Source organism: Variovorax sp. GW821-FHT09B05, assembly GCF_059418265.1.
In genome coordinates this window covers 1-55,885 of record NZ_JBWKPN010000009.1, presented here as the reverse complement: position 1 = coordinate 55,885, position 55,885 = coordinate 1, and the positions used below count along the sequence as shown (strand labels likewise).

General features: G+C 68.0%; 51 protein-coding genes (1 of these 51 cut by a window edge). 21 read left to right on the top strand and 30 right to left on the bottom strand.

The features are described 5' to 3' along the window. From AC07RM_RS23090 to AC07RM_RS23060, 7 genes are all read right to left on the bottom strand, one after another. A protein-coding gene (locus AC07RM_RS23090; RefSeq protein ID WP_495336010.1) for a prolyl oligopeptidase family serine peptidase crosses the window boundary here: on the bottom strand, window positions 1-461 show its 5' end (the start). 1,588 nt of this gene lie to the left of the window's left edge; the window shows 461 of its 2,049 coding nt (coding positions 1-461); it begins with the start codon at window positions 459-461; the stop codon falls past the left edge of the window. A gap of 20 nt (window positions 462-481) precedes the next feature. Then, entirely contained in the window at window positions 482-1,462 is a 981-nt protein-coding gene (locus AC07RM_RS23085) for an LLM class oxidoreductase (protein WP_495336009.1), read from the bottom strand. A gap of 12 nt (window positions 1,463-1,474) precedes the next feature. Further along, a complete protein-coding gene (gene gcvPB, locus AC07RM_RS23080) occupies window positions 1,475-3,061 on the bottom strand; it encodes an aminomethyl-transferring glycine dehydrogenase subunit GcvPB (RefSeq protein WP_495336008.1) in 1,587 nt (528 codons plus the stop codon). Beyond that, window positions 3,058-4,434, bottom strand: a complete 1,377-nt coding sequence (gcvPA, locus tag AC07RM_RS23075) for an aminomethyl-transferring glycine dehydrogenase subunit GcvPA (protein ID WP_495336219.1) — start codon at window positions 4,432-4,434, stop codon at window positions 3,058-3,060. Before gcvPA ends, gcvPB begins: the two co-directional genes overlap by 4 nt. A 63-nt stretch (window positions 4,435-4,497) precedes the next feature. Continuing rightward, the gene (locus AC07RM_RS23070; RefSeq protein ID WP_495336007.1) at window positions 4,498-5,679 is read right to left on the bottom strand and encodes an ATP-NAD kinase family protein; all 1,182 of its coding nucleotides are present in this window, start codon (window positions 5,677-5,679) and stop codon (window positions 4,498-4,500) included. A 38-nt stretch (window positions 5,680-5,717) separates the two neighbouring features. Next, window positions 5,718-6,155 carry a nuclear transport factor 2 family protein gene (locus AC07RM_RS23065; protein WP_296783961.1) on the bottom strand — a complete coding sequence of 146 codons (438 nt, stop codon included), beginning with the start codon at window positions 6,153-6,155 and terminating at the stop codon, window positions 5,718-5,720. Between the two features lie 144 nt (window positions 6,156-6,299). Further along, window positions 6,300-7,946, bottom strand: a complete 1,647-nt coding sequence (locus AC07RM_RS23060) for an acyl-CoA synthetase (protein ID WP_495336006.1) — start codon at window positions 7,944-7,946, stop codon at window positions 6,300-6,302. Window positions 7,947-8,132: 186 nt separating this feature from the next. Here AC07RM_RS23060 and AC07RM_RS23055 point away from each other — a divergent pair, with 186 nt between their 5' ends. Continuing rightward, window positions 8,133-8,705: a TetR/AcrR family transcriptional regulator gene (locus AC07RM_RS23055; protein WP_495336005.1), complete on the top strand. Its 573-nt coding sequence runs from the start codon at window positions 8,133-8,135 to the stop codon at window positions 8,703-8,705. 32 nt (window positions 8,706-8,737) lie between these two features. Here the strand turns inward: AC07RM_RS23055 and AC07RM_RS23050 are convergent, their stop codons facing one another. The 3 genes from AC07RM_RS23050 to AC07RM_RS23040 form a co-directional block, all read right to left on the bottom strand. Then, a complete protein-coding gene (locus tag AC07RM_RS23050; RefSeq protein ID WP_495336004.1) occupies window positions 8,738-10,651 on the bottom strand; it encodes a TRAP transporter large permease in 1,914 nt (637 codons plus the stop codon). 62 nt (window positions 10,652-10,713) lie between these two features. Continuing rightward, window positions 10,714-11,544 (bottom strand): cupin domain-containing protein, encoded by an 831-nt coding sequence (locus tag AC07RM_RS23045; RefSeq protein ID WP_093345189.1) that lies wholly within the window; start codon window positions 11,542-11,544, stop codon window positions 10,714-10,716. A gap of 42 nt (window positions 11,545-11,586) precedes the next feature. Beyond that, window positions 11,587-12,390: an SDR family NAD(P)-dependent oxidoreductase gene (locus AC07RM_RS23040; protein WP_398492493.1), complete on the bottom strand. Its 804-nt coding sequence runs from the start codon at window positions 12,388-12,390 to the stop codon at window positions 11,587-11,589. Between the two features lie 175 nt (window positions 12,391-12,565). On the opposite strand from AC07RM_RS23040, the gene AC07RM_RS23035 reads away from it, so the two are divergent. The 3 genes from AC07RM_RS23035 to AC07RM_RS23025 are packed head-to-tail and all read left to right on the top strand — an operon-like array spanning window position 12,566 to window position 15,376. Continuing rightward, the gene (locus tag AC07RM_RS23035; RefSeq protein WP_495336003.1) at window positions 12,566-13,579 is read left to right on the top strand and encodes a TRAP transporter substrate-binding protein; all 1,014 of its coding nucleotides are present in this window, start codon (window positions 12,566-12,568) and stop codon (window positions 13,577-13,579) included. A 44-nt stretch (window positions 13,580-13,623) separates the two neighbouring features. Beyond that, entirely contained in the window at window positions 13,624-14,442 is an 819-nt protein-coding gene (locus AC07RM_RS23030; RefSeq protein ID WP_208507444.1) for an IclR family transcriptional regulator, read from the top strand. Window positions 14,443-14,452: 10 nt separating this feature from the next. Further along, window positions 14,453-15,376, top strand: coding sequence for a LysR family transcriptional regulator (locus AC07RM_RS23025; RefSeq protein WP_398492496.1), 924 nt, complete (start codon window positions 14,453-14,455; stop codon window positions 15,374-15,376). A gap of 27 nt (window positions 15,377-15,403) precedes the next feature. Here the strand turns inward: AC07RM_RS23025 and AC07RM_RS23020 are convergent, their stop codons facing one another. The 6 genes from AC07RM_RS23020 to AC07RM_RS22995 form a co-directional block, all read right to left on the bottom strand. Then, complete coding sequence (locus AC07RM_RS23020; protein ID WP_495336002.1) at window positions 15,404-16,096, bottom strand: Crp/Fnr family transcriptional regulator; 693 nt, start codon at window positions 16,094-16,096, stop codon at window positions 15,404-15,406. A gap of 46 nt (window positions 16,097-16,142) precedes the next feature. After that, on the bottom strand, window positions 16,143-16,958 hold the full coding sequence (locus AC07RM_RS23015; protein WP_495336001.1) for an alpha/beta hydrolase fold domain-containing protein: 816 nt from the start codon (window positions 16,956-16,958) through the stop codon (window positions 16,143-16,145). A gap of 77 nt (window positions 16,959-17,035) precedes the next feature. Further along, window positions 17,036-18,370 (bottom strand): MFS transporter, encoded by a 1,335-nt coding sequence (locus tag AC07RM_RS23010; RefSeq protein WP_495336000.1) that lies wholly within the window; start codon window positions 18,368-18,370, stop codon window positions 17,036-17,038. Window positions 18,371-18,391: 21 nt separating this feature from the next. Next, entirely contained in the window at window positions 18,392-20,650 is a 2,259-nt protein-coding gene (locus tag AC07RM_RS23005; RefSeq protein WP_495335999.1) for a DUF6351 family protein, read from the bottom strand. 274 nt (window positions 20,651-20,924) lie between these two features. Next, complete coding sequence (locus tag AC07RM_RS23000; protein WP_495335998.1) at window positions 20,925-21,401, bottom strand: MarR family winged helix-turn-helix transcriptional regulator; 477 nt, start codon at window positions 21,399-21,401, stop codon at window positions 20,925-20,927. Between the two features lie 139 nt (window positions 21,402-21,540). Beyond that, on the bottom strand, window positions 21,541-22,422 hold the full coding sequence (locus AC07RM_RS22995; RefSeq protein ID WP_495335997.1) for an NAD(P)-dependent oxidoreductase: 882 nt from the start codon (window positions 22,420-22,422) through the stop codon (window positions 21,541-21,543). A 110-nt stretch (window positions 22,423-22,532) separates the two neighbouring features. On the opposite strand from AC07RM_RS22995, the gene AC07RM_RS22990 reads away from it, so the two are divergent. Together AC07RM_RS22990 and AC07RM_RS22985 are read left to right on the top strand one after the other, a co-directional pair. After that, entirely contained in the window at window positions 22,533-23,408 is an 876-nt protein-coding gene (locus AC07RM_RS22990) for a LysR family transcriptional regulator (RefSeq protein ID WP_495336218.1), read from the top strand. Window positions 23,409-23,499: 91 nt separating this feature from the next. Next, complete coding sequence (locus AC07RM_RS22985; protein WP_398492510.1) at window positions 23,500-23,703, top strand: hypothetical protein; 204 nt, start codon at window positions 23,500-23,502, stop codon at window positions 23,701-23,703. Window positions 23,704-23,728: 25 nt separating this feature from the next. Here AC07RM_RS22985 and AC07RM_RS22980 read toward each other — a convergent pair whose 3' ends face one another. Together AC07RM_RS22980 and AC07RM_RS22975 are read right to left on the bottom strand one after the other, a co-directional pair. Further along, window positions 23,729-23,938: a hypothetical protein gene (locus AC07RM_RS22980; RefSeq protein ID WP_495335996.1), complete on the bottom strand. Its 210-nt coding sequence runs from the start codon at window positions 23,936-23,938 to the stop codon at window positions 23,729-23,731. 166 nt (window positions 23,939-24,104) lie between these two features. After that, window positions 24,105-25,082, bottom strand: coding sequence for a cupin domain-containing protein (locus AC07RM_RS22975; protein ID WP_495335995.1), 978 nt, complete (start codon window positions 25,080-25,082; stop codon window positions 24,105-24,107). A gap of 176 nt (window positions 25,083-25,258) precedes the next feature. Between AC07RM_RS22975 and AC07RM_RS22970 the strand changes: the two genes are divergently transcribed. Beyond that, window positions 25,259-26,152 carry a LysR family transcriptional regulator gene (locus AC07RM_RS22970; RefSeq protein ID WP_495335994.1) on the top strand — a complete coding sequence of 298 codons (894 nt, stop codon included), beginning with the start codon at window positions 25,259-25,261 and terminating at the stop codon, window positions 26,150-26,152. 4 nt (window positions 26,153-26,156) lie between these two features. On the opposite strand, the gene AC07RM_RS22965 is transcribed toward AC07RM_RS22970, so the two are convergent. Continuing rightward, window positions 26,157-28,070: a hypothetical protein gene (locus tag AC07RM_RS22965; protein WP_495335993.1), complete on the bottom strand. Its 1,914-nt coding sequence runs from the start codon at window positions 28,068-28,070 to the stop codon at window positions 26,157-26,159. A gap of 551 nt (window positions 28,071-28,621) precedes the next feature. On the opposite strand from AC07RM_RS22965, the gene AC07RM_RS22960 reads away from it, so the two are divergent. After that, window positions 28,622-30,502, top strand: coding sequence for a lactonase family protein (locus tag AC07RM_RS22960; RefSeq protein ID WP_495335992.1), 1,881 nt, complete (start codon window positions 28,622-28,624; stop codon window positions 30,500-30,502). On the opposite strand, the gene AC07RM_RS22955 is transcribed toward AC07RM_RS22960, so the two are convergent. The 5 genes from AC07RM_RS22955 to AC07RM_RS22935 are packed head-to-tail and all read right to left on the bottom strand — an operon-like array spanning window position 30,492 to window position 36,093. Continuing rightward, complete coding sequence (locus AC07RM_RS22955) at window positions 30,492-31,412, bottom strand: LysR family transcriptional regulator (RefSeq protein WP_495335991.1); 921 nt, start codon at window positions 31,410-31,412, stop codon at window positions 30,492-30,494. The genes AC07RM_RS22960 and AC07RM_RS22955 overlap by 11 nt on opposite strands. Window positions 31,413-31,415: 3 nt before the next feature. Next, window positions 31,416-32,879, bottom strand: a complete 1,464-nt coding sequence (locus AC07RM_RS22950; RefSeq protein WP_495335990.1) for an efflux transporter outer membrane subunit — start codon at window positions 32,877-32,879, stop codon at window positions 31,416-31,418. Further along, window positions 32,876-33,853 (bottom strand): HlyD family secretion protein, encoded by a 978-nt coding sequence (locus tag AC07RM_RS22945; protein WP_495335989.1) that lies wholly within the window; start codon window positions 33,851-33,853, stop codon window positions 32,876-32,878. The genes AC07RM_RS22950 and AC07RM_RS22945 overlap by 4 nt, the downstream gene beginning before the upstream one ends. Window positions 33,854-33,883: 30 nt before the next feature. Continuing rightward, entirely contained in the window at window positions 33,884-34,090 is a 207-nt protein-coding gene (locus AC07RM_RS22940; protein WP_495335988.1) for a DUF1656 domain-containing protein, read from the bottom strand. Further along, window positions 34,087-36,093 carry an FUSC family protein gene (locus AC07RM_RS22935; RefSeq protein ID WP_495335987.1) on the bottom strand — a complete coding sequence of 669 codons (2,007 nt, stop codon included), beginning with the start codon at window positions 36,091-36,093 and terminating at the stop codon, window positions 34,087-34,089. The genes AC07RM_RS22940 and AC07RM_RS22935 overlap by 4 nt, the downstream gene beginning before the upstream one ends. Before the next feature lie 175 nt (window positions 36,094-36,268). On the opposite strand from AC07RM_RS22935, the gene AC07RM_RS22930 reads away from it, so the two are divergent. Then, complete coding sequence (locus AC07RM_RS22930) at window positions 36,269-37,072, top strand: AraC family transcriptional regulator (RefSeq protein ID WP_256222636.1); 804 nt, start codon at window positions 36,269-36,271, stop codon at window positions 37,070-37,072. Here the strand turns inward: AC07RM_RS22930 and AC07RM_RS22925 are convergent. From AC07RM_RS22925 to AC07RM_RS22905, 5 genes are read right to left on the bottom strand one after another with little or no spacing between them, the layout of a single operon-like run. Beyond that, window positions 37,056-37,655, bottom strand: coding sequence for a MarR family winged helix-turn-helix transcriptional regulator (locus tag AC07RM_RS22925; RefSeq protein ID WP_495335986.1), 600 nt, complete (start codon window positions 37,653-37,655; stop codon window positions 37,056-37,058). The genes AC07RM_RS22930 and AC07RM_RS22925 overlap by 17 nt on opposite strands. Before the next feature lie 37 nt (window positions 37,656-37,692). Further along, on the bottom strand, window positions 37,693-38,520 hold the full coding sequence (locus AC07RM_RS22920) for an alpha/beta fold hydrolase (protein WP_495335985.1): 828 nt from the start codon (window positions 38,518-38,520) through the stop codon (window positions 37,693-37,695). Between the two features lie 2 nt (window positions 38,521-38,522). Then, a complete protein-coding gene (locus AC07RM_RS22915; protein ID WP_495336217.1) occupies window positions 38,523-39,704 on the bottom strand; it encodes a xanthine dehydrogenase family Fe-S subunit in 1,182 nt (393 codons plus the stop codon). An 11-nt stretch (window positions 39,705-39,715) separates the two neighbouring features. Next, window positions 39,716-40,573, bottom strand: a complete 858-nt coding sequence (locus tag AC07RM_RS22910) for an FAD binding domain-containing protein (RefSeq protein WP_495335984.1) — start codon at window positions 40,571-40,573, stop codon at window positions 39,716-39,718. Next, window positions 40,570-42,951 (bottom strand): xanthine dehydrogenase family protein molybdopterin-binding subunit, encoded by a 2,382-nt coding sequence (locus tag AC07RM_RS22905; RefSeq protein WP_495335983.1) that lies wholly within the window; start codon window positions 42,949-42,951, stop codon window positions 40,570-40,572. Before AC07RM_RS22905 ends, AC07RM_RS22910 begins: the two co-directional genes overlap by 4 nt. Before the next feature lie 305 nt (window positions 42,952-43,256). Between AC07RM_RS22905 and AC07RM_RS22900 the strand changes: the two genes are divergently transcribed. The 12 genes from AC07RM_RS22900 (at window position 43,257) to AC07RM_RS22845 (ending at window position 55,687) form a co-directional block, all read left to right on the top strand. After that, on the top strand, window positions 43,257-43,571 hold the full coding sequence (locus tag AC07RM_RS22900; RefSeq protein WP_495336216.1) for a non-heme iron oxygenase ferredoxin subunit: 315 nt from the start codon (window positions 43,257-43,259) through the stop codon (window positions 43,569-43,571). Further along, window positions 43,568-44,827, top strand: coding sequence for an NAD(P)/FAD-dependent oxidoreductase (locus AC07RM_RS22895; RefSeq protein ID WP_495335982.1), 1,260 nt, complete (start codon window positions 43,568-43,570; stop codon window positions 44,825-44,827). The genes AC07RM_RS22900 and AC07RM_RS22895 overlap by 4 nt, the downstream gene beginning before the upstream one ends. 21 nt (window positions 44,828-44,848) lie before the next feature. Further along, window positions 44,849-46,159, top strand: coding sequence for an aromatic ring-hydroxylating oxygenase subunit alpha (locus AC07RM_RS22890; protein ID WP_495335981.1), 1,311 nt, complete (start codon window positions 44,849-44,851; stop codon window positions 46,157-46,159). After that, window positions 46,156-46,671, top strand: coding sequence for an aromatic-ring-hydroxylating dioxygenase subunit beta (locus tag AC07RM_RS22885; protein WP_495335980.1), 516 nt, complete (start codon window positions 46,156-46,158; stop codon window positions 46,669-46,671). Before AC07RM_RS22890 ends, AC07RM_RS22885 begins: the two co-directional genes overlap by 4 nt. 13 nt (window positions 46,672-46,684) lie before the next feature. Further along, window positions 46,685-47,689: an amidohydrolase family protein gene (locus AC07RM_RS22880; protein WP_495335979.1), complete on the top strand. Its 1,005-nt coding sequence runs from the start codon at window positions 46,685-46,687 to the stop codon at window positions 47,687-47,689. A gap of 25 nt (window positions 47,690-47,714) precedes the next feature. Continuing rightward, entirely contained in the window at window positions 47,715-48,761 is a 1,047-nt protein-coding gene (locus AC07RM_RS22875; protein ID WP_495335978.1) for a 2,5-dihydroxypyridine 5,6-dioxygenase NicX family protein, read from the top strand. Then, window positions 48,758-49,393 carry an isochorismatase family protein gene (locus tag AC07RM_RS22870; protein ID WP_495335977.1) on the top strand — a complete coding sequence of 212 codons (636 nt, stop codon included), beginning with the start codon at window positions 48,758-48,760 and terminating at the stop codon, window positions 49,391-49,393. The genes AC07RM_RS22875 and AC07RM_RS22870 overlap by 4 nt, the downstream gene beginning before the upstream one ends. After that, window positions 49,390-50,370 carry a tripartite tricarboxylate transporter substrate-binding protein gene (locus tag AC07RM_RS22865; RefSeq protein ID WP_495335976.1) on the top strand — a complete coding sequence of 327 codons (981 nt, stop codon included), beginning with the start codon at window positions 49,390-49,392 and terminating at the stop codon, window positions 50,368-50,370. The genes AC07RM_RS22870 and AC07RM_RS22865 overlap by 4 nt, the downstream gene beginning before the upstream one ends. Before the next feature lie 14 nt (window positions 50,371-50,384). Further along, entirely contained in the window at window positions 50,385-52,337 is a 1,953-nt protein-coding gene (locus AC07RM_RS22860; RefSeq protein WP_495335975.1) for an aconitase family protein, read from the top strand. 120 nt (window positions 52,338-52,457) lie between these two features. Next, window positions 52,458-52,916: a MarR family winged helix-turn-helix transcriptional regulator gene (locus tag AC07RM_RS22855; RefSeq protein ID WP_398492550.1), complete on the top strand. Its 459-nt coding sequence runs from the start codon at window positions 52,458-52,460 to the stop codon at window positions 52,914-52,916. A 63-nt stretch (window positions 52,917-52,979) separates the two neighbouring features. Further along, window positions 52,980-54,605 carry an MFS transporter gene (locus AC07RM_RS22850; RefSeq protein WP_495335974.1) on the top strand — a complete coding sequence of 542 codons (1,626 nt, stop codon included), beginning with the start codon at window positions 52,980-52,982 and terminating at the stop codon, window positions 54,603-54,605. Between the two features lie 26 nt (window positions 54,606-54,631). Beyond that, window positions 54,632-55,687, top strand: a complete 1,056-nt coding sequence (locus AC07RM_RS22845) for an aldo/keto reductase (RefSeq protein ID WP_495335973.1) — start codon at window positions 54,632-54,634, stop codon at window positions 55,685-55,687. On the opposite strand, the gene AC07RM_RS22840 is transcribed toward AC07RM_RS22845, so the two are convergent. Then, window positions 55,651-55,885: hypothetical protein (locus AC07RM_RS22840; RefSeq protein WP_495335972.1), on the bottom strand; the 235-nt coding region annotated here is incomplete at its 5' end. The two genes, AC07RM_RS22845 and AC07RM_RS22840, sit on opposite strands and share 37 nt — an antisense overlap.

Genomic DNA, 55,885 nt, shown 5'->3' with positions numbered 1-55,885 from the left:
ATGGTCCGCCAATCGGTGCCGCTCTCCTGAACCGCATAGGCGACATGGGCGCCGTCCCTGGATGCGGCCCATTCCGCCAGCGCCACGGTGCCATCGTCGGACCATGTGTCGGGATCGAGGAGCACGCGGTCCTCCCCCTCCACGCCTTCGCGCACGAGGAGCGTGGGCTGGTTCTTCAGGCCGGACTGGCGCAGGTGGAAGTAGCGCCCGCCACGCGGGTGGGGCGCGGTGAAATGCTCGTGGTCGAACAGCGCGGTCAGCCGCTCGCGAAAAATATCGCGCGCGGGCAGCGATGCCAAGGCGCCCGCCGTCAGCTCGCTCTGCGCCTGGATCCAGGCCGCCACGTCGGCGTCGCTGCGCGCGTCGGCTTCGAGCCAGCGAAAAGGATCGGTGACCTTACGGCCGAACAGCTCATCGACGACGTCGACACGACGGGTTGTGGGATAGGCCATCTTGGTCATGAGAGGTTCGGACACCTTGTTCAGCTTCCAGCCTTGTCTTTAGTGAGATCTCGAGATACCGCATGCGCAGGGAAATGCGGCACCACGAACTCGCCAAGCTCCTGGACCACCTCGGCCGCCGGGCGCGATCCGTATTTGAGATTGAAGCCGACGTGGTTCACGCCAATGTCCCTCAAGGCGCCGAGGTACTCGACGAGAAAACGGTGGCCGGACTTGAAGCCCAGGAAGATGGGCGTGGGCGCTGCATCGGGATCTTCGGCCAGATCGATGTAGAGCGACTGTGCAAAGGGCTTGAAGCCCTGATGCAACGAGCGCCATTGACGGATCGTCACGGCCTGCGGGTCCACGTTCTGCGGGTAGTGCAGCCATCCATCCGCGTGCTGCGCGATCCACGCGACCGACTGGCGCGAGTGGCCCGTGACCAAAACCGGAATATCGCGCAGCGCCGGCTTGGGCAGCGTGTCGCCACCCGACAGGTCGACCCTGGGTGTAGCGACACGCGGGAAGTCCTCCCGCCAGGCCGTACGCATGACGGCGAGTGCTTCACGAAACAGCTCGCCGCGGTTGTCGAGCGATTGGTTGAAGGCTGCGAATTCCGTCGGCCGGTCGCCGGTGGCGAGCCCCAGCACCAGGCGCTGGTTCGAGAGCCGGTCCACGGACGCGGCGGCCTTGGCGACATGCAGGGGATGCCGCAGCGTCGTGATGATGCTGCCGGTGGCCAGCGCGATGCGCGAGGTGTGCGCCCCCACATGGCCCATGAACACCCAGGGGTCGTAGATATGCCCCACGTCGCCGAAGGAAGGCACATGGAGGGGCACGTCCCTGAAATAGAGCGCCGCGAAGCCGTGCGACTCGGCCATCTTCGCGATGCCGACCTGGCTGGCCACGTCCATCTCCGGGATCGCGCCCTGGTAGGACTCGATCGCGAAGAAGAGGCCCAGCGTCAGCTGCCCCTCCTTGAACATGGCCGCGTAACCGGGGTGCTTGTCGAAATTCGTCATGCCTTGGCCAACTCAGTGCCCGTGCCGGGGCACAGCGTCCAGAGGGCGCTTCTCCAGCTTGCTCTTGCGCTGGTAGGCGCGCCAGGTCATGGCCCAGTGCTCGGGGTTGTCGATCAACGCGTTCTTCAGTCGGTGCACCGCCTGGTTGTGCGGGGCCGTCTTCACGAGCTCGGGATTCGAATAGGCTTCGTCCGAGATCCGGGCCAGCACGGCAATCCAGGTGTCGAGGGCTTCCTTGCCATACATCTCGCCCGCCTCCGGCGTGAAGGGCTCGGGAACCAGCCACGGATGGTGGCTGGTCCACATCGGGTCGATGCCGAAATCGGCCATGCGGTTCTGCACGTCATGCACGTCGACACCGGTGTCTTCCTTGAGCTGCTGGAGGCTGTAGCGCGTCATCTCGAGGCGCGGGCTCTTCGCATCGGGATGGGAGCGCGTGACGCCGCGAATCGCGAGCAGGCCGCGCTCCATGTAGTTGTTCGCGAGCACCGACAGGTCCGAGGCCTCGGCCATGCCTTCGGCCCCCATGGAACGCGACCACGCATACGCCTTGACGATCACCGGCAGGTTGCCCCAGAACTCGCGGATCTTGCCGCAGCTCTGCGGCCGGTCGTAGTCGAGGCTGTAGCGCTCGCCGTCGAACGCCACCAGCGGCTTGGGCATGAAGGGCGCGAGTTCGGCCGAGCAGCCATAGGCGCCGACCGCGGGGCCACCCACGCCGCTCTTGGGCGCACCGAAGGTCTTGTGCAGCATGAACATGCAGGCATCGAACCCCAGCTCGCGGGCGCGGATCTTGGTCATCGCACCGTTGAAATTCGCGTGGTCGTAGAAGCTGATGCCGCCCGCTTCGCGCACGATGCGGGTCCACTCGCGGATCTCCGGGTTGTAGACGCCCATGTCGTCGGGGTTGTTGAGCATCAAGGCGGCCGTGCGGTTCGAGACGGCGGCCTTGAGCGCTTCGAGCGACGGGTAGCCGTTCTCCTCGATCATCAGCGTGATGACCTTGAACCCGGCCGCGGCGGCGGTGGCCGCGCTGCTGGGATGGGTCTGGATCGTGGTGATGATCTCGTCGCGCTGCGCGAGCTCGCCGCGTGCCGCGTGGTAGGCACGGGTCACGGCGCAGCTCGTGTAGGCGGCGTCCGCGCCGCCGCCGGCCTGGAACACGAACTGGTCCATGCCCGAGAGCTCGCGCAAGATCTTGTCCATCCCGTGGACGATCTCGAGCGCTCCCTGCATCGTGTCCTCGTCCTGGTACGGATGCAGGTGCGTGACCTCGGGCCGCCAGGCCATCGCCTCGTTGATCTGCGCGTTGTATTTCATCGTGCAGGTGCCGAACAGGCTGATGTTCATCATGCCCAGGGTCTGCTGCGACAGGCGCAGATAGTGGTAGAGCACCTCGGGTTCCGACAGCTCCGGCAGCGCGGGCTTGCGCGCTCGCCGCATGGTCGAGGGAATCAAGTCCGCGGCATCGCCGACCGTGGCGCGCACCGTGTCTTCGACGGGAGAGAAGAGAACGCCTCGGCGCCCTGGGTGGCCCATTTCGAGAATGACGGGCTCGCTCCATACCGGAGCGTGATATTCGCGCAGCTTGGTGTTCATGGTTGGATCGCTTTCTGGATGGCGTCGGCCAGGCGCTCGATGTCGGCCAGCGTGTGGATTTCGGTCACGCAGTACAAGGCGCTGGCGCCGAGCTCCGGGAAGTCCTTGCTCAGGTCCTTGCCGCCGAAGATGCCGAGCGCGAGCAGCCGCTTGTTGATCTGCGCCACGGGCACCCCGGTGCCGTCGAAGTTGACGACGAACTCCTTGAAGAAGCCCTCGGGAAAGACGACGCGCACCCCGGGGATCCGGCCCAGCAGCCGGGCGGCATGGTGCGCTCGTTGAAGAATGAGCTCGCCGACTTCCTCGAAGCCCTGGGGACCCATCATGGCCATGTACACCGAATTGGCGATCGCCCACATGTACACGGAATGCCCGGTCCAGTCGTTGCCCTTGTCGCGCAGCCCGTACGACGATTGCTCGAACAGGCTCAGGCCGAATCCGTACTCGCCCTCCTTGGTGGTCTCGGAGATGCTGATGAACAAGGTCGGGTACTGGTGGGCATAGCGCTCCTCGTCGCGCGAGGCGATGAAGCCGGCGGCGCCGCCGCCGCCGTTCATGTGCACCCCCAGCGGCTGGGTCGTTCCCACGACGATGTCGGCGCCATAGTGGACGGGCGCGGACAACACGCCCAGCGAGATGGCGTCCACGCCGACGATCACCTCGGCCCCCACGGCGTGGGCCAGTTCGGCGATCTGCGCGCCGTGCTGTTCGATCACACCGAAGTACGACGGCGTTTCGAAGTACACGGCGGCGGTCTTCGACGTGAGCGTCGCGCGCAGATGGTCGAGGTCCATCAGGCCGGTCGCCGGGTCGTAGTCGACCATGCGTATCGCGATATGGCTGGCCATGTCGACCGGCTCGCACAGGCTCTGGATGACCGCGAGTCGCTCGGGGTCGATGGCGCGAACGACGACGACCTCGTTGCGGCTCGTGATTCTGGACGCCATGCGAATGGCGTGGCCGGCGGCAACGCCCCAGCTTCGCACCGGCAGCCCGACCAGGTCCATGTCGAGCAGTTCACCGAGCTGGCTGCAGAACTCGAACCAGGCCTGGTTGCGGCCATGGTCGGAACTGGGCTCGCCGAAGACCGAGGTCAGCCATTCGTTGCGGCGCACGACCTCGTCGCAGGCAGCAGGCACGTGATGCTGCCAGCAACCGGCGCCGAGAAAGTTGAGGTTCTGCTCGGCGGTCCTGTTCCTGGCGAGCGTCGTCACCATGTGCCGTCGCAGCTCGCTTTCGGTGAGCGCCGGCGGCAGGTCGATCGGACGCTGCAGGCGATGTTCGCGCGGAATCTGCTCGAACAATTCTTCGATGGTCTCCACGCCGATGGCGTCGAGCATCTCCCGCTTGATCGCGGGGACCGAGTTCGCCATGTAGGGATGGGCGGTACCGTTATGCATCTGGAGTTCCTTCACTTGAATCTGGCATGGATAGGGTCACGATCTGACTTTGAAATACACCGTGCGATCGGGCGCCGTGCGAAGCGGCAGGTAGCCGCTCAACATGGCGTCCACTTCTTCGTCGCCCGTATCGACGTGCAGCGCACCCGATTCCAGGGCGACGAGTTTTTCCAGGGTCGCGACGATCTGGATGTGGTCGCGTCCGACCTGGCGAATCACGTCCGCGCTGATCTGCTGGTTCCCTCGTCCGAACAGGCTGCCGTGCCCGCCGAGCACGCTGACGACGATGTAGCTTTCGCGCCCCTGCATCAGCTGGAGCAGCGCGTGCTCATCGAGGTCGGCGCCGACGAGTGCACCGTCGAGCACGGCGTCCACGCCCAGCAGCGTCTTGGGCAAGCCGAGCGCCGACATCACGCGGCGCGTCGTGGTGCCCGGCCCCAGGATGTAGAGGCAGCCGGGGCGCATCTGGCGGGCCAGCTGCCGCGACACGGCCTCGAGCGCCACGTTCTCGGACAACCCCGATCCGGCCTTGGCGTTCTGCGCGAGCTGGCGGTGATGCGGGCTCTGGGCGTAGCCGTAGAGTCGGGCCGACATCCTGTCTTCGCGCATCGCCATCTCGTCGATGTCCATCACCTCGGCCTCGCGAAGCCGCACCGATGGATCGCCCTCGATGAAGCGTGCCGCGAGGTCGCCCGCGTTCTGGGCGCTGGTGCCGAAAACGGCGGAGTACATCTTCACGCCCGTTGGAATTCCGAGCATCGGCACTCGATCACCGGCAACGCCCAGCACGTCGCGCGCGGTGCCGTCGCCCCCTGCGAACAGCAGCAGGTCGACGCACTCGCGCAGCATCGCGGCCACGGCGTCCCGCGTGTCCGCGGGGGTGCTGCCCGCATGCGGCTTGCCGTGGACCACGACCGGATGCAAGCCGGCCTGCAGTGCGACATCCTCGCCGAGCTCTCCCTGCGCAGTGACCAGCGAGAACTCGGCCTCCGAGGCCGCCAGCTTCTTCAGCGCCTGCAGGGCTCTTTCGCTCGAGACCGGCCGCGCACCCCGCCGTCTCGCCTCGTCCAGCACGTCGGCACCGTCGGTCCCCTTGAGGCCGACGCGCCCGCCCATGCCTGCGATCGGATTGACGATCAGGCCGATCTTCTTCGCGCTCGCGACTTGGCGAAGGGATGCGTCGGCGGGTGCGGCAACCTGCACGTTCCGGTCAGTCATCGGGGTGGTCCTGTTCGACATCGGGCATCGCGCCCGGACTACAGGCGTGGCTCCTTCTGCGGTTCACCCCCGCCCCAGTAGAGCCAGGTCCAGCCATCGGTCTTGCGCCTGAAGATTCCTGTCGCCACGTACGGGACCACCGCCGGCGCACCGGCTTCCATCTTGTGGCCGTCGATGCGGATCTGGGCCCAGGCGATGTCGCCCTGCATCCAGCACAGGACGACCTTCGGCTCCCAGCGAATACCCAGCGTGGTCACCCATCGCACGCCGGCCTGTGCCTTCTCGGGTCCGATGAAGTACTCGTCCAGGCCGGAGCCGGCGATCACGATGTCCGGGTCCGCGAAGTACGCGGCGACGCCCGAGTCGGGTGTGGAGAGCGCGTGCAGCGTCTGCGCGATGAAGCCGTGGAGGGACTTCCGCGTCGCCGCATCGGCAATCATGGATGGCGACTGGTAACCGATGAGACTTTCGATCATGAATACTCCTGTGCAAGGACGGGGTGGGTGGACGAGCAAGAAAACCGGGCGTGCGCGGACCCTCCCCACGTGTCGTGGAGAGTCTGCGGCATGGGTGTGCCGCTACATGGCGGGGGAACTAGAAGGCTTCGGCCTGGCGCGCGCTCATTCGAGCGCCTCCACCGAACTGGCCTTGCGGCGGAGCTGGAACTTCTGGATCTTTCCGGTCGCCGTCTTGGGCAGCGCCTCGAATCGAACTTCGCGCGGGATCTTGTATTTGGCGAGCATCGTTCGGCAGTGGGCCATCAGCTGTTCCGCCGTGGCCTCGGTGCCCGGCCGCAACTCGACGAATGCCAGGGGCGTCTCGCCCCATCTGGCATCGGGCTTGGCGACGACAGCGCACGACAGCACGGCCGGATGGCGATACAGGGCATCCTCGACCTCGATGGAGCTGATGTTCTCGCCGCCGGAGATGATCACGTCCTTGCTGCGATCGCGAATCCTGGCGTAGCCATCGGGTTCCAGGACCGCGAGGTCGCCCGTATGGAACCAGCCGCCCTCAAAGGCGCTGTCGGTGGCGGCCTCGTTCTTCAGGTAGCCCTTCATCACGATGTTGCCGCGAAACATGATCTCGCCGATGGTTTCGCCATCGGCCGGCACCGCTTGCAGGGTGACCGGGTCGCGCACCGTCATGTCTTCCTGCAGCGGATAGCGCACGCCTTGCCGTCCGTTCAACCGCACCTGCTCGGCCAGACTGGCCTGGTCCCAGGACGGTTGTCTGGCAGAAACGGCCGCGGGCCCGTACACCTCCGTCAGTCCGTAGACGTGAATCATCTCGATGCCGAGACGGGCCATGCCCTCGATCATGGCGGCGGGCGGCGCGGAGCCCGCGACCATCGCACGGACCTTGTGCGCGATCGCGAGTCTGTCTTCGGCGGGCGCCGCGATCAGGAGGTCGTGCACGATCGGTGCCGCGCTGTAGTGATCGGCCGCGTGGTCCCGCATGGCGGCGAAGATCGCCTTGGCTTCCACCTTCCGCAGGCACACATGCACGCCGCCGAGAAGCGCCACCGTCCAGGGGAAACACCAGCCGTTGCAATGGAACATCGGCAGGGTCCAGAGATAGCGTGCGAAGGGAGGCATCGTCCAGACCGCGACGTTGCACACCGCGTTCAGGTACGCCCCGCGATGGTGTGTCACCACGCCCTTCGGATCGCCGGTGGTCCCCGAGGTGTAACTGACGGCGATGGCATCCCACTCGTCGAGCGGCCCTTGCAGCTTGGGCACCGGCAGGTGGGAAACCAGGAGCGCCTCGTACGCGTGCTGGCCGACGCGTTCGTGAGGACCGATGCGTTCGGAATCGCACACGTCGATCACGATCGGCGTGCGGCCATGGACCTGCTTCAGCGCGCGCAACGCTTGCCGCATGACCGGTGCGAACTCGCTGTCGGTGATCAGCACCCGGGTCTCGCAGTGGTTCATCTGCCAGGCCAGCAGGTCCGCGTCGAGCCGGGTGTTCAGCGTGTTGAGCACCGCGTTGATGCCCGGCACCGCGTAGTGCGCTTCGATCATCTCGGGCGTGTTGGCGAGCATGACGCTGACCGTGTCGCCTCGTCGCACCCCGAGTTCGCGCAGCGCGGCAGCCAGCCGGGCCGACCTGTCCCTGCACTGCGACCAGCTGAAGCGGCGATCGCCGTGAATCACGGCGGGCATGTCGGCGAAGACCTGCGCGCTTCGCTCGATGAAGCTCGTCGGCGACAGCGGCTCGAAGTTCGCCGCGTTCCGGTCCAGCCCCTGCTCATAGATGTTCATCGCGATTCCCTCGGCTGCGATCAAGTCCAGGATGTCCAGGCGGCGGCGCGACGCTTTCCAGAGCACCCGCCAGCAACTAACATACGCCTCGTATGTGAGTATGCTATTTCACATACGCGCCGTATGTCAATTCACATACGCCGCGTAGGTCAATTTGAGGATTTCATGGCACAGAAGCGTTCGGACATGATCTTGGAGACCCGTGCCAAGCTCATCAAAGCGGCAAGAGAATCGTTTGCCACCCAGGGATTCGCGCAGAGCTCGATGGACGTGCTGACCGCCCAGGCCGGGCTCACGCGCGGCGCCCTCTACCATCACTTCGGGGACAAGAAGGGCTTGCTCGAGGCGGTGATCGCGCAGATCGACGCGGAGATGACGGCCCGGCTCACCGCCATCGTCGATGAAGCGAAGACGACCTGGGACGGCTTCATCGACGAAAGCATTGCCTACATCAAGATGGCGCTCGAGCCGGAGATCCAGCGCATCGTGTTTCTCGACGGACCGGCGGTGCTGGGCGATCCATCGCGCTGGCCCAGCCAGAACTCCTGCATCATGAGCACGCAGCGCAGCATCGAGAAGCTCATCGCAGAGAAGACGGTGCAGCCCGTCGATGCGCCTGCCACGGCGCGACTGATCATGGGCGCATTGCTCGGGGCGTCGTTGTGGATCGCCAGTGCGGAGGACCCGCACGAGGCTTCCCAAAAGGCGATCGACGGTTTTTTGGCTCTTGCATCTGGGTTGCGTCTCGCCGCGGTTTAGGCGAGGCGGCCTCTCCGTCCGCCCACGGGACGCTACAGGAAGCCGATCGAGATCCAGGGCACGAGCGCGATCAGCAGCAGCCCGGCCAGCAGCGCGCCCATGTACGGCAGGATGGCCTTCATCCCGCGGTCCGGCGAGATGCGGCCGATGGCGCAGGCCGTGTAGTAGCCCACGCCGAACGGCGGCATGAACAGGCCGATGCCCATCGCCAGCACCACGACCATCGCGTAGTGCACCTCGTGCACGCCGATCTCCTTGGCGATCGGGAACATCAGCGGCCCGAACAGCACGATCGCGGGAATGCCCTCGAGCACCGAGCCCAGCAGCACGAACGCGACGATCGACAGCGCCAGGAAGGTGTAGTGCCCGCCCGGCACGCCGGCGAGCGCCGCCACCAGGTCGCGCGAGAAGCCCGACTGGGTCAATGCCCAGGCCATGGCGGTCGCGGCGCCGATGATCAGCAGGATCGCGCCCGACAGCGCGGCGGTCTCGGCGAGCATCGCGCCGAGGCGGCGCCACGGCAGGCCCTTGTTGATGAGCCAGCCCGCCACCAGCGCATAGACGATGCCCACGGTGGAGACCTCGGTGGCGGTGGTCACGCCCTCGACCACGGCGGCCCGGATCAGGAACGGCAGCGCGAGCCCCGGCAACGCGAGCAGCAGCGTGCGGCGCACCGTGCGCCAGTAGGCGGCCGAACGCAGCAGGCCCGGCGCGGCATCGACGACGTCGTTGCGGCAATGGAACCCCACCACCACGGCCAGCGCGAGCGCCATCACCACCGCGGGCAGGATGCCGCCGGTGAACAGCGCGGCGATCGAGACGCCCGTGGCCGAGCCGATGGTGATCAGCACCAGGCTCGGCGGAATGGTTTCGGACATCGCGCCCGAGGACGACAGCAGCGCGACCAGGTCGCCCTCGTCCACGCCGCGCTTCTTCATCTCGGGAAAGAGCCCGGGCGCGATGGCCGCCATGTCGGCCGCCTTCGAGCCCGAGATGCCCGACACCAGGAACATCGCGCCGAGCAGCACATACGAGAGGCCGCCGCGCACGTGGCCGATCAGCGCGGCCAGGAACGACACCAGGCTGCGCGCGATGCCCGTGGCCTCGATCAGGAGGCCCAGGAACACGAACAACGGCACCGACAGCAGGATCAGGTGGCTCATGCCCTCGTCCATGCGCGAGACCACCACGCTCAACGGCGTGGAAGTGGTGACCGCCAGGAAGGCCACGGTGGCCAGCGCGAACACGAAACCGATCGGTGCACCCGCGAACACGCCCGCGCCGACCAGCAGCACGAAGAACACCAGCAGCCGGTAGTTGCCGATCTCCATCAGCCACGGGCGCAGCAGCCACAGCGCGGCCGCGATAGCCGCCAGCAGCACGACGGCCCCCGCCACATGCGCCAGGCGTTCGCGCCGCAGCAGGGTGAGCAGCGCGAAGGCCAGCATCAGCACGAGCCCGGCCGGCATGGCGGCCGCGCGCCAGATGTTCGGCAGGTGCAGGGTCGGCGTGCTGATGAAGGCCTCGTCCTGCGCGTACTCGATCGCGGGCCAGGCCAGCGCCAGCAGCACGGCCACGCAGACCATCACGGCGAGCGTCGCGAAGAAGCGCCGCCTGGGCTCGTCGAGCCCGTTGACGAGCGCCGCCATGCGCATGTGCTCGCCGCGGCAGAAGGCCAGCACCGCGCCCAGCATCGCCAGCCACAGGAAGAGGATCGAGGCCAGCTCGTCCGACCAGGTCAGTGGCTGGCGGAACACGTAGCGCGACACGACGCCGCACAGCAGCAGCACGATCTCCGCGGCCACGAGGACGCAGGCCAGCACCTCGACGATGCGCACCGCGGTACGGGTCGCCCGCTGGAGCAAGCCCGAGTCCGCGGCCTCGGAAGCGTGCGACCGCTGCGCCGGCGGATCCACGGCGGCCGCATGCAGGGAGTTGGTGTTCATGGCACTGCCGATCTTTTTCTTGGGAAGGACGTGGGGGCCCGGGTGCGGTCGCCGCGCCGGGATCAGAACCCGAACAGGTCGGGGGCCTCGAGATCGCTCCAGGCGGTAGGACCGTCGGCCCAGGCCAGCAGCGTGCAGCCGAACTCCGAGCCGATGGCGACCTCGGTGCCGGGCTCCACGATCACGAAGTTGGCGGGGCCGGCGCGCCGGCCATCGATCGTCATCTCGCCGCCGAGCACGAAGAACTCGGTCAGCGCCGAGGTCTTGAAGACCGGCACGCGCGAGCGCGGCAGCATCGTGAGGCAGACGTGGCGATGGTTCACCGCGGCGCCGGGGCGACCGTGCTGCGCGGGGCGCCCGTAGTCGAAGATCATGCGGCGGGTGACACCGGCCGCGGCGGTCGGCACCGCCTGCACGCGCGCCACCTCGATGCTGAGCGTGGGCGTGAGTTCGGGCGCGGGATTGCCGAAGTCGCCATGGCGCGAACCATGGTGCAGCGTGTGCAGCGAGAAGTCCTGCGGATAGAGCACCGGCGCCTCGAGGCGGTTGACCATCGAGGTCTTGCAGTAGCACATGGCGTCGTGCGTCGAGCCTTCGAGGTTGATGCCGGTGACGCCTTCCTTGTAGGTGTCCCAGTGGTCGGTCAGCGAGCCGCCGAGCATGTAGCTGCTGGTGACGCCGGTGTGCTGGTGCAGGCCGCTGGCCACCAGCGCATCGAAACCCAGCAGGCCCAGGAACTCGCCCTGGCCTTCGTTGCCGCGCACGAGCTTCTGGTGCAGGCCCGGCTTGCCGGCTTCGACCCAGGGGGCGGCAGCGACGTCGTGGATGTGGATCGTGGCATCGCGCAGTCGCGCCGGACGTTCGGCGACGGCGGTGTTCGAGGAGGGCAGCATGGTGGGTTTCCTTTATGGGATGGAGTGGATGGAAAGTCGGAATCAGGAGGCCTCGGAGGCCTCTCGCAAGCGCGCGGCGGCCAGCAGCCCGGCGGCCGTCATGCCGCCGTCGATGGCGATGACCTGGCCGGTGCAGTAGCCGCTGAGCTCGTCGTCGAGCAGGGTGGCGATGACGCTCGCCACCTGATGGGGCGTGCCGTAGCGCCGCTGGGGAATGCGCTCGAGCAGCGAGGCGCGCGTGGCGGGCGAATGCATGGTGGCCACCAGCGGTGTCTCGATCGCGCCCGGCGCGACCGCGTTCACGCGGATCGCGGCCTCGGCCAGCTCGACGGCCATCACCTTGGTCAGCGTGACGAGCCCGCCCTTGGAGGCGCCGTAGGCGCTGCGTCCCGCGTTGCCCACCAGGCCCGAGGCCGAGGCGATGTTGACGATGGCGCCGCCGCCCTGCGCGGCCATCCGGCGCGCCGCGGTGCGCGCGACGACGAAGGCGCCGACCAGGTTGACCTCCAGCACCTGGCGGAAGGTGCGCGTGGGCGTGTCGAGGAAGGGAATCTCCGCGCCGATGCCGGCCGACTGCACCAGGCCCGCGATGCGGCCGAAGCGCGCCTGCGCGCGTTCGAACATGCGCTCGACCTCGGCCTCGTCGGTGACGTCGCAGGGCATGAGGCAGGCGAGGTCCAGCGGCAGGTCCGCGCGGTCGCGCAGCGCATCGATGGCCCGGGCGTTGGCATCGGCCACGACCACGCGCTGCCCGCGTTGCCACAGCAGCTCGACGGTGGCCAGGCCGATGCCGGAAGCCCCGCCGGTCACGACCGTGGCGCCTTTTGTTTTCGATTGATGGTCCATTATGTGTACCTACTTTGGAATCGGCTTGTTCGGGATTCTCCCGTCTAGCCGCAATGAAAGCATTATCTAGAATGAAATCGCGCTGCAGATTCGTGCAAACCATAGGTCCATTTTGTGGACCATTGAAGAGTGCCAAGGCGCACCACACAACGACCCACCCCAACAGGAGACAGACATGAGTTCGATGACACGCAGAACGCTGCTGATCGGCGGCGCCGCGACCGCCGGCGCCACGCTGGTGTCGCTGCCCGCCCAGGCAGCGCCGGAGTTCACCTGCAAGTTCGCCAACAACCTGCCGCTGGCGCATCCGCTCAACGTCCGTGCGAACGAAGCGGCGGCGCGCATCAAGGCCGACACCGGCGGGCGCGTGGAGCTGCAGGTGTTCCCGAACGGGCAGCTCGGCTCGGACACCGACATGCTCAGCCAGGTGCGCTCGGGCGCGATCGAGTTCATGACGTTGTCGGGCCTGATCCTCGCGACGCTGGTGCCCGCCGCATCGATCAGCGGCCTGGGCTTCGCCTTTCCCAACTACGACGCGGTCTGGTCGGCGATGGACGGCAGCCTCGGCACCTACGTGCGCGGCCAGATCGCCAAGTCCAACCTCGTGGCCATGGACAAGATCTGGGACAGCGGCTTTCGCCAGATCACGACCAGCACCCGCCCGATCGACAAGCCGGCCGACCTCAAGGGGCTGAAGATCCGTCTCGCCTCGGCGCCGATCTTCATCTCGCTGTTCAAGAGCCTGGATGCGGCCACCACGCCGATCAACTTCAACGAGCTGTACTCGGCGCTGCAGACGAAGATCGTCGACGCGCAGGAGAACCCGCTGTCGATCCTCTCGACCGCCAAGTTCTACGAGGTGCAGAAGTTCTGCTCGATCACCAACCATGCCTGGGACGGCTTCTGGTTCCTCGCCAACCGCCGTGCCTGGGAACGGCTGCCCGAATCGCTGCGCCCCATCGTCGCCAAGCACATCAACGAAGCCGCCATGGCGGAGCGCGCCGACCTCGCGCAGCTCAACAACAGCGTGCGTGCCGATCTCGCGGGCAAGGGACTGAAGTTCAACGAGCCCGATGTCGCGCCGTTCCGCGATGCGCTGCGCGGTGCAGGTTTCTACGAGACCTGGAAGAAGAACTTCGGCGAGGAAGCCTGGGCCGCGCTCGAGAAATCGACGGGCAAGCTGAGCTGAGACGCGCGCGAGAACGCCAATGACTCTGTCGTATCCTTTGCCGCATGAGTACCGCGCCCATCGAGGAGACCGAACTGACTGAATCGCGCACCGGCACCCAGGCGGTGGAGCGCGCGGTTCGCCTGCTGCAGGCCGTGGCCGCCTGCGGCGACGCGGGCGCGCGCCTCACCGACCTGGTGAGCGACCAGGGGCTGAGCAAGCCGACCGTGCGGCGCCTGCTGGCCGCCCTGATCGAGCAGAAGCTGCTGTCGCAGAACGAGACCACGCGCCGCTACTACCTCGGGCTCGAGCTCTTCAGCCTCGGCGCACTGGCCGGACAGCGCCTCAACCTGCGCCGCGCGAGCGTCGATGCGCTCGCGCGCCTGACCGACGAGACGCAGGACACGGTGTTCCTGTCGATCCCCGACGGCAGGGACTCGCTGTGCATCGCGCGCTACGAAGGCGAGTACCCGATCCGCACGCTCACGATGTCGGTGGGCGATCGCCGGCCGATGGGCGTCGGCGCGGGCAGCCTCGCGATCCTCAGCGCGATGTCCGATGCCGACGTCGACGAGGTGCTGCGTTCCAACGTCTCGCGCTACGTGCCCTATGCGCCCGAGATCTCGGTCGATCGGCTGCGCGAGAAGGTGCAGGCCACGCGCGCCGCCGGCGTGGCCTCTTCCACCTTCTTCCTGAGCGACGGCAAGGTCATGCCCGGCATGAACGCGATCGGCATCCCGATCGTGACCGAACTGGGCATCCCCATCGGCGCGGTGAGCGTGGCGGCGGTGCCCGAGCGACTGGCCCCCGAGAGGCGGGCCGAGGTGGTGGCCTTTGCGCGCAAGGCCGCGGCGGAGATCGCCAGGCTGGCTTCGCGGGACTGACGCGTCGCCCATGAAGATCAAGAGCCTCCAGTATTTCCTGCAGATCGCCGAGATCGGCAGCCTGACCCAGGCGGCGACGGTGCTCTACATCGCGCAACCCGCCTTGTCGCGCCAGATGCAGCAACTCGAGGACGAACTGGGGGTGACGCTGTTCAACCGCTCCGAGCGCGGCGTGACGCTGACGGACGCGGGCCGCCTGCTCAAGACCAAGGCCACATCGCTGCTGCGCGACTTCGATTCGCTGAGCCAGGACATGCGCGATGCGTTCAACGAGCCCAGCGGCACCGTGACCGTCGCCATGCCGCCCTCGCTCTTCCACCTGGTGACCATGCCCGCGGTGCGCGAGTACCACCGGACCTATCCGAAGGTGTCGCTGCGGATGTTCGAGGCCATGAGCGCGGTCATGAACGCGTGGTCGATGGTGCAGGCCGGCAACGCGGACCTCGCGGTCGTGACCAACATCGAGCCCTTGGCCTCGCTCGAGAACGAGCCCTTCGTGACCGAGGCGCTGTGCCTCGTCGGCCCGCCCGAGGCGAAGCTCGCGATGAAGACGCCGGTCGAGCTGTCGTTTCTTTCCTCGCTGCCGCTGGTGCTGACCAGCCGACCCAACAGCCTGCGGCTGATGATCGAGGCCGCGGCCGCCAAGGCCCGGCTGCCGCTGGACATCGTGATGGAGACCAACTCCTCGCGCGGACTGCTGGGCTCCGTGGAAGCGGGCCTCGGCTACACGGCCCTGCCCTACTCGGGCTGCTACCAGGCGCTGCTGCGCAAGCAGATATCGGCCGCCCCGATCGCGGGCATGCAGGTCGCATGGACGCTGATCCGCGCGCGCACCCAGTCGCTGTCGACGGCCGCGGAGCGCATGCGCGAATTGCTGATCGGCACCGCGAGGTCGCAGATCGAATCGGGGCTCTGGCTGACCGGGCAGCAGTAGCGGCGTCCGCGCGGCCGTCGATGCGCTTCAGCTCGGCACGGTGGTGGACAAGGTATCGGCCGCATCGACGCGATGCATCGCGGCAATCAGGCCGATCTGCTTGCGCTCCACCGACAGCAGCCCTGCATCGCGCAGGCGCGCCAGCGCGAGGTTCGCCCGCTGGCGCGAGATGCCGTTCAGGCGGGCCAGCTGCGATTGCGTGAGCGCCAGCGTTTTCCGATCGCCTCCGGCACAGCCGTCGAGAAACTTCAGGATGCGGTCCTCGATGGTGGATTCGAGCGGCTGCGCGCATAGCGCCACGCATTCCTCGACGCGCGTTGCCAGCGACCACTGCAGGTAGTGATTGAACGCCAGGCTGTGGCTGCGCAGCCATTCGAACGTACGCCGGGGCAGAAGAACGAGATGGCATCGGGTCACCGCGACCGCCTGGTAACGCCGGACCTCCGCGTTGACCAGCGCGCCTTCGCCGAACCAGGTGTCGGCCCCGCCATGCTCGAGGGTCGACTTCGAGAACCTGGAAGTCCCGACGGACAGCCGCGCCACGCCCTCCATGAGGCCGTACCAGTACGCCGCGAGCTCGCCCTCGGCCGCGATGACCTGCCCGGTGTCATGCGTTCGCTCCTCCATGGAGGCCAGCACGCGCCGCAGTTCGCACGGTGAAAGTTCCGCGCCCCACGACGACCCGGAGATCATTCGCTCGGCTGCGGCATCGAAGTCCATCATGTTGCGCGCGGGAGTTGTCGGGAAGAAGCGTGGCGCGCTCACGCTAGGCAGCCTGAAGCAGGGCGGCGAGCTGGCGGCGCGCCGGTTTCGCGGCCCGCAGCGGAAGCAAGGGCCACACATGGATCATCTTCGGCTGCTCGAACCATTGCAGGGCGGCGGATTGCGCGCGCGCCCGGTCACGAAGCCTCAGGCAATCCGCCATGAGCAGGTCCTTGCCCCCGATGAAAACGCTGATCCGCCCCAGCGCATCGAGCGGCCCGTTGAGGGGGCTGACGATCGGGTCGTCGAGCGATGCGCCGCCACACCACAAGCGCGCGGCCTCGGCCAGTCCCGGAATCGCGAGCCAGGGATCTTGCGATTCGAGCGACGCCAGCATCGGGTCCGACATCGTCAGGTCGAGCCAGGGAGAGATCAGGGCGATATCCCGAGGCTGCGGAAGCCGCCACGCGTTCAGTTGCTGCGCCAGCGCCAGTGCCAGGCCGCCACCGGACGAGTCGCCCATCAGCACGATGCGTTCGGACGCCAGCTGCTGGAAGCGTTCGCGATAGATGGCGAGCACCACGCGAAAGGCGTCGGCATGGTTGAAGTCCGGCGCGAGCGGATAGATGGGGACGTGCGCCGTGCAGCCGCTGAGAGCGACCAGCTCCGCCACCAGGTGCCAGTGATGGGGAGACATCTCCGCCACATGCGCGCCGCCGTGCAGGTAGAGCAGGTTCACGCCCGATGGATTGGCGCGCGGCCTCAGCGTGTAGCAGACGCTTCCCTCGACGACGGCATGCTCGATGTCGAACCGCGCGTGCAGCGTCTTGGGCGGCGCCGCGTTGGCGGTTCGACGCTCGCGGTCGATGGCTTCGTACAAGCCCTCGACGCTTTCGAATCGCTTCCTGCGGCCACTGAGCTTGAGCAATGCGAGAAAAGCCGAAAGAGGAAGCCGCATCACTCGGGCACGCCTTCGTCGGTGTGGCGCTTGAAGCCCATCATCAGCGCCAGCGCTCCCAGCACCAGCAAGCCTGCAATCGCCGCGAGGCCGGCACTCAGGCTCCCTGTCGCCGTCTTGATCAGGCCGAGGACATAGGGGCTGGCAACGCCCGCGAGATTGGACACGCTGGTGATGATCGCGATGCCGGCCGCGGCCGAGCGGGGCGACAGGTACGAAGTGGATGCCGCCCAGAACACCGGGAGTGCCGACACGATGCCCGCGCTGGCCAGCGACAGCAGTGCGAGCGACGCCCAGAGGCTCTGCGTCGTGAACGTCGATCCGAAAAGCCCGATGGCCCCGAGAAGACACGCCACGGCAAAGTGCCGGCGCCGCTCCTTGCGGGCGTCGGAGCGGCGTCCGTACCACACCATGGCAAGCGCTCCGATGGCATAGGGAATGACGGAGTACAGCCCGATCTGCTGGATGCTGCCGACCCCGAGCCCCTTGATCATCGTCGGCAGCCAGAAGCTCAGCGCGTAGCCGCCGCACAGAACCGCGAACGACGCGAAGCACAGCAGGTAGACCTTCGGATCGGTAAATGCGCCCGAGGCACTTTCGCGGGCACCGGCGCTGCCGCGCGCTGCCTGGGCCATGTCGCTTTCCACGAGCCCTTTTTCTTCATCGCTCAGCCAGCTCGCATCGAGCGGCCGGTCGTCGAGAAAACGGTAGACGACGATGCCCAGTACACAGCTCGGCAAGCCCTCCAGCAGAAACATCCACTGCCAGCCGCGCAAGCCGTGAACACCGTCCATGTTCTGGAGGATCCAGCCGGAGATGGGACCGGCCACGATGCCGGCGACGACGGTCGCGGTCATGAACAGCGCGACGATCCGTGCCCTTCGTGCCGCGGGGTACCAGAAGGTCAGGTACAGCACGATGCCTGGAAAGAAACCGGCTTCGAAGACCCCGAGCAGGAAGCGCATCGCGTAGAACTGCACCGGCGTCTTCACGAACATGGTGGCGGCAGACACCAGGCCCCAGCACACCATGATGCGCAGCATGGTCTTGCGGGCACCGATGCGCTGAAGCAGCAGGTTGCTCGGTACTTCGAGCAGGAAGTAGCCGAGGAAGAACACGCCGGCGCCCAGTCCATAGACCGCATCGCTGAAGCCGAGCGCATCCTTCATCTGCAGCTGGGCGTAGCCGATGTTGATGCGATCGACGTAGTTGAGCACGTAGCACAGGAACAGCAGCGGGATGAGCCGCCAGGTGATCTTGCGATAGGTCGCGTCGCGATCCGCGCCCGCGCGCAGGCCGTGCGCGCGCGAGGGCGCGATGTTCGTCGCTTGCATGTCTGCAGACCTCGCGCCGCGTCAGAACAGGAACGAAGGACCGGCCATGCCGCCGCGGGAGTTCGCTGGCGGATTCGCCAGCGCCTTGCCGCCGTACAGCACACCGCCGTCGTCGCCCGCGTAGGTCTGCCAGGGCGTGGTCGAACGCTGGCCCACGCCCGGCTTGCTCCAGTCGCAAACGCCGGCGGGGAAGGTCTTCTGCAGGCTCGCCCACTGATCGCTCGTGAAGGTCACGGCGCCGTAGTCGGCCTGCGCCAGCGGCTTCAGTTCGCACTTGATGACATCCGCGGTCGCGGGCCCGCCGGCGGCCTGGCGGGTGCTCTGCGCGCCTCCGATCGACTTGCAGCTGCCGTCCGCGTTGGTGCTGCTGCAGATGTCGGTGACGTCGACGGGCTTGTTCCCAACGATCTTCTCGGACAGCGGCGCGCCCGACGCATCCTTTTCGATCGCGGCCAGCCAGCGGTCCATCGTGAGGATGGGATCGGGGTAGTTCGCATCGGCGCGGTCCCAGATGACCTGGTTGCCGTGCCGGCCGTATTCCCGGTCCATGCGCGCGCGGGCAGCGAAGGAGCGGAACTCCTCATGGCCGTCGTAGTTCCCGCCCGGCATATCGATGATGGCGACCTGGTCGAGGTGGGTCGACATGTTGACCGCGCCCGAGGCATACACGCGCGGCAGCGCGTCGGCATCGGCGGCGACTCGCACGGCCTGCCACGCGTAGTTGATGTCGTGCGAACCGATCTTCGCGTTGATGTCCACGAACTGCGCCGGGCTGATGGTTCCGGCCAGCAGTGCCTTCAGCCCGTACTGGACGCCCACGTTGTCGAGCGCGCGGTTGGCGTAGCCATCCGAAGCGCGCTTCCCGAACAGGTTCACCATGCGATCCTGCAGCGTGCAGCGGGGACCCGACGGGTTCTTCACGGGATCGAACACGAGCGCCTTGGACAGGCCGCAGTTCTGGAAGCCGAGCATGCCGAACTGGGTCGGGATCTCGTCGACGATGGTCGGAACGAAGTTGGCGAAGATCTGTTCGACGTGCGCGAGGATGGGGCACACCGTCGGACTGGTCTTGCCGGTCGTTGCCGCCTGCTGTGCCGCGCTCCAGGCGATGCCCGGCGCCCAGCCGGCGGGGTTCTCGAGGTACTGCTGCAGCAGCGGACAGTCTTCCGCATCCATCGAGGCGGTCCATCCGTCCTGGAACACGGCACTGACGGTGATTCCCTGGTAGAGGCCCGGATACGCATTCGCGATCTGGTACTGCGCCAGCGCGCCGCCCGAACCGCCCGTGCCGAGGGTGTAGCGGATCGGACCGTAGGTTTCGACGAAGTGCTCCTTGAGCATCATCAGCGACTCGGCCTGGACCGCGACGTTGCAGTTGTGGCCGGAATTGATCAGGGCGCTCGTCATCACGGCGAATCCGCGCGCCAGTGCCTTGTCGTTCATCACGCTCGGCCGCGCCGGCCCGCCCGGCCCGTCCTCGGCCGGGTCCGCTTCTCCGTGGTGTCCGCCGCAGCCGGCGCCATGCGTCACCAGCACCTTCCCGTTCCAGCCGGCCTGTGGCGCCCAGGGCGTCCACGGCTTGTCGGGGTCGAAGAGCACCGCGATCGCATACTGGTCGCGGTTCTGGTTGCCCAGTTCGGTGCGAACGATGTACGGCACCACCTTCCCCGCGTCGGTCGTCGTCGTCACCATGTCGGCCGGCGGCTTCGCCGGATCGTAGGCCGCGAAAGTGCCAGCCTTGGTCTTGTACTGCAGGGCGTAGGTGGTTGGCCGATTGCACTGCGCATCGAGGGCACCGGGTTGGCAGGGCCAGGGCATCAACTGGGGACCCGAGAAGACGGGACCGCTGATCGGATGGTTCTGGATCGTCACGCTGCCCGTTGCGCCGCTCGCCAGCTTCACGCTCAGCACATTGCGCCCCACGGACATGTCCTCGACCAGCCCCATGTAGCGACCGTTCTCGCGCTTCGCGAAAGCCGAGGAGACGTCTCTATCGCCGAGCTTCACGTCGGCGGAAGCGTCCTTGCTTCCGGCCGGGAACTCGATCTCGACCAGCGCGTTCCCGCCGCTCACGAGATCCGGGCGATTCGACAGCACTTTCACGACCGGTGCTTCCGGCGCGGCCGGCGGCGCGGCGCCGCCGGCGGGTCCGGAGGGAAGGAAGAAGCTTCCGGAGCTCCCGCCGCCGCAACCGGACAAGGCCCCCAGGGCGATGAGCAGGACCGACGCAACGGAACGCATCGGGGCGATCTTGCCGAAGGCGGGCAAGGTGGTCTTCATACGTGGACTCCTGGTGTCGAGGCAGCGGCAGCCACCTTCATTTAGTTCTACACAGAACTAGTATGGTTCTGTGCAGAACTAAATCGCATCCGCACTTTCCCTGGGATCGGGCGCTGAAGTCGACGAGAGGTCTCCCGGCGCCGGAGATCGGACGGGCCAGGCGCGAGGGAAAGGGAGGCGGGAGAAACGGTGCGCCCGAGCCGAAGCACGGGACACGTCGAGCGGATCGATCGATGCCGGCGGTATCCCCGCGCTCGGGGACCCGCCCTTCGGCTCAGGAGGGATCCGAAGTGGCCCAGCCGTCGTTGCGCTGGGTCAGGAGCTCGAGAAGCTCCTCGAGCTGTTTGCGCTGCTTGTCGGTCAGGACCGCCAGCATGTCGGCTTCACGCGCGTAGAAGAGCGGCACGATGGCATCGCACAGGCCGCGGCCGGATTCGGTGAGGTCCAGGTGGCTGCGCCGTGCGTCCCCCTCGTCGGCGGAGCGGACGATATGGCCCGCCTTGTCGAGCTTCGCCACGGCCTGGCTGATGCTGTTCTTGGGCCGGCCCGTAACGTCGCAGATGTCCTGCGCCGTCATCGTGCCGAGCTGGCGCAGGCACAGCAGCACCACGAACTCCGATCGCGCGATCCCGTGCCGGCGGGTGACCTCCCGGTAGACCGGCTCGGTGTAGAAGTTGGCTAGGTAGCTCAGCCTGAAGCCGATGGTTGCGGTGCCACGGGCCAGCATGGTCTGGCGATGAAGTGCGGTCATGGGAAGAGAGGTGACGTTTTCCAGGATTCCACCGGACAGGACTCGCGGATTCGCTGTCGACGGCTGAACAATCTCGTAGCGAAGTCTCGCCGAAAGTGGACCGGAAGCGCCGAGATGGTTCGCCGAGCCTGGATCGGCGTCAGTCCTGCGCCAGCGTGACTTGGGCCATGACCGACCAATCGCGATCGCCAAGGCCCGCATCCACGGCTTGCCGCATGCGGCCATGGACGGCATCGAGCATCGGCAGTGCGCGTGCGGCGCCTGCCGCGGCTTCCCTGGCCAGGCGAAGGTCCTTGAGGCCAAGGCTTGCCTTGAAGCCCGGTGGGTATTCGTTCCGCGCGATATTGCCCGAGTAGGTCTGGTACGGACGACAGCCGAACAGCGTCCCCAGGATCAGTTCGAAGAAGCGCTCCCGCGCGAGTCCGTTCGTCTCGGTGAGAACCACGGCCTCCGCCATCGCCTCGATGGCCATCGTGATCATCATGTTGCAGGCGATCTTGGCCGCATAGGCGGTGGGCGGTTCCTCGCCCATGTCCCAGATCCGCTTGCCGATCGCTTCCAGCGCCGGCCTCGCTTTTTCCAGCGCGGCGGGCGCGCCGGCGGCGAGCACGTTGAGTTCGCCCTTCGCGGCGACGTCCGGGCGGCCGAGCACGGGCGCGGCCACGTAGGCGATTCCCGCCTTGCGGTGGTGCTCCACCAGTTCCCACGCGAACGCCACGGAGATCGTCGATGCGACCACATGCACCAGCCCCGGCCGTGCGCGAGCCAGCAGATCCGTGTCCACCAGTACGCCGCGGATCGCCGCATCGTCGGAGAGCATCGTCAGCGCCAGGTCCGCCTGCAAGGCCTGCGCCGGCGTCTCGACCATTCGCACCCCGTCGACATGCCCGCCCGAGCGATTCCAGGCGCTCACCGAATGGCCCGCGACGACCAGGTTGCGCGCTATTTCGCGGCCCATGGCCCCGAGGCCGACGATTCCGATTTCCATGTGACTCTCCTGACGGATGGGCAAGGCCCTCATGACTCGCAAGCGTGCCGCAGCACGCGACGGCGCGTAGTCTCCGGGAGTTCATCATCGTTCGGCAACTGAATATGATGAACGACAGCCGTTCATTTTTGTGGGTGCCGAACATGGAATGGAGCGACGTCAGAATCTTCCTCGCGGTCGCGCGCACCGGCACGCTCGGCGCGGCCGCGCGCCTGCTGCACCTGAGCCATCCGACGGTCGGGCGACGGCTTCGCGCGCTGGAGGAGGCTACAGGGCAGATGCTCTTCCAGCGCACAGCGGACGGTTTCGTGCTGACCGAGGAAGGCACGGCGATCCTGCCGCTCGCGGAGCAGATGGAAGACAGCGCGCTGACCATGGCGCGGCGGCTGGACGGCAAGCAGCGGACGCTGGACGGAACGCTGCGGGTGTCGTCGGCCGACTGGTTCGGCGCCTACGTCCTGCCGCCGCTGATCGCCGAGTACTCGCGTGAATACCCCCGGGTCGACATCGAGGTCCTCACGGGAACGCGCCTGTTCGACCTGGCGCAGCGCGAAGCCGATGTCGCTTTCCGCATCGTCCCGTTCGAGGGGCCGGACATCGTGCAGAAGCGGCTGCTTCGGATGCGATACGGCGCCTACGTGGCGATCGCCGGCACCGACCCGGTCGAGGGCGACGGCACGGGCAGCCGGCTGATCGCGATGGACACGTCCACCGGTGCATTTCCCGACATCGACTGGCTCAAGAAGTGCTTCCCGAATGCCAGCGTCGTGCTGCAGTCGAACAACCGCAATGTCCAGGCGCAGATGTGCGCAAGAGGCATCGGCATCGCCGTGCTGCCGCGGCCCGTCGGAGACCAGAACAGCGCCATCCGCCGGCTGGAGCTGGGCGACGACCCGCCGCACCGGGACATCTGGGTGGGCTACCACCGCGATCTCAGGCGGCTGCAGCGTCTGCGCGCCTTCGTGGACCTCGCCACCGCGCACCTCGCCAACGCCTCATTCGACGCCTCGAGGCCCTGAAAGCGCCGGCGTTGTGGACTTTTTCACACTTCGCAGGCGTGCCTGCGAACTGGACACATCCAGGTCCGAGGTGCTCGGCGTAATTCAGATAATGAAAAAGACTGATGTTCTGGCCACTTCCATGGCAATGGCGAGGGATGGACTGGCCCTTAACCCCTCCGATGCGTTTGAGTTCATTGCGGAGCTCATCGCCGAAGAGAACCCGGCCTGGGATTCCTACGATCGAAAGGTGGAGCGCCTGCTCAAGCTGGGCGCCTGCATCTGGAGCCTGCGGCGCGACCTGGTCGCGCGCTAGTCCGCTGAACCTCGGCTCGAATGGACTATCCGGGAGCCACGCCGCCCGGCGTCGAAGGGGACGCGGCGCCTGAAGTCCACAGGTCCATGAACCGCCGATTCGCCTCGAGCTTGAGTTCGGCCAGTTCGTTGAGAGCGCTCAGCGGGGCCTCGGGGCCGAGCTCGCGCAAGGTGTCGTGAAGGGCGGTCTCGGACGCAGCCCATGCAGCGTAGAGATCCTCGTCGAATCGCGCCATCGTGGTCTCCTTTGCATTCGTGCGCGCGGCGTGCGAGCGCACGTCGACTGCCTCGCAATGCTAAAGCGCTACACGCGGGATCGCCTCCGCGGACTGGCCGTTTCGACTCCTCCAAAAGGAGGATGCGCCGGCGCGCTTGCGCCGCTCGAACTCACCCGCCCCGCCTTCAGCGCGGCGATTGCGCGCGAGCGCGCGGCGACGTCCCCAGCACGCGCTTGTACGCACGCGCCAGGATGGCGCCCGTCGAATACCCGACCCTGTCGGCCGCTTCGTCGAGCGACATCCGCTGCTCGCGCAGCAGGCGTGCCGCCGATTGCACGCGCCAGCGGGCGAGGTAGCCCATGGGCGGAACGCCGGTGTGTTGCTGGAACCGGATCGCGAAGGTGGTCCTCGCCATGTGGCACAGGCCGGCGAGCGATTCCATCGTCCACTGCTGCTCCGGCCGTGTGTGTATGGCGTGCAGTGCGGGAAGCAACCGGGCATCGCTGCGCGCTGCGGTCGGCGCGGATTCATCGTGGCGCTCATGGCACAGCTGATGGAGCACGACGTGCCGGATCAGCGCATTGACGGCTTCCGTCATGCCCACGCCACGGCCGCCCTCGGGGACGTTGGACAGCCAATGCAGCAGGTCGATCATCGGCGCGAGCCAGGGCAATTCATCGTTGCGCCGCCGCAGATGGACCACTTCGGGCAGCCGCGCCAGCAGCGGTTCCGCCTGCAGGCGTTCGCTCCAGAAGAAGCTGCCGCTGACCACCGTGGCCGGCTCCCGATCCTCGCGGGCCGTGCCGCCAGTGGCGGCCTCCAGGTCGACGGCGTAGGTCAGGCCTTCGCGCGCGGATCGATGCGCGACGATGGAAGCGAAGGGCAATGGCGCCGCATGTGGCGTGTCGAACAGGCGGTGGGCTCCGCCGCGGGGAAGAAACAGCAGGTCGCCATGTTCCACCTGGAGCGGCGCCCCACCCTGCATGCGGAACTGGCAGGGCCGGCCTGCAAAGGCGTACAGCGGCGCGCGCCGGCGGCCCTCGATGCCGACCGCGAAGCCTGTCCCCAGGCGAGCCTGGAAATGAAGGATCGGATCGAAGCGCCAGGACTCGACGCATGCGTGATAGCTCGCGGCAGCCTGCCGCAAGGGTTGCTGGTTCATCGGGGAGTGGTCGTCGTTGCAATGAAATGGATGCCCATCGCCGCGAGGCCTGTGCGACCGCGCGGGGCGCCGGTCGGCGCCCTAGACGCTTCGGGCATCCGCACTCTAGGAAAGCGCGCGGCGCCAAGGAATTTCGATTTTTGTGATACCGTTTTTGAATGACCAGGCCCATCAGCGTGCGGCAGCTCCAGTGCTTTCTCGCCGTGGCGCAGGAGCGCAGCTTCCGGCGCGCCGCCGAGCGGCTGTCCATCACGCAGCCGCCCTTGTCGCGCCAGATCGCGGAGCTGGAAACGGCACTCGGCGTTCGCCTCTTCGACCGCAACACGCATGGCGTGCGGCTGACGCCGGTGGGCGAGGTGGCGCTGCGCCGCTTCTCCTCGCTCATGGGGGAGTTCGACGCGGCGGTCGCGGATGTGGCGCAGGCCTCCCATCAACTGCCGCGCCTGCGGCTGGGCGTGCTGAACTGGGTGCAACTGGACGGCCTCGCGGCCATGGAGCACAGCCTGGTCGAAGGCGGCCATGCCAGCGGTGTGGACGCGCGCACCACGACGACCATCGCCGCGATGTCGGCGCTGCGCAAGAACGACCTGGACGCCGCCATCGTTCTCTGGCCTGCCTCGATGCATCGCCTGCGCGGCGACCTGGTCGGCGAGGTGCCCCTGATGGCCTTCGTGCCCGCCACGTCGGCGCTCGCGCGCAAGCGCGCCATCCCCGTGCGCGAACTGCAGGCGCTGCCGCCCTTCTTTCGCTTCGCTCGCGCCGAGAACTCGCGCATGTACGACGAGTTCACGCGGCAATACGCCTCGCATGGCTTCGTCCCCTCGCAGGAGGCGGGAGGCCCCGATGCACTGCACGTGTTCGCGCAGATCGGATCGGGACGCGGATGCACCTGCCTGCCCGCGCCGTTCTCGCTGCACCGCTATGCTGGCGTGCAACCCCGTCCTCTGCGCGAGCGGATCATGGTTCCGCTCGTGCTGCTGACGTCCCTGCGCCTCGCCCAGGAATACCACGACGTCCTGGCGGCCATGGCGACCGACATGCTGCGAGCCGCGCGGCCGGCATCTCGGTGATGCCTCAGTTGCCCACCTTGTCGTCGAAGGCCGGCGAGACCTGCATCGCACCCCACTGGAACTTGAGGCTCATCCCGTTGTTCGACGGTTCCTGCCTGTCGGTCACGCCCGCGGCGGCATCGAGCTTGGGATCGAGCGCGATGTAGGAGGCATAGGGGAAGCGCTCTTCGTGCGGCCAGTTGGGGCTGCCGTCATAGAAATAGTCCGAGAGCTGCAACCAGACCTGCAGTTCGCTCTGCGTGACCCGGTCCCTGTCCTGCAGGGTCATCTTCGACTTGCCGAAGGTGCCCGCGATGTGCAGGCGCTTCTGCACCGCGTCGAGGCGGGCATAGACCGCATCCGAGAAAGGCTTCAGGACGTCGAAGTCGACGAAGGGCCGCATCGCGAGCGCGCCCGATCCCGAGTGCGCCAGCACGACCTCGTCGCCCTGCACGCACCTGCCGCTCGCCGCCCACTGGCCCTGGGTGTCGTCGGCGGGAACGATCACGAGGTTGTTGTTCTTCAACGGGCCGTCGACCTCCTCGCGCCGCGCCTGCATGTCGGCGCGCAGGTGCAGGTCCACGTTCACGTCGGCCAGGAAGGTGGCGCCAGCGCAGCTCTTGTCGACCCGCTTGCTCTGGTAGGTGACGCGGCCTTGCCAGGAGCCGAGCTGGCGCGGATTGCTGCGCAGTTCCTTGGCCGTCACCACGACCGCGCCGTGCGTCGCGTTGCCGAGCACTGCCTTGATCTGCGTCGGTGCCCACGTCGCGTTGACCGGCACGCCGCCCACGGTCACCGTGCCCGGTTCGTCGCCGAAATCGCCATGCACCACCAGCAGGTTGCCGGCCTTCATCTCGAGGTGCGTGATCACGGGCGCCAGCTTGGTGAAGAGATCGCCATCGACACGGATGAAGGCATCGGGCGTGATGTGGCCGTCGTCGTCCTCCACGCCGGGTGCCGACATCAGGCCGCGCTTCTGCAGATAGGCCATCACGTCCTTGAAGACGAAGGAACGGTTCGGCACGGCCACGGGCTCGTACTGGTTGACGCCGGCCATGCGGTCGACGAGCAGGCCGATGGCGGGATAGCCGTTGGGGTTGGAGCTGCCGTCCCAGCCGACGATCGAACCCGCGCCGCTCGCCTTCAATGCGCTGCGGAAGTTCGCCGACTCGGCATTGCCGCTGTTACACGAGTAGGTGATGACCAGCGCGTTCGGCGCGAACTTCAGATAGCGGCGCACGAACTTGTCGGTGAACGAGAGCTTCGGCGGATTGCCCTTGCCCATCGCCTGCCAGATCGTCCGCTCGCGGTGGTAGATGAGGTTGCCTTCCTCGAGGTCCTTGCGGTGGACCACGTCGTTCACCACTGTCGCGAAGTCGTCCAGCATCACGGCGAACTCCTTCTGCGCACCGGGCCCGTACATGGCCGAGTGCGAGTTGAAGTACAGGAAGCCGACATCGCCCACGGCCTTGACGTTTGCCACCGTCATCGCCTGGCGCGTCACGCTGTAGCCGCGCTCGGTCAGCGCCTTCTTCATCGAACGCACCAGCGGCTCGCCGAAGCGGAACTCGTTCGGATTAGGCGCGGGCGCGCCGGAATGGACGAGCAGCACGGCCTTCGTGCCGCCCGGGATGGCACGCACGATCGACGGCACCGGCGTCGCGGCGACGGCGCCGGCGGAACGCAGACCGGTGCGTTCCGCGTCCTCCTCGTCGGGCGCGGGCTCCGGTTCGGGCTGGTTCTTCGGCACGCGCCAGTTGTCGGAGAACAGGTAGTAGCGCCCATCCTTGAAGCGGGCCCAGAGGCTCGCGTCGCCGACGCCGGCATCGTCGAACTCGGCTTGCGCGACGGTCCATGCGCGCAGCGCTTCCCACTGCTCGGGCGTGGCGTTCTTGCGACCGCCGGTGATGGTCTCGAACTGGTCCGCGAGACGATCCATCGCATTCAGGCGGGCCACGCTGGCGGCCTCGCCTTCGGTCGGTGGCGGCGCGTCACCGCCCCCCGAGGGATCGCCGCCCGATGGAATTCCGCCGGGAAAGAAACCGTTGCCGCCGCTGCCGCCGCCACCGCAAGCGCCCAACATCACGGCAAGGCACAGGAACGCGGCGAAGAGGAAACGCCGCACGCAAAAAGATCGTTGCATAGACTCAATCGAGGGGGAAAGAACGCTCCGCCCCGGCGCGCTCGCGGGGCGAAAAAGAAGGAAGAGATTCTTCGCGCGCCCCCTCGGATCGACCACAGCCCACGCGCGTGAAAACAGAGCCGAACGTTCGCAAAGAACGCCGAGGGCGCCTCGATTTACCTGTTTTCGGGGATTGGTTCTCCGACCGGCGCTCCCTAGCATCGCCCGTTTTCCTGACCATGCCCGGGCTCGCCACGTCGCGCCACAGGGCCCATCGCTTCATGCAGCAGCACACGCCCGTCCCCGTTTCGCCACTCCGTTGCGCCGACCCATTTCGGGCTGTTGCACGCAGGAGCTGTGCACTGCTGGTGCTGCTGCTGGCCGCCTGCGGCGGCGGTGGAGGCGGCAATGGGGGTGCCGTGTTCGCACTGCCGCCGGTCGGCTCCACGACGACGCCGGCGGAACCCTCCCCGCCGAGCACGCCCCAGCCAGAGACGCCACCGCCGGAGACGCCCTCGCCGCTCACCATCGGCGGCACCGTCACCGGGTTGAAGGGCAGCGGGCTCGTGCTGGTGAACAACGGCGGCGATGCGCTCGCGGTATCGGCCGATGGCGCCTTCACCTTCGGCACCGCGCTGGCGCGAGGTGCGTCCTATGCGGTGAGCGTGCAGTCCCAGCCCGGCGGGCCTTCCCAGGTCTGCACGGTGAATGCGGGCACGGGCACCGTGGCCGACATGGCGGTGACGGGGGTGAAGGTGATGTGCGCCACCCGGTCCTACGCGGTGGGTGGCACGGTCAGCGGACTGGCCGGCACGGGCCTGGTGCTGCAGAACAATGCGGCGGACGACCTGCCCGTCGCGGCCAACGGCGGCTTCGTGTTTCCCGTGGCGGTGGCCAGCGGCGCCGCCTATGCGGTGACCGTGAAGGCGCAGCCCGGCGGCCCCACCCAGCTGTGCTCGGTGGCGCAGGGCAGCGGCACCATCGGCGCGGACGACGTGGCGTCGGTGCAGGTGGCCTGCGCCACCCAGACCCGCGCGGTGAACGTCACCGTGAGCGGCCTCGATGGGCAAGGGCTGGTGCTGCAGAACAACTCGGGCGACGACCTGGCCGTCGACGCCAACGGCAAGCGCCAGTTCGCGACCCGCGTGGCGGAGGGAAGCACCTATGCCGTGACGGTGAAGTCCCAGCCGCGCATGTACACCCAGTTCTGCACCGTCAGCCAGGGCAGCGGCACGGCCGGCGCGGCGGACGTCGACGATGTGAGCGTGGCCTGTGCTACCCCCGCGACGAAAAGCGTCTACGTGTCCTCCGTGCTCGGCGGCAGCCTTTCCACGCTCACGCGCTACAGCGGCGCGGACCTGAGCGGGGAGGCGTTGTCGATCGTGCCCACCATCTTCACATCGCTCGTGGCCGATCCGAAAGGGCGCTACGTCTACGGCAGCGGCGACAGTGGCAGGATCTACGTGATCCAGGAAGGCGACGTATCCGATTCGGTCAGCTTCGCCGCCCAGGAAGTCGGAACGCTGACGCTGGGCATGCACCCCGGCGGCGCTTACCTCTACGCCGCCAGCTCCGCCGGATGGGTGAGCACCTATGCCGTGTCCCCGGCAAGCCCCACGACACTCAAGCAGCTCGCGCTGCGGCCCGTCGGTTCCAACGGCACATCGGCATGGTCGATGGCGGTCGACCCGCTGGGACGCTTCGTCTTCGTCAATGTCCAGGACAGGGGCCTGGCGACCCTGCCGATCCTGGCGGACGGTACGCTGGGCAACGTTGCCTATCAGGGAGTGTCCGACGTCGTGTCGATCGCAGTGCATCCCTCCGGCGCCTATCTCTACGCTCTAGCTGCGGATGGCTTCCTGCGTACCTTCTCGATCGACGCGTCGACGGGGGCCTTGAAGCAGACGGCGTTGACCCTGGCCATGGAGAGCTTCGAAGCCGCATTGGCCTCCCTGGCCATCGACGGAAGGGGACGCATGCTCAGCCTGGTCGACACGACCAACAACGTGCAGCAGACGCGCGCAATCACCGACACGACCACCGGCACACTGGGGGCCCCGTTTGCGATCCGGGGCCTGCCCGGCCCCATCGCCACGGCCTTCGACCCTTCGCGCGAGGGCGTGAACTATCTCGTGGATTCTTCCAATCTCTACCGCCGCACCATCGACCCGATCGCGGGCAGCTACACCCACACATCGACCGTCCCCCTCGCGCCGACGATCAAGGCCATGGTGCTGCTCAATCGCTGAGGGTCTGGCGCAGTGATGCCGTGGGCGAATCCCCGGCGCTCGACGTCAGGAAGTCGAGGAACGCCCGCAGCGCCGCACTCTTGTGGTCACGGTGCGCGTAGGTCGCATAGAGCCAGATCGTCTGCGGCATCGCGTCCTTCAGCACGGGCACCAAGGCACCCGAACCCAGGTGCGCGCGCGCCAGCACCTCGGGCACGCAGGTGACGCCGAGCCCCTTCACCGCCAGCGCGATCAGCGGCGCGGCATCGTCCGCATCGAGGCGGCTGCGCACCGGCACGTAGTGGGTCTTGCCGTCGACCAGGAAGGGCAGCCGGGATGAGGCGTCCCACAGCGAATAGGTCAGCACGTCGTGCAGGGCCAGGTCCTCGGGCTTCGACGGCATGCCCCTGCGCGCCCAGTAGCGCGGCGACGCGCAGAGCACCAACGGCACCGGCCGCAACTTGCGCACCACGACGTCGCGGGCCTCGATGGGCCCGATGCGCAAGGCGACATCGATGCCGCCCATCACCAGGTCGTCGTCGCGATTGCTCAGGTGGATGCTCACGTGCACGTCGGGGTGGTCGGCGATGAAGTCCTCGATCTGCCAGCCCAGCTGGCTCAGCGACAGGCCATGCGGCGCCGCGACGCGCAGGCGCCCGCGCGGATGCGCCGCGAAATCCGACAACTCCGTGCTCAGTTCCTGCAGCAGGCCGAACAACGGCACCAGCCGCCGCGCGAGCGTCTGGCCCGCGTCGGTCGGCGTGACCGAACGCGTCGAACGGTTCAGCAGCCGCACGCCCACGCCTTTCTCGAGTTGGGCCACGATCTTGGTGACGCTGGCCTTGGAAATGCCCAAGGCGATGGCCGCGCGCGTGAAGCTCTTGCGGGCGACGACTTCGCCGAAGACCTTGAGCTGCTGCAAGTCTTCCATGGCCTACGGCGCTGTCCTGGCGAGCAGGTCCTGTCCCCGGCCTTCCCAGCCACCGCCGAGCGCCATGAACACGGCGAACTGGTCGTCGGCGAGCTGGGCCTCCGATGCCGCCAGAGCGGCCTCGCTGGCCGCCAGCGTGCGCAGAGCGTCGAGCGCGTCGAGTTGCGCGGTCTTGCCGTTGACGTAGAGCGCGCGTGCCTGCGCCGCGACGACGGCACTCTGGTCGCGCGCGGCCGCCAGCGCCGCATGCCGGTCCAGTTCGCGGGCGTAGGACTCGAGCGCGGTCTCGACCTCGCGCAGCGCCGTGAGCACGGTGGCATCGAAGCGGGCCGCGGCCTGCCGCGTGGCGGCCTCGGCCTGCGCGATGCGCGCGCGGGCCACGCCGTTGGTGGGCAGCGTCCAGCTGATCAGCGGGCCCAGGCTGTAGCTGAACGACTCGCGGTTGCCGAACCGGTCCATGAAGCCGGCCGAGCCGGCCGACAGGCCCAGCGCGACCTTGGGGTAGAGCTCGGCGATCGCCACGCCGATGCGGGCGGTGGCGGCCGCCAGGTTGCGCTCGGCCTGGCGCACGTCGGGCCGGCGACGCAACAGGGTTGCACCATCGCCCACGGGCAGCGGGCCCGCCACGCGCGGCGGGCTGTCGCATGCGGCCACCTGGGCCGGAAAGTCGCGCGGAGCCTCGCCCGTGAGCGTGGCCAGGCGGTACAGCGCGTTCTGGCGCTGCGCCTGCAGCGGCGGCAGCGAGGCGCGCAGCAGCTCGAGCTGGCCGCGTGCGCGCGCGGTGTCGATGGGCCCCACCCTGCCGGCCTGCTGCAGCCGCTGCGCGAGCTGCACGGCCTCCTCCTGCAGCCGCACCGACTCGTGGGCGCTGCGCAAACGCAAGCCGGTGGCGCAGGCCTCGGCATAGGCCCTCGCGGTGCCGCCGGCGACGTTGACGCGCACCAGGTCGACAGCGGCCTGCGCCGCGCCGCTGCCGGCCTCGGCCGCCTCGATGGCGCGGCGCAGCTGGCCGAACAGGTCGAGCTGGTAGGACAGGTTCGCGCTCGCGCCATAGGTGAAGCGGCTCGGCGGTTCGTAGTCCTTCTGCACGAGCGTGAGCCCCGAGACATGGCCGAAGCCGGGGCCGCCGCTCAGGGCCAGCGTCGGGTGCTCCGGCCCGCGCACCTCGGCCGCGAGCGCCTGGTCGCGCTCGAAGCTGGCGATGGCCTGCCGCAGGTCGGCGTTGTGCGCGAAGGCCCGGGCGATCAGCGCGTCCAGCTGCGGGTCCTGGTAGAGATGCCACCAGTTCGGCGGCAGGGCCGCGTCCGCCGCGTTGCCTTCGGCCGACAGGAACGGTCCCGCGGAGGCCGCCTGCGCGGGCGAGAGTGCGGCTGGCGCGACATAGTCGGGGCCGACGGGCGAGTGGGCACAACCGGCCAGCAGCGCGCCCGCCGCGGCGACGACCAGAAGTCGATGCAGGCGGCTCATCCAGGAAGCTCCGAGCGGCGCGCGGCGGCGGCCGTCTCCGGCGCCGCCGACGCCCCGAGCACCTGCACCGTGACGGTCTGGCCCGTGACCAGCCGCGTGCCCGCCGGTATCGCGTCCAGCTTCACGCGCACGGGCACGCGCTGCGCGAGCCGCACCCAGTTGAAGGTCGGGTTCACGCTGGGAAGCAGGTTGGCGCCGGTGCTGCGATCGCGATCGGCGATGCCGGCCGCGATGCTCTCCACGGTGCCTTCGAGCGCGCCGGCGTCCATGGGCGTCACGCGCACGCGGTCGCCCAGGTGGATGCGAGGCAGCTTGTTCTCCTCGAAATAGCCTTCGACGTAGACCGACCCCGCATCCACCAAAGCCATCACCGGATGGCCGGCGCTCGCGTAGGCGCCTTGCCGCAGGTCGAGGTTGGTCACGACGCCGTCGGCGGGGGCATGCACCTGCGTGCGGCGCAGGTTCAGCCGCGCGGTGTCCAGCACGACCTGTGCCTGCCGCAGCGCCACCTCGGCCGCGCGCAGCGTGCCGTTCGCCTGGTCCAGCCGCGCGCGCGACTGCTCGCGCAGCTCCTGCGAGACCAGCTCGCCCAGGCCCGCGTTGCGGTTGTTCTCGCGCTGTGCCTGCGCGATGAGGATGCGCTGGTTGTCGAGCGCGACGGCCTGCGCGGCGACGGCCGCCTCGGCCTGCTGCACGGCCAGTTCGAAACGGGCCTTGTCCAGCGAGAACAGCGGCGCGCCGGCGGCGACGAACTGGTTGTCGCGCACCGCGACATCGGTCACCAGGCCGGACACGTCGGGCGCGACCTGCACGATCTCGGCGCGCACGCGTCCGTTGCGGGTCCAGGGGGCCAGCTCGTAGTGGTCCCACAGTTGCCAGGCGGCCTGGCAGGCCGCCGCGACGGCCGCCAGGGTGACGAGCAGGCGGATGCCGCGGCGGGCCCAGGCGGGAAAAGGAATGGCGTCAGGTTTCATGGAGAAGGAATGCAATGCGAAGCTCGGAGATCAGGTGGTGAAGGCGCCGGTGAAACGGGCCAGGGCGAAGAGCAGCAGCACGTACACCGCCAGGTCGAACAGCGCCGGGTGCCATACCCAGCGGTAGACGCCGGCCAGCGACAGCAAACGGCGCAGCGCCCAGGAACACGCCAGCGCGCCGCCGTTCAGCAGCATCAGCCCCGGCAGGTACACACCGTGGAAACTCGTTTCGATCATGGGTGGAGCGCGCCCTCGGCCGCTGGAAAGAGGTTGCGTCGAAGGCCCACGAGCGCGGCGATGGCGGCATCGGCAGGCTGCGCGACATCGCCATGCAGCGCGTCGAGCAGCAGGCGGTCGATCTGCGGCAGCAGCGGTTCATCGCGCCGTGGCGCTCCCGCGGCCTGAGCGCGAAAGACCCGGGCCGAGTCCGCGAGAAGACGGCCGACGGCTTCGGCAGGAAGGCTGCGGCGCCACTGTTGCAGGGTCGCGATGTCGGCACCCATGCGCAGGTCGCGCAGCGCGAGCCGCGCGTCGGCCCTCGCTTCCTCGCCCGCGCCCGGTGCCGTGCGTGGTGCGAGCAGCGCGATGCGGTCCAGCATCCGGCCCGCATAGGCGTCGCGCGCGGATGCGTCTTGCGGATTGGCCGCCAACTCGGCCAGATCGAGCGAGGTCGCGCGCCGTAGGCGCCGGGCGCTCCAGTCGCTGCCCACGCTGCGCACCAGCGCCGTGATGCGCGCCGCGGCCACGGCCCCCAGGATCAGCGCGAGGTTCGAATTGAGAAGACTCGGCAAGTCCGCGTTGGCGGTGTCCTGCAAGGCAAGCGTGCCGGCCACGCCGAAGAACATGCCCAGTGCCGCGAGCGAACTGGCGGGCCGCGCGATGTAGCAGCCGACGAGCAAAAAGAACGGCGCGATGCACAGCGCCAGCATGCCGAAGTCGCGCGCCAGCGGCATCACCACCAGCACGCAGAACACCGACACCGGCAACGACCACAGCAAGGCGACGACGAACTTGTGCATGGCGGGCACCGGATCGTCCATCGTCGCGAAGAAGCTGCAGAAGACGGCCGCCGACATCGCTGCGGCCGACCCCGAGGGCCATGCCGTGGCGATCCAGACCGCGCAGCATGCGCAGGTGGCCAGCACGGCCGTCGCGGCCGAGCGCAGTGCCAGGCCACGGTCGCGATGCAGCACCTTCTGACCGAGCGCCGCGGCACGCTGTCGTGGCATCGCGCTGCCCGCGAGGCCGGCGTCGATGTCGGTGCGCAGTCCAATGCAGGCCTGCCACTCGCGCACCAGTTCCTCGAGGCGCACGGCGAGGTCGATGCGCAGTGCGCGGATCCAGGGCGATGACGCCGGCCCATCGGCCAGCGCGCGAAACGCGGCGCGCGTTTCGTCGATGGCCGCGGCCGACAGGCTTGCCTCTTGCGGCGCGATCCAGCCCATGTGGCGCCCGAAGGCCGAGACGATGTCCCGCGGCACCTCGCCCTCGGCGGCCCTCAGCGCCTCGAGCCGATCCTCGATCGCCGACAACGTGGGCGTGAGCGCCGCGAGGCGGTCCTGCATGGCGCGGATGGCACCCGCGGTCCAGCGCAGGTTGCCGGTGTCGAAGGGCACATGGGTCGACAGCAGGCGCAGCTGCGTGATGTCCAGCGCCAGCCGCTGGCGGTCCGCGGCCACGCGCACGCCATCCGCATGGGCGAGCCCGTCGCCGAGCAGGTCGCTCATCCACCGGCGCGCGTCGCCGAGTGCGCGGTCGATCAGGGCCAGCAGCGATGGCGCGAGGCTGGCCGGCAGCACGAGGCTGTGGACCAGGCTGGCGCACAGGATGCCCAGCCCGATCTCCTGCACGCGCGCCACGGCGGTGTCGAACATGGCCGCGGGCGCTTCCACCAACGGGAAGCCGATGAGCGCGGCCGAGTAGCCCGCCAGCAGGAAGACATAGGAGCGCGCGCTGCGGTCCAGCAGCGAGAGGTAGAGGCACAGTCCGGTCCACAGCGCGAGCGCCAGCGTCAGCAGCTCGGGCGCGGCCGACAGCGCCGGGATCAGCACCACCGTGGCGGCGCAGCCGAGCAGCGTGCCCACGAAGCGATAGAGCGCCTTGGAGCGCACGTTGCCCACGAGCGGATGCGCCACGATGTACGCGGTCATGAAGGCCCAGAAGGGCCGTGGCAGGCCGGCGCGGCTGGCCAGGTACAGCGCGAGCATGGCGCCCGCGAAGCTCTTGAGGGAGAAGAGCATCTCGGGGCGAGAGAAGCGAATACTTTGCATGCATCGATGCTAGGCAGCGGTGCCTTTGCCGGAAATTGCATTCCTGGCCGAACGATTTCTCTTTTCGGCCACGGCATGGCATGCGCCCCTTCCGTCCGGAGCCTTCGCTCGACGCGGCGAGAATGGCCGGCTCGCAGCAACGCCCATGGAGACCATGCAACGCCCCGAGGTCGTCCCCGAAGGCCTGGACCACCAGCTCACCGTGCCCGTCATGGCGCTGCGCGTGGACGTCGAGGCGCGTGCGCGCGAGATCCCTATCCACCAGCACCAGATGGGGCAGCTCGTCATCGCCCTGCGCGGCGCGGTGTCGTGCGAAGTGCCGGGCGCGCTGTGGATGGTGCCGCCGCAGGCGGGCGTGTGGATTCCGGGCGGCACGCCGCACAGCAACCACGGCACGGCGAACGCGCTGATCTTCTATCTGTTCGTGGCGCCGGGCACGGGCGCCTTGCCGACGAAGTGCTGCACCCTGGCCATCAGCACCATGCTGAGCGAGATGATCCAGCACCTGGCCGGCCTGCCACCGACCTACGAGCCCGGCAGCGCGACCGATCGGCTCGCGCATGTGCTGCTCGATCAGCTCGGCACGATGCCGAACGAGGACTTCTCGTTGCCGATGCCGCAGGACGCGCGGCTTCGAAAGATATCGCGCGCCATCACGCTCGACCCCTCGGACCGCCGGACCCTGCAGGACTGGGCCGCCGAGACCGGCACCAGCGAGCGCACCCTGACCCGGCTGTGCACGGCGCAGACCGGCCTGAGCTTCGGCCGCTGGCGGCGCCAGCTGCACATGATCGTGGCGCTTCGTGAACTGTCGGGCGGCGCGACCGTGCAGCAGGTGGCCTACGGCCTGGGCTACGAGTCGCCGTCCGCCTTCATCACGATGTTCAAGAAGGCCTTCGGCAAGCCGCCGGCCACCTACATCGCCGAACGCTTCAAAGTGGGCGCTTGACCGCGCGCGGGCGGCGGCGCGTGGAGGGCGGCTCGCCATCGACCGCAGTCGAGGCCTCGGGCCGCGCCGCGACATCGCGCAGCTCGTGCGCTTCGACCAGCCGCGTCAGCAGGCCCATGAACACCTGCTGATCTTCCGCGGACAGCGGCTCCATCAGCAGCTCCTGCGCGTGGCGCACGCTGTCCTGCAGTTCCTGGATGAGCTTGAGTCCGTCCTTGGTGATCACCGACAGCCTCGAGCGGCGGTCGTCCGGGTTGACGCGCGTTTCGATCAGGCCCTTCTCGCTCAGGCGCTTGAGCACCTCCGCGGTCGTCGTGCGGTCGAGGGCGAGCTCGCGGCCGATCGCCTTCTGGTCGAGCCACGGGTTCATCGACAGTGCCGTCAGCATTCCCACCTGCAGCGGCGTGATGCTCTCCGAGTGGCAGAGCTCGTAGAAGATGGCCGCCCCGATCTGATGCAGGCGCCGGATCAGGAAATTCGGGCGGCTGAACATGAGTTGCCGCAAGGGATTGAACGGCGCCGGCCTGTTCGTGGAGTCCTTCGCCGCTGCCGTCTTCTGCGTTGAATTGCGCTGGGTCGTCATGCTCTGGATGGTGGATGTCTCACGTTCGCGAGTGTATCTACGCGACCCGCCGAGGCGCGTGGCGCAGGTCGATCCGCAGGTACTCGCCGAGCAACCGGAAGAAGCCTTCGGCGTCGTCCCAGGGGATCATGTGGCCCGCGTCGGCGGCGACGCATTGGGACAGGTGGGGAGCCAGCGCCCGGATCTCCGCCCGGTCTTCCGCCGAGATGACGCCGCCGCGGCCCGCTGCCATCAGCAGTCCTGGCGTATGGAGTCGCGCGATGTCGGCGTGGATGTCGTCCTCGTGGAATCCGCGGTGCGCCTGCACCACGGCGGCCTCGTCGCATGTGTGCAGCCATTGCGCGCGCAGCCGCAACTGTTCGTCCGTCCACGTGGGCGTGAACGCACGCAGCGCCTCGGCCGTGGTTCCCTGCGTGGCCGCCCGGATCGAGTTCACGTACAGATCCAGCGGGTACGGATAACCGCGCCGGCCAGGCCCCGAGACGGGCGGGTCGATCAACAGGACGCGGGCCATCTGCCGCGCGTCGTGCGCAGCGGCGCGGATCGCCACGCGCGCGCCCATCGAGTGGCCCAGCACCGTCGTGGCCGACCAGTCCGGGGACGCGAGGATGCCGAGGACATCGGCGGCCATCGTCGCCAGGCTCGCATCCATGCCCGGGGCGCTGAACGACAGCCCGCGTCCCCGGAAGTCGAGCACGTGGACGTCGAAGTGCGGCGCCAGGCGTTCGGCGACGAAGCCCCAGGTCACGGCCGGGCTCGTGATGCCCGGAAGGATCAGAAGGCGAGGCCCCTGCCCGCCGAAGCGAAGCAGGTGCAGGCGCACGCCATTGGCGCGCACGTGATAGCCGTAGGGCGCGAGCGCCATCGTCAGGCCCGCCTGAACACGCGGCGAAGGCGGTCGACGGCCATGCTCCACAGGATGGCCAGCAAGGACACCGAGCGCTTCGCTTCATCGGCGGGTGCGGTCTCTCCCGCCAGGCGTCGCGACACCTGCACGCCGAAGTCGGCGACCATGCGGCGCACGAAATCCTTGACCAGGCCCGAGCGCGAGAACTGCGCCAGCGGTCCCTGGAGCGCGTACACCATGTCCACGTGGACCCGCGTGTGGCCGGCGTCGCTCGACGCCAATCGATAGGCCACGTTGCCCTGGGCGCGCGACTTGCTCAGGCTGTCCTGGCCCGCGCCGCGCAGGACGGCCCGCTTGAGGGCATCGTCGCGCTCGAGGCGCGCCGCGCCGACGAAGGCGGCCGACATCGGGCCGAACTTGATGGCGATGCTGCCCTTGACCCTCTCTCCATCGTGCGAGTCGATGCGCGCGCCCGGCAGGCAGGACGCGACCGTCGGCAGATCGCCCATGAGCGCCCAGACCTGCTCGGCGGGAAAGGGAACGTCGAAGGACGCATCGATCGCATGGCCCTTGGCCCGTGCCTTGGCGAGGATGCCGTCATCGACCTCGGCGACGACCTCGGTCCTGGGCGAGGCCGAAGCAGCGGGCGCCGGCGTCGGTGCCGGCGTTGCGTGGGCAGGCTTGCGGTAGACCGTCACCGGTCGCGGCGCGCGCAGCGTGTCGCGCAGTTGCTCGATGCGCGGGTCCGGCGTGTCGCGCTGTTGCTTCAGCACGTCCAGGATGGCGTCGACGATGCCCTGGTAGCCGGTGCAGCGGCACAGGTTGCCCGCGAGCTCGAGGCGAACCCGCGCGTCGTCGGCTGCGGGGACCCGCAGCACGATGTCGCGGGCCGTGGCGAGCATGCCCGGGGTGCAGAAGCCGCACTGGAGCGCGTGGTGCCGCGTGAAGGCGGGGCGCAGCAGGCGCATCGCCGGATCGTCGTCATAGCCCTCGATGGTCGTGACCGCATGCCCCTCGCAGGCCACGGCGAAGGTGGTGCAGGAGCGCGCCGGCTGCCCATCCAGGAGCACGGTGCAGGCGCCGCACACGCCGTGTTCGCAACTCAGGTGCGTTCCCGTCAGCTGCAGCCCGTCGCGCAGAAAATCGCCGAGGTGCATCCTCGGCTCGGCATCCCGGCTCACCGTGCGGCCGTTGACTTGCATGGAGATCGCGTTCAATTACTTGCTCCCTGAACCTGGTGGTGGATCGTCACGCCGGCCTGCAGCAGCGCACGCTCGAGGGCGGCGGCGAACAGCCGGAGATCGATGGCGTCGCGCTCGGGAAGGGCCTGCTTCACGGCGGCCTTCACCTGCTCGCGCGTCAGCCCCTGCGTAGCGCCATCGCCCAGATGCGCCGCGAGGCCGCGCAGCAGGATCGGCGGACCATCGACCGCGCCGAGCACGACACGCGCGCAGTTGCGCGAGGGATCGAAGAAGCAGGCCGCGCTCGCTTCGGCGAACTCGCCGGTCTTGCGGCACAGCTTGTGATAGCCCCAGCGCGCGGTGGGCGTCGAGACCGGCACCGCGACGGAGACGATCAACTCGTCCGCCGCGAGCACCGTCGTGTAGGCGCCCAGCAGCAGGCTGTCGGCCTCGACGATGCGCTCGCCGCTGCGCGACCGCAGCCGGACGCGCGCGCCCAGGGCCGCCAGGCTCACGACCCAGTCCGCCGCGGGGTCGGCGTGCGCGAGGCTGCCGCCGATGGTGCCGCGCGTGCGGATGGCGCGGTAGGCGATGCCGGCCGCGACGCCCTGGACCGGATGCCCCACCAGGGGCGGATGCACCCCGTCCTCGAGTTCCGCGTGCGTCACGGCGGCGCCGATCTCGATGGCATCGCCATGGGTGCGCACGATGCGCAGGTCTTCGATCTGCGCGATGTCGATCACCTCCGAAGGCCGGGCCAGGCGCAGGTTCAACATCGGCCCGAGCGACTGGCTGCCGCCCAGAAGCTTGGCCGAACCGTTCCGCGACAGCAGTTCGATGGCGTGGTTCACGTCCGCGGCCCGGGCATAGGCGAAGTTCGCGGCTTTCATGGGGCGACCTCCCGCGTGAGCCTGGCCGACTCGAGTGCCTGCAGCAGGCGCCGAGGGGTCAGCGGCGTCATTCGCAATTCGGCGGCACCGGTGCCTCGCAGGGCATCGTTGACGGCATTGAAGATCACGGCGGGTGGCGCGACCGCGCCGCCTTCTCCCATGCCCTTGGCGCCGAACTCCGTGTGGGGCGAGGGTGTCTCGGTGTGCTCGATCCGGATCCGCGGCATTTCCATGGCGCCCGGCAGGATGTAGTCGGCCAGCGTGGAAGCCAGTGGCTGCGCCTGGTCGTCGTAGGGGCTCTCCTCGTACATCGCGGTGCCGATGCCCTGCGCGATGCCGCCGATGGTCTGGCCTTCCACGATCATCGGATTCACGATGGTGCCGCAGTCCTCCACCACCACGTAGTCGAGGATCTCGACGTGCCCGGTCTCGGTGTCCACCGCGACCACCGCGGCGTGGCTCGCGTAGGTGAAGGTGCCAGTGTCGACCTTGGGCTTGTAGGCACGCGACACCTCGAGTCCGCCCAGGTGGACTTCGGGCGGCAGGTCCTGCGGCGTGAGGTACCAGGCGCGTCCGACGTCGGCCAGCGAAATCGACTGCTCGCCGGCCCAGGCCCGGCCGTCGAGCAGGGACACGCTGTGCGCGTCCACGCCCATCAGGTGCGCCGCGATGGACTGCACCCGGGGCAGCAGTTCCTTGCAGGCGGTGGCGATGGCGCCGCCCGACATCACGGTGGCGCGCGAGGCATAGGTGCCCGAGGAGAACGGCGTGAGATCGGTGTCGCCATGGATCACGCGGATGCGACTGACCGGAATGCCCAGCACGTCGTGGGCGATCTGCGCGAAGCTGGTCTCCATCCCCTGCCCGTGCGAATGCACGCCCACGCGCACTTCCACGCCGCCGTCGCCGGTCATCCTCACCAGCGCCTGGTCGAAGCCGGGCACGACCGAGATGCCCCAGCCGGCGAACACCGCCGTACCGTGCGCCGATTGCTCGGTATAGGTGGCGACACCGAAGCCGATGCGGCGGCCGTCGGGCTCGCCGCGGGCCTGCCGTTCGCGCACGGCCTCGTAGCCCACCATCTCGAGCGCACGCGTGAGGCTGGCGCGAAAGTCGCCGCTGTCGAAGTGCTTGTTCGCGATGTTCACGTAGGGCATCTGCGCGGCGGGCACGAGGTTCTCGAGGCGCACCTGCCACGGTTCGCGGCCCACTTCACGCGCCACCGCGTCCATGAGCAGCTCGATCGCGAAGCAGACGCCGGTGCGCGCCACCCCTCGGTAGGGCATGAAGCCGGGCTTGTTCGTACCGATGCACACCGTCTCGCATCGGTAGCCCTGGATCGTGTAGGGGCCGGGGAGGTTGCCGAGCGCCTGCCCGGGCTCGAGCCCGATGAAGAACGGCCAGTACGAGTAGGCGCCCCCGTCGATGGTGATCACCGCGTCGAGCGCGAGCAGCTTGCCGTTGCGGTCCGCATACGCGGTGAGCTCGTAGTGGTGCTGGCGCGTGTTGGCGCCGACGATCAGGTGCTCGCGCCGATCCTCGAGATAGCGGAACGGGCGCTTGTACGTCTTGGCCAGCCAGGCCACGCACATGTCCTCCGGATAGAGCATGCCCTTGTAGCCGAAGCCGCCGCCCACGTCCGGCGAGATCACGCGCACGTACTCCTCGTTCATGCCGAGGTGCTGCGCGATGCCGGCGCGCAGCAGATGGGGACACTGCGTCGCGCAGATCAGCACCAGTTGCTCGGTGCGGAAGTCCCAGTACGCCATGACGGACTTTCCCTCCATCGGCGCAATGCACTGGCGCGAGAGCTCGACGCTGCGGCTGACCTTGACTTCGGCCTGCGCCGCGACCTTCTCGAAGTCCCGGTCCATGCGCAGCGTGAGGAACACGTTGTCCTTCCAGCCCGGATGAAGGAACTCGCCGGTCGCCGCCCGCGCGGACGCGGCATCGTGATAGACCGGCAGTTCGTCGTACGAGACCTGCACCTCCTCGAGCAGGTCCTCCGCGAGCGCGCGTGTCGGCGCGATCGCCATGACGACGGCCTCGCCGACATGGCGCACCTTGCCCTTCGCGAGCGGCGGCACTTCCGAGTACTGGTAGCCCGGGATGCTCGACGGCGACTGGATGTCCAGCGCGCCCTCGAGCATCTCGCGCACGAACACCCGTCCCGCGAGCTCCTCCGGAATCTCCACGCCCGTGATGGTGGCGTGCGCGAGCGGGCTGCGCAGGAACGCGACCTCCTGCAGCCCGGGCATCACCACGTCGCCGACGAAGTTGCCCTTGCCCGCCATGTGCCGGGCGTCTTCTTTACGGGGAACCCTGGCCCCGAGCCCCTCGGGCTTGAGCGCCCGTGTCGGTAGTTCTGCGTGATCCATGTGTTGTCTCCGAGGTGTGGTGAATCGACAGGAAAATCGATAGATACGAAGTGTACTGTCTTAATTATAGGTAGCTCGTCGCGAAAGCGGATCACCTGTCTTGACGCGTGGAAACCCTAGGCTTCGACCCGGCGCATCGACCATTTTTCCCCATTAAACAGATACCTTTTTCGACATTCATATGCTCGGTCTTCCTTCTCCAAAGCGAGCGCTCCTCGTAGAAACCCTGATTCTTCTCGATCTACTTTCACCTAAATTACGACGTGTACTGAGCAATTTTCTAGAGCACTGCAATGGAACTCGTCATGGAATGGATCAAGGTGGCCTCGGCGCAGGAGCTGGGCGAGGACGAAGTCAGGTCCGTGAACGTCGCGGGCCATAGCATCGCGCTCTACCGCGTGGGTGGGGAGTTCCTCGCCACCGACGGGATCTGCACGCACGGCAAGGCGCAGCTGTCCGACGGCTTCCTCGAAGACGGATGCATCGAATGCCCGCTGCACCAGGGGCGCTTCGACATCCGCACCGGCAAGGCCCTGTGCGCCCCGGCGACCGTCGACCTGCGCACTCACGCCACAAAGCGCGTGGACGATGACATCTACGTACAGGCGCCGGACGCATGAACCGCGAACCGATCGTCATCGTCGGCACCGGCCAGTCCGCCGCGGTCGCCGCACAAACGCTGCGCGAGCTCGGCCATCAGGGGCGGATCGTCATGCTGGGCCGGGAGGCGCACCGGCCATACGAGCGCCCGCCCCTGTCGAAGGCCGTGCTCGCCGCGGAGGTCGAGCCCCGGCTCGATGTCCTGCCGGACGACGTCTGGTCGCGCATCGATGTCGAGTTGCTTCCAAGCGTCGAAGTGGTCGCGCTCGATCCTGAACGGCATGAAGTCCGCGCCCGCGACGGGCGCGTGTTCGCGTACGGCAAATGCCTGCTCGCCACCGGCGGCGAAGCCATGACGATGGCCGGCCTGCCGCGCGGCACTCCGCGCGTGCATTACATCCGGACCCTCGACGACGCGCGCCGCTTCCGTGCGGCCCTCGGAGAGCGGCCCCGCGTCGCCATCGTCGGCGGCGGCTTCCTGGGCCTCGAGCTCGCGCATTCCGCGCTGGCGGCCGGTGCGTCATCGGTGACGCTGCTGGCGCGCACGCCACCGCTGCTCGAACGCTTCCTGCCGAGCGAAGCCTCGGCATGGCTGGCTTCCGCGCTGGTGCGCGAGGGCGTGCGGCTCGTGCTGGACGATTCCCTGGTTCATGCGCGAGCCGCCGAGAACGGCTGCATGGAGCTGATCACCGCCGCGGGGCTGCGGCTGGAGGCCGACCAGATCGTGGTCGCGATCGGCCTCGTACCCAACGACCAGCTCGCGCGCGATGCGGGACTGGGCATCGCGGACGGCGGCGGCGTGCTCGTCGATGCCGAGTGCCGTACCACCAAACCCTTCGTCTTTGCCGTGGGCGACTGCGCAAGCCAGCTGCGTCGCGGCCAATCGCAGCCCACGCGCGTCGAGTCATGGCAGAACGCGAACGAGCAGGCACGCACGGCCGCGGCGGCCATCCTGGGCCTGCGGCCGCCACCCCCGGGGGTGCCATGGTTCTGGACCGACCAGGGCCGGCACAACGTCCAGGTCCTGGGCGCTCCAGCCAGCGATCTCCAGTACCTCCGCTGCGGCGATGCCCTGCACGACAAGGCGCTGTGGATCGGACATCGGGACGGCGTGCCGATCCATGGCGTCGCCGTCAACTGCGGTGCCGAGTTGCGCGCCATCCGACCTCTCTTCGACCGCGCACAGCCGGTCGACGTCAGCGACCTCCCCCACGAGATCGTCAACCTCCGGGCATGGGCCAGACAGGCGCTGCAGCGCCTGCCGGTCGCCGCATGACCCTTTTCTTGAAGGACCTGTATGTATCAATCACAAGCGGTTATTGGAATCACGAATGCCGACAAGGACCCGCCCTTCGAGCAGTGCGTCTGGCCGGCCGATGCCCTCCACACGATCCCGGACTGGGTCTACACCAGCAAGGCGGTCTATGACCGGGAGATCGACAAGTTCTTCCTCGGGGAGAGCTGGAACTTCGTCGCGCTCGAGGCCGAGATCCCGGCCACCGGCGACTACAAGCGCGGCTACGTGGGCGCCACGCCCGTCGTGATCGCGCGCGCGGAGGACGGGACCATCTCGGTCTTCGAGAACCGCTGCGCGCACCGTGGGGCCGAGTTCTGCCGCCACAACCAGGGCAATGCGAAGGAGTTCGTCTGCCCCTATCACCAGTGGTCCTATGACCTCAAGGGCAACCTGCAGGGGATCCCGTTCAAGCGCGGCGTCGACAAGGTGGGCGGCATGCCGCCGAGCTTCAGGAACGAGGACCACGGCCTGCGCCAGCTGCGCGTGGCAACGCGCAACGGCCTGGTGTTCGCCACCTATTCGGACCGCACGCCACCGCTCGAGGAGTACCTCACGCCGGAGATCGTCGAGCAGCTCGATTCGACCTTTCCGGGCAAGAAGCTCAAGGTGCTGGGCTACTACCGCAACGAGCTTCCATGCAACTGGAAGATGTACCACGAGAACCTCAAGGACCCGTACCACGCCACGCTGCTGCACTCGTTCCTGGTGGTCTTCGGCCTGGCCGTGGCGGGGGTCAAGGCCCTGATCTACGCGGACACGGAGCACGGGCGCCATGGCTTCATGGGCTCGCGCAAGACGAAGGAGAAGTACGCCAGCGTCTCGGACGACAACAAGTCGCAGATGCGATCGTTCCACGACCACCTGAAGCTGCGCGACGAGCGCTTCCTCGACTTCGTGGAGGAGTTCGACTCGCCCTGGTCGGCCATCATGATGACCATCTGGCCCAACATGATCGTGCAGCGCGAGCTGAACACGCTGGGCGTGCGCCAGATCATCCCGAACGGGCCCAACAGCATGATCATGCAGTGGACGATGTTCGGCTACGAGGACGACACGCCCGAGATGACGCGCCATCGCCTGCGCCAGGGCAACCTGATGGGACCCGGAGGCTTCCTGGGCGTGGAGGACAACGAGGCGCTGAAGTTCGTCCAGGAAGGCATGCGCCGCTCGACGACGGACACCAACGTGATCCAGCTCGATGCCGGACAGACCGGCACCACGCGCGGGTTCATCTCCGAATCCTGCATCCGCTCGATGTACGCCTACTACCGCGAGGTGATGGGCATTCCCGTCGCGGAGGCCACGGCATGAAGCACCCGCTCGCCTACAGCCCCGCGCGGGTCGCGCCCCGGCGCGCGATCGAGCTGCGCGCCGAGATCGACGTCTTCCACGCCGAGTACTGCGCCGCGCTCGACGCCGCCAACATCGAACGCTGGCCCGGGTTCTTCTGCGAGGACGCCACCTACCGCGTGACCTCGCGCGAGAACGCGCTGCTCGGCATGCCCGTCGGCCTGATGTATTGCGAAGGGCTCGACATGATCCGCGACCGCGCGATGGCCATCGCCCACTCGCAGATGTTCGCGCCGCGCCAGATGGTCCACGTGCTCGGCATCACGCGCGTGGTGGACGAGGACGACGCCACGATCGCCGCGCAGACCCCCTTCATGCTCGTGCAGACCCTGGTGGAGGGCCCCTCGACGCTCCATCTGGCGGGCATCTATTACGACAAGTTCCTGCGGCGCGCCGACGGGCTCGTCTTGTTCCACCGCGACGTCGTCCATGACACCGAAGTGCTGGCGACCGCCCTGGTCTATCCGGTCTGACAGGAAACCCACCATGAACACCACACCAAAGATCGCACTCGAAGAGCATTTCTCGGGCCCCGGATTCGAGCAGTACTGGGCGCCCTTCGTCAGCGCGCTCCCGCGCGCCTTCACCGTAGAGATCGGCGCCCGGCTCTCCGACTTCGACGACCGCCGCATCGACGAAATGGATGCCGGCAACATCGGCTATTCGATCCTGTCGGAAACCACCCCTGGCGTGCAGGCCGAAGCGGACGGCGCGCTCGCGGTTCGGCGAGCGAGGGAGAACAACGAGTTCCTCGCGGGGCGGGTGGCCCGCCACCCGAAGCGCTTCGGCGCATTCGCGCACGTCGCGCTGCAGGATCCGGCCAGCGCGGCGGACGAGTTGGAGCGCAGCGTTCGCGAATACGGATTCAAGGGCGCGCTGATCAACGGCCACACGCTGGGCCGCTACTACGAGCACCGCGACTTCGACGTCTTCTGGGAACGCGCGGAAGCACTCGGTGTCCCGGTCTACCTGCACCCGGCTGCGTTCAGCGCACCGCCGGCCCTGCTCGCGGGCATGCCCGTGCTGCTGGGCCCCACGTGGGGCTGGGGCGTCGAAACCGCGGGGCATGCGCTGCGCCTGCTGTTCGGTGGCGTCTTCGATCGCTTCCCGCGGCTCGTGCTGCTGCTCGGGCACATGGGCGAGTTCCTGCCCTACCAGCGCACGCGGATCGACAGCCGCTTCGCCGCCTATCCGTCGGGCATCGAGCTGGCCCGCAAGCCGAGCGAATACTTCGGCAGCAACATCCTGATCACCACCGCGGGCGTGTGCTCAGCGCCCGCCCTGCTGGGCGCGATCGGCGAGATCGGGGCGGAGGCCGTCCTGTTCTCGGTCGACTATCCCTTCGAGTCCACCGAGGAAGCCTGCACGTTCATCGAGAACGCGCCGCTGGATGCCGCCACGCGCGCGCTGGTCTGCCATGGCAATGCACGCCGCCTCTTCAAGCTCGAAGCGCTCGAAGCGCTCGAAGAAGCGGTGCTGCCCCAGGTCTGACGTCACCATCTAAGAGGTACAAAAAATGTCCGCTGTCAGCGACTACCAATTGACGAAGGCCTGGGAGGAGGTTCTCCGGCTGTCCAGGCTCGAGCCCGGCCAAACGGTGACCATCCTGTGCGCGCCCTACACGAACCCGCAGACGCTGCGGACCGCGCTGGTCGCGGCCCAGAACGCGGGCGCGATCGTCACGACGATCGAGCTGCCGCCGATCAACGCCGAGAAAGCCACGAGCCGCGACCGCCTGAACTGGCTGGGCGAGACGCCGCTGAGCAACAACCCGGTGGCGCTCGCGGCACTGAAGACGAGCGACCTGGTGCTCGACCTGATGGTGCTGCTGTTCTCGCCCGAGCAGATGGAGATCCTCGGGTCCGGCACCAAGATCCTGCTGGCCGTCGAGCCGCCCGAGATCCTGGTGCGGGCCGTGCCCACGCAGGAAGATCGCCGGCGCGTGCGGCGCGCCACCGAGGTGCTGAGCAAGGCCCGGCTGATGCGCGTGACCTCGCCCGCCGGCACCGATGCCACCTTCAGGATCGGCGACTTTCCCACCATCGGCGAATACGGTTTCTGCGACGAGCCCGGCCGCTGGGACCATTGGCCGAGCGGCTTCCTCTTCACCTTCGCCAACGAGGGCGGGAGCGACGGCACCATCGTGATCGACAAGGGCGACATCCTCCTGCCGCAGAAGAACTACGTGGCGGACAAGATCACGCTGACGGTGCGCGACGGCTTCGTGCGCGAGATCGAAGGCGACATCGACGCGCAGCTGATGCGCGAGTTCATGGAGGCCTACAAGGACCCCGAGGCCTATGCGATGGCGCACATCGGCTGGGGCATGCAGCCGCGCTGCTACTGGCATACGCTGTCCCTGCTCGACCGCGAGCAGACCGTGGGCATGGACGCGCGCGCCTTCGAAGGCAACTTCCTGTTCTCCCTGGGGCCCAACAACGAGGTCGGCGGCCCGCGCACGACGGCCTGCCATCTCGACATTCCGCTGCGCAACTGCACGGTGGAGCTCGACGGCGTGGTGGTGGTGCGCGACGGCAAGGTCGTCGAGGAGGCCCTGCGATGAGCCACGACGAAGACGTGTACCGCCAGCAGGGCTTCGGCAACGCCCTGCCGCCCGAGGCCCCGTTCGCCCTGCTGATCGTCGACTTCATCAACGGGTTCGCCGACCCGGGCAGCTTCGGCGGCGGCAACATCGGGCCCGCCATCGAGTGCACGCGCGGCCTCCTGGCCGAGGCGCGGGCGCGCGGCTGGCCGATCGCGCACACGCGGGTGGTGTACCAGGACGACGGGGCCGACGCCAACATCTTCGCGCTCAAGGTGCCCAGCATCCTCGCCTTGAAGGAAGACGCGCACGGCAGCCAGTTCGTGCCGCAGCTGCAGCCTTCCGCCGGCGAGCTGGTGGTGCGCAAGGTCCATCCCTCCGCTTTCTTCGGCACCTCGCTGGCGGGCTGGCTGTCGCAGCGCGGCGTGAAGACCGTGCTGATGGCGGGCTGCACCACCAGCGGCTGCGTGCGCGCCAGCGTGGTGGACGCGATGTGCCACGGCTTCCGTCCCGTGGTCGTGACCGACTGCGTGGGCGACCGTTCGCTGCCGGCGCACGAAGCCAACCTGTTCGACATGGGACAGAAATACGCGACCCTGCTGACCCGCGACGAGGTGCTGGGCGTGCAACGCATTCACGGGAGCCAGCCATGAAACGCCGACAAGTCCTGCACACGATCGCCATGGGCGCGCTCGGCGCCGCGCAGGTCGCGCGCGCGCAGCTCTCGAGCGCGCCCGGGCGTACCGTGCGAATCGTCATCGGCTTTCCGCCGGGCGGCTCCACCGACGTCATCGCGCGCACCATGTCGCCGCACCTGGAGAAGGCGCTGAAGGCGACCGTCATCGTGGACAACAAGCCCGGTGCCGGCGCCCGCCTGGCCAACACCTACGTGAAGAGCGCCAGGCCCGACGGCAACACCCTGCTGCTGACGTCCTCGACGCTGATGTGCGTGTACCCGCACGTCTTCAAGAACCTCGGCTACGACCCGCTGCGCGACTTCGTGCCTGTGGCCTCCGTCGTCAACATGGAGTTCGGCTTCGTCGCCAGCACCTCGGCAGCACCGGGCATCAAGTCGCTGCGCGAGTACGTGCAGTGGGTGAAGGCCGATCCCAGGAACGGGAACTACGGCGGCGTCGGCGTCGGTTCGATCCCGCACTTCATGGGCGCCATGCTCGGGCGCGAGGCCGGCGTGGCGATGAACTACGTTCCCTTCCTCGGCGGCGCGCCGCATCTGCAGGCGCTCAACGGCGGGCAGATACCCTTCGGCGTCGACGTGACCTCGGGCCTGGTGCCGCACCTGGGCAGCGGCCGTATCAGGCTGCTGGCCACCAGCGGCGCCGAACGCAGCCTGCCGGACGTGCCGACCATCGCCGAGGCGGGCTTCGGCGCGCTGACGCTCGAGGACTACAACGCCTTCTTCTACCCGGCCGGCACGCCGCTGGAGTTCGTGCAGCAGGTCGAGGCAGGGGTGAAGACCGCGCTGCAGCAGCCCGGTGTGCAGGAGACCTTCCGCCAGCTGGCCTTCAGGCCCGGCAATGCGGGCGCCAGCCAACTGGCCGCGCGCATGAAGCCCGATCTCGAGCGCTGGCGCAAGGTGATCGAGGACACCGGCTTCAAGCCGCTCGATTGACGACCTCCTTCCTCATGTCCACGATGACTTCGAAGCTTCGCCAGGTCGGCCATCTCACCATCCTGCTGGACGACGACGGCCTCGCCACCGCCGCCAGGCTGGCGGGCAGGGCTCTGTATCTCACGCACGACCGTGGCCCGCTGCGCACCCAGTTGCAAGGCGCGACACTGACCGAAAGGCCCGCGGTCTCCGATCTGTTCGCCCATGTATCGACCGACGCGATCATCAAGGCGAACCCCGATTGCTACTACTACGACGACCGGCTCGGCGACCTCCTGCTGCGCTCCCTGGGAAACGGCGGCTACGTCGAGGCCACGGAGATACGGCAAGGCGGCTTCGGCCTGATCCTGGCGGGCGAGGGCTGGGGCGAAGGCAGCTCGCGCGAGGTCGCGGCGCGGGCGCTGCTGATCGCGGGGATCGGCGCGGTGTTCGCCCCGTCCATCGCGCCCATCCATCGGCAGAACCTGATCAACAACGGGATGCTGCCGATCACCAACCCTGAACTCGCCTGGCGCATGGCCGATGGCGAGACCCTCGCATTCGACGAACTGCTCGAGGGCTTCGACGCGACCTCGCGCAGGATTCTTCGCCGCGGCGGCCTGTTCCCCTTCATGCAGGCCCGCAGCGAAGGCAAGGAACCCGACGAGGCCATCGCGACGCCGGCCCGCGCCATGACCCTCGCGGAGAAGATCATGGCGCGGCGCATGAAGACGCGCTTCGGTGCGGTTCGGCCCGGGGACACGGGCTTTCTCGAGGTCGATGCGGCGTTCTCCCATGACTACACGACGGCGCCTGCCGCGGCCGCCGCCGAGGCGGCCCTCGGACGACCGGTCCGCGTGCAGCGGCCCGGAACCGTCCACTCCTTTCCGGACCACCTGACGCTTGCCTCGCGATTGCCGGGCATCGATGCCGAAGCGCTGGCCGGCATCGCCGACCTGCGCATGTCGCAGCGTGCGCTGGCCGAGCGGACCGGGATGCACTGGCACGCCACGCCGCAGGGAGCGCCCACGGGCATCTGCCACACGGTGATCCGCGAGCAGGTTGCCCTCCCCGGCCAGGTCATCGTCGGGACCGACTCGCACACCTGCTCCGCCGGCGCGCTCAATTGCCTGGCCTATGGCGTCGGCAACAGCGAGATCGCCGCCGTGTGGGAGTGGAACGTGCTCAGCGTTCGTGTTCCCCGGACCGTCAGGGTCCAGCTCGAGGGCTGCTTGCCCGCGGCCTGCACAGCGAAGGACGTGATGCTTCACCTGGCCGGCATCGGCAAGGCGTCGGGCATCTTCACGGGCCGCGTCATCGAGTTCGGCGGCAACGGCCTCGAGACCCTGATGTTCGACGAGCAGGCCGTGCTCGCGAACATGGCGGTCGAATGCAATGCGTTGACCGCCGTGTGCGAACCCACGTTGGCGATGATCGATCACCTGGCCGTTCGGCGGCAGATCGCGCCGGAGGATGCCTGGGCCCTGTGCCTGCGTCCCGATCCGGAGGCCGAATACGAGCGCGTGATGAGCGTCGACCTCGGCGCGATCCAGACCCTGGTGGCACGCCCCGGCCATCCCGGCAACGGGGTGCCGCTCGAGCAAGTGCTGGGAACGCCGCTGGACCTGGCCTATGGCGGCTCGTGCACGGCGGGCGACCTGGGCAGCATTGCGATGTATGCCGAAGTCTTCAGCGGCCGCCGCGTCCGCATTCCGACCTATGTGCAATACGGCTCGCAGCTGGTGCAACAGCAGGCCAGGCAGGCGGGCTACCACGACGTGCTTGTCGCGGCCGGCGTGACGGTGATCGAAGAGCCTGGATGCGGCGCGTGCATCAGTGCGGGCCCCGGAGGGCCTCGCGCGGGGCAGGTCGCCATCTCTGCAACGAACAGGAACATGCCGGGGCGGATGGGGGACGGCGATGTCTATCTGGCCAATCCGCGTGTGCTTGCGGCATCGGCGGTTGCGGGGTGCATCGCTGAGCCGTAGCGGGCTCGGCACGGCTGGTTGACGGCGGCGTCGGCCGAAAGGCGCTCACGGCGAAGCAGCGGCGCCACGCGGTAAACACTACCGCCTTCGCGGTTTATGGGCATATACCCATAATTGCGCATGACCTCCGCCCACCACCACCACGGCATGTGCTGCAGCACCGCGCTGCGCAAGGCCACGCGCCGCGTCACGCAGCTCTATGACGAGGCGCTGGCACCCGTGGGGCTGCGTTCCACCCAGTATTCGATCCTGATGGAACTGAGCCGGCGTGCCAGCGAGGCGCCCACCCTTCAGGTGCTGGCCGATGCCCTGGTGATGGACCGCTCCGCCCTGGGCCACACCTTGCGCCCATTGGAACGCGATGGCTTGCTGGCACTGCAGCATGGCGAGTCGGATCGGCGCCAGCGCCAGGTCGTGCTGACCCGCAAGGGCCAGGCACTCGTCGCTCGCGCGCAGCCGCTGTGGCAGCGCGCGCAGGACCGCTTCTGCGAGGTGTTCGGCGAGGCGGAGGCGGCGATCTTGCGCATCACCTTGCTGGACATTGCCGCGGACGAACGGCTGAGTTCGCGGGCCTCCTGATTTTTCGGGCTTGCATCCACCGCTTTTCTCGTTGACCCCAATATGGGCATATGCCCCTAAATCATGACCGCCAGCCTTCCACCCACGCCAGCGCCGCAACAGGCCGCAGCCTCGCCTGCCATTGCGCAGGATCCGCGTCGCCAGCAGGCCGTTCTGCTGGTGGCCTCCATGGTGTCGTCGCTGGTGATGCTCGACACCAACGTGGTGGCGGTCGCCCTGCCCACCATCGCGCACACGCTCAATGCCGAGTTCGCGGACATGCAGTGGGTGATCACCGCGTATATGCTGCCCTTCGCGGCCCTGCTCATGGCTGCGGGCTCGCTGTGCGACCGGTATGGCCGGCGACGCATCATGGTGGTGGGGCAGGTGCTCTTCGTCGGCGCTTCGCTGTTCTGCGGCACGGCCCCAGCCGCCTGGGTGCTGAATGTGTCGCGGGCATTCCAGGGGATCGGCGCGGCCCTGCTGTTGACGGCGGCGCTGGCGGTGATCAACCACAGCTTCCAGGGACCCGCGCGCGCACGGGCCTACGCGTTCTGGGGCGCCTGCCTGGGCATCGCCATCACCTGCGGGCCCATCCTCGGCGGTGTGATCTCCAGCACCATAGGCTGGCACTGGGTGTTTCTCATCAACCTGCCGATCGGCGTGGTGCTGATCGCCGCCACGCTGCGGGTGGTGGAAGAGTCGCGCGACAAGGAAGCGGTGCGGCTGGACTATGGCGGCGTCGCCACCTTCAGCGGTGCGCTGTTCCTGCTGACCTGGGCCGCCATCGACGGCAACGCGCTGGGCTGGACTTCGCCCGCGGTGCTGGGACGCCTGATCGGCGGCGTGCTGCTGCTCGAGGCCTTCGTGGTGATCGAGGGCCTGCAGGCACGGCCCATGGTCGACTTCAGGCTGCTGCGCTCGCCGGCCTTCGTCGGTAGCGCTTTCGCCATGGTGGGCTACGCGGCGGGGGCGCAGGTCATGCTGTTCTACCTGCCGCTGTACTTGCAGAACGCCTTTGGCTTGTCACCGGCCAGCGCCGGCATCTCCATGCTGCCGTTCGCACTGCCCATGTTCCTGGTGCCGCGCATCGCAGCCCACTACACGACCGGGTGGACGCCGCGCGCGTTGCTGTGCCTGGGCCTGGGACTGAGCGGCGTGGCGAATGCGGCCATGGCGCTGCTGGCCACCAGCGGTTCGAACTACCTAGCCTTCGCTTGTGCGATGGCGCTCGCGGGCACCGGTGCCGGCCTGCTCAACGGCGAAACGGCCAAGGCCATGCAAGGTGCGATCCCGCCGCAGCGTGCGGGCATGGCCTCGGGCCTGGCGGGCACCACGCGCTTCAGCGGTCTGCTGGCGGGCGTGGCCGGATTGGGCGCGGTGCTGGTCGCGATGGCCACTGCAGATTTCGAGCGCGCGGCTGCACAGTGGCCATCGGCGCCTGCGCTGGCCCGGGACGTGGCCAAGCGCTTCAGCGCGGGCGATGTGGCGGGAGCGCTGCACGCATTGCAGGCGCTTCCCACTGATGCGGCCGCCGCTGCCGCAACTGCGTTGCGACATGCATTCGGCACAGGATTCGCCGCCGCCGCGTGGTCCGCCGCCAGCGTGGCCGTGGCCGCACTGGTGCTGACACGGCTGCTGATGCCCGGCCGCGATGCCCAGGCGGCGAACGGCCTGCAAGAGGCGCACATGGTGGCGCCGGGTGAGTGATCGTCCATCAACGAAGGAGAAATTCCATGCGCTATCGTCTTCTCGGCCGCAAGTCCGGCCTTCGCGTCTCTGAATTCGCACTCGGTGTCGCCCTGTTCGGCACGGGCTGGGGCTACGGCTCCGAGCATGCCGATGCGCGCCGGGTGTTCGACCGCTATCTCGAGGCTGGCGGCAACTTTTTCGACACCGCCGACGGCTACCAGTTCGGCCAGTCCGAATCCATGCTGGGCGAGCTCATCGCACCGATCCGCGACGACATCGTGGTGGCGACGAAGTACAGCGGCGGCGCATCGAAGGAGCCGACGCTGGCCAAGACCGGCAACAGCCGCAAGAACCTCGTCTACTCCGTCGAGCAGAGCCTGCAACGGCTCAAGACGGACCGCATCGACCTGCTGTGGGTCCATCATTCCGACAACGTCACGCCCACCGAGGAAATTCTGCGAGGGCTCGATGACCTGGTGCGCGCGGGAAAGATCCTCTACGCCGGCTTCTCGAACTTCCCGGCCTGGCGCATCGCGCGTGCGGACCTGCTGGCGGAACTGCGTGGCTGGTCGCCACTCGTCGGGGTGCAGTTCGAATACAGCCTGATCGAACGCAGTGCCGATCGCGAGCTGATGCCCATGGCCGAAGCCCTGAGCTTGGCCGCTGCGGTGTGGTCTCCGCTCGGGGGCGGCCTGCTCACAGGCAAGTACCGCAATGGAGAGCAAGGTCGGCTGCAGGGCATGGGCCGGGTCATCCGCACCGAGAAGACCGAGCGCGACGCGGCCGTCGTGGACGCCGTGATCGATGCGGGTGTGCAGCTCGGGAGATCGCCGGCCGAAGTGGCGCTGGCATGGGTCGGCGCCAAGGCGCGGAAGTCCACCACATCGATCATCACGATCATCGGGCCGCGTACGGTGGAGCAGCTCGATAACAACCTTCTGGCGCTCGACCTGGCGCTGCCGCAGGACTTGGTAGACCGGCTCGATCAGGTCAGCCAGATCGCTCCTGGGGTCCCGTTCGAGGTCAATGCGGAGACGCTTCCGCGGATGCTGGGCGGCCGTCCTCACTTGGTGGATTTGCCTACCTTCAAAGTTGTCTGATTAGCTTCTCGCGCCGCATCGCCAATTAAATTACCAATAAAAAAGCGCCCTGTCGTGGACGGGGCGCTTTTTGTTTTCTGCTTTTGCCTTTGCTTTCGCCAAGAAAAAAGCCCCAACCGATTGGTTGGGGCTTTTTTGGCTGTAATAGCCTGACGATGACCTACTTTCACACGGGAACCCGCACTATCATCGGCGCTG

Bases quoted from the DNA above. Each gene is read 5' to 3' on its own strand.
- AC07RM_RS22945 (WP_495335989.1), bottom strand. From the start codon at position 33,853: ATGAAACCTGACGCCATTCCTTTTCCCGCCTGGGCCCGCCGCGGCATC.
- AC07RM_RS22910 (WP_495335984.1), bottom strand. From the start codon at position 40,573: ATGAAAGCCGCGAACTTCGCCTATGCCCGGGCCGCGGACGTGAACCAC.
- AC07RM_RS22870 (WP_495335977.1), top strand. From the start codon at position 48,758: ATGAGCCACGACGAAGACGTGTACCGCCAGCAGGGCTTCGGCAACGCC.
- AC07RM_RS23020 (WP_495336002.1), bottom strand. From the start codon at position 16,096: ATGGACTTCGATGCCGCAGCCGAGCGAATGATCTCCGGGTCGTCGTGG.
- AC07RM_RS22985 (WP_398492510.1), top strand. From the start codon at position 23,500: ATGAAAAAGACTGATGTTCTGGCCACTTCCATGGCAATGGCGAGGGAT.
- AC07RM_RS22925 (WP_495335986.1), bottom strand. From the start codon at position 37,655: ATGACGACCCAGCGCAATTCAACGCAGAAGACGGCAGCGGCGAAGGAC.
- AC07RM_RS23065 (WP_296783961.1), bottom strand. From the start codon at position 6,155: ATGATCGAAAGTCTCATCGGTTACCAGTCGCCATCCATGATTGCCGAT.
- AC07RM_RS23070 (WP_495336007.1), bottom strand. From the start codon at position 5,679: ATGACTGACCGGAACGTGCAGGTTGCCGCACCCGCCGACGCATCCCTT.
- AC07RM_RS22900 (WP_495336216.1), top strand. From the start codon at position 43,257: ATGGAATGGATCAAGGTGGCCTCGGCGCAGGAGCTGGGCGAGGACGAA.
- AC07RM_RS22845 (WP_495335973.1), top strand. From the start codon at position 54,632: ATGCGCTATCGTCTTCTCGGCCGCAAGTCCGGCCTTCGCGTCTCTGAA.
- AC07RM_RS23000 (WP_495335998.1), bottom strand. From the start codon at position 21,401: ATGACCGCACTTCATCGCCAGACCATGCTGGCCCGTGGCACCGCAACC.
- AC07RM_RS22880 (WP_495335979.1), top strand. From the start codon at position 46,685: ATGAACACCACACCAAAGATCGCACTCGAAGAGCATTTCTCGGGCCCC.
- AC07RM_RS23030 (WP_208507444.1), top strand. From the start codon at position 13,624: ATGAGTACCGCGCCCATCGAGGAGACCGAACTGACTGAATCGCGCACC.
- AC07RM_RS22915 (WP_495336217.1), bottom strand. From the start codon at position 39,704: ATGCAAGTCAACGGCCGCACGGTGAGCCGGGATGCCGAGCCGAGGATG.
- AC07RM_RS22860 (WP_495335975.1), top strand. From the start codon at position 50,385: ATGTCCACGATGACTTCGAAGCTTCGCCAGGTCGGCCATCTCACCATC.
- AC07RM_RS23005 (WP_495335999.1), bottom strand. From the start codon at position 20,650: ATGAAGACCACCTTGCCCGCCTTCGGCAAGATCGCCCCGATGCGTTCC.
- AC07RM_RS22995 (WP_495335997.1), bottom strand. From the start codon at position 22,422: ATGAGGGCCTTGCCCATCCGTCAGGAGAGTCACATGGAAATCGGAATC.
- AC07RM_RS23085 (WP_495336009.1), bottom strand. From the start codon at position 1,462: ATGACGAATTTCGACAAGCACCCCGGTTACGCGGCCATGTTCAAGGAG.
- AC07RM_RS22920 (WP_495335985.1), bottom strand. From the start codon at position 38,520: ATGGCGCTCGCGCCCTACGGCTATCACGTGCGCGCCAATGGCGTGCGC.
- AC07RM_RS22850 (WP_495335974.1), top strand. From the start codon at position 52,980: ATGACCGCCAGCCTTCCACCCACGCCAGCGCCGCAACAGGCCGCAGCC.
- AC07RM_RS22930 (WP_256222636.1), top strand. From the start codon at position 36,269: ATGGAGACCATGCAACGCCCCGAGGTCGTCCCCGAAGGCCTGGACCAC.
- AC07RM_RS22955 (WP_495335991.1), bottom strand. From the start codon at position 31,412: ATGGAAGACTTGCAGCAGCTCAAGGTCTTCGGCGAAGTCGTCGCCCGC.
- AC07RM_RS23055 (WP_495336005.1), top strand. From the start codon at position 8,133: ATGATCTTGGAGACCCGTGCCAAGCTCATCAAAGCGGCAAGAGAATCG.
- AC07RM_RS22890 (WP_495335981.1), top strand. From the start codon at position 44,849: ATGTATCAATCACAAGCGGTTATTGGAATCACGAATGCCGACAAGGAC.
- AC07RM_RS23040 (WP_398492493.1), bottom strand. From the start codon at position 12,390: ATGGACCATCAATCGAAAACAAAAGGCGCCACGGTCGTGACCGGCGGG.
- AC07RM_RS22885 (WP_495335980.1), top strand. From the start codon at position 46,156: ATGAAGCACCCGCTCGCCTACAGCCCCGCGCGGGTCGCGCCCCGGCGC.
- AC07RM_RS23035 (WP_495336003.1), top strand. From the start codon at position 12,566: ATGAGTTCGATGACACGCAGAACGCTGCTGATCGGCGGCGCCGCGACC.
- AC07RM_RS22865 (WP_495335976.1), top strand. From the start codon at position 49,390: ATGAAACGCCGACAAGTCCTGCACACGATCGCCATGGGCGCGCTCGGC.
- AC07RM_RS23050 (WP_495336004.1), bottom strand. From the start codon at position 10,651: ATGAACACCAACTCCCTGCATGCGGCCGCCGTGGATCCGCCGGCGCAG.
- AC07RM_RS22875 (WP_495335978.1), top strand. From the start codon at position 47,715: ATGTCCGCTGTCAGCGACTACCAATTGACGAAGGCCTGGGAGGAGGTT.
- AC07RM_RS22980 (WP_495335996.1), bottom strand. From the start codon at position 23,938: ATGGCGCGATTCGACGAGGATCTCTACGCTGCATGGGCTGCGTCCGAG.
- AC07RM_RS22940 (WP_495335988.1), bottom strand. From the start codon at position 34,090: ATGATCGAAACGAGTTTCCACGGTGTGTACCTGCCGGGGCTGATGCTG.
- AC07RM_RS22965 (WP_495335993.1), bottom strand. From the start codon at position 28,070: ATGGATCGTCTCGCGGACCAGTTCGAGACCATCACCGGCGGTCGCAAG.
- AC07RM_RS22990 (WP_495336218.1), top strand. From the start codon at position 22,533: ATGGAATGGAGCGACGTCAGAATCTTCCTCGCGGTCGCGCGCACCGGC.
- gcvPA (WP_495336219.1), bottom strand. From the start codon at position 4,434: ATGGCGAACTCGGTCCCCGCGATCAAGCGGGAGATGCTCGACGCCATC.
- AC07RM_RS23025 (WP_398492496.1), top strand. From the start codon at position 14,453: ATGAAGATCAAGAGCCTCCAGTATTTCCTGCAGATCGCCGAGATCGGC.
- AC07RM_RS22895 (WP_495335982.1), top strand. From the start codon at position 43,568: ATGAACCGCGAACCGATCGTCATCGTCGGCACCGGCCAGTCCGCCGCG.
- AC07RM_RS23010 (WP_495336000.1), bottom strand. From the start codon at position 18,370: ATGCAAGCGACGAACATCGCGCCCTCGCGCGCGCACGGCCTGCGCGCG.
- AC07RM_RS22935 (WP_495335987.1), bottom strand. From the start codon at position 36,093: ATGCTCTTCTCCCTCAAGAGCTTCGCGGGCGCCATGCTCGCGCTGTAC.
- gcvPB (WP_495336008.1), bottom strand. From the start codon at position 3,061: ATGAACACCAAGCTGCGCGAATATCACGCTCCGGTATGGAGCGAGCCC.
- AC07RM_RS22905 (WP_495335983.1), bottom strand. From the start codon at position 42,951: ATGGATCACGCAGAACTACCGACACGGGCGCTCAAGCCCGAGGGGCTC.
- AC07RM_RS23060 (WP_495336006.1), bottom strand. From the start codon at position 7,946: ATGAACATCTATGAGCAGGGGCTGGACCGGAACGCGGCGAACTTCGAG.
- AC07RM_RS22855 (WP_398492550.1), top strand. From the start codon at position 52,458: ATGACCTCCGCCCACCACCACCACGGCATGTGCTGCAGCACCGCGCTG.
- AC07RM_RS22950 (WP_495335990.1), bottom strand. From the start codon at position 32,879: ATGAGCCGCCTGCATCGACTTCTGGTCGTCGCCGCGGCGGGCGCGCTG.
- AC07RM_RS23045 (WP_093345189.1), bottom strand. From the start codon at position 11,544: ATGCTGCCCTCCTCGAACACCGCCGTCGCCGAACGTCCGGCGCGACTG.
- AC07RM_RS22975 (WP_495335995.1), bottom strand. From the start codon at position 25,082: ATGAACCAGCAACCCTTGCGGCAGGCTGCCGCGAGCTATCACGCATGC.